Genomic DNA, 51034 nt, shown 5'->3' with positions numbered 1-51034 from the left:
TCAGGGTCCTTTATGCGCATAAACTCAGGGCAGCATGGCGACGATTTCGTCGGCACATGCGCGAACTTCTGCTGCGGCAAGTCGTGCGCCACGGTCGTTCATCTGCAGGACGGTCTGCCCCAGCGCCATCGCCTGCTTGTAGGCTTCGCGCGTCGGGATTTGGGTCTTCAGCAGCGGGAAGCCGAGTTCTTCAATCGCACGCTTCAGCTCTCGCGTCAGCATGCGTTTCTCTTCGGTCTTGTTCAGCAGGAATACCGCGCGCAGGTCTTCATTCATGACCTGCGCTTGCTGGATCAGTTTCACCAGGCCAACGCTCGACCAGTAATCGGCCGGCGACGATGACGTCGGAATCACGGCAACCGTGGCTGCCAGCAGCACGACGCCCGAGACCTTTTCGGTGATCGACGGAGGGCAATCGACGACGATGATGTCGTAGTCGTTGATGAACTTCTTGATCTCACGGTGGATCTGCCCACCGGCTTCAGCGAGGTTGACGACCGGAAACGGGATACCGTTGTCGCTCTCCCCTGCCGCGCTCGACCAGTGGATGAGTGTGTTTTGGCCGTCGGCATCGACGACGAGGACGCGCTTACCTTTCTCATGAAATGCCGCGCCGAGGTGCATGGCGATTGTACTTTTGCCCACACCACCCTTCTGCTGAGTGACCGCAATGATTTCGGCTGCCAATTTTCACTCCTGTTTTGGTCGTCAAAATTTTACCCGATGAATTTCTTATTTCAATCTTTAAGTGTGCGTCGGCTCAAGATTTAGCCATTCGGGGGAGGTTTATGCGCATAAAGATGGCTGGCTTGGTGCTTGTCGGCAGTTGGCTCGCTGTATCGATGGCGGAAAATGGATCGGTTTATGCGCATAAACTGCCCTCCCCCGCCGCGTCGCTACAATAGGCGCTCATCCTGTTTCCCTGGCGAGCCCACCTGAATGATCACGATCTACCACAACCCACGTTGTTCGAAGTCCCGCGAAACGCTGGCGCTGCTCGATACCTTGAACAAGGCTGGCGAAGCCGTGCAGGTCGTTGAGTATCTGAAGACGCCGCCGACCGTCGCCGAGTTGAAGGTGCTGCACGATCAACTCGGGCGCCCGCTGCTCGACATGGTTCGCGACAACGAGGCTCCGTTCAAGGAATTGGGGCTCGGCGCGGAAGGCATCAGCGATGCCGAAATTTACGAGGCGATCGCCGCCAACCCGGTCCTGCTGCAGCGGCCGATCGTCGTACGCGGCGGCAAGGCCGCGATTGGCCGTCCCCCGGAATCCGTCGCTGCCTTGTTCGAATAATTCTTATAGTTTTTAAAAAACTGCTGCGTTGGTCCGAAATCGCCCGTCGCAGCTTTCTCATCCGTTTTCTTCCCCCATTTTCGACCTGATTTTCCACCGCATTTCATCGTCAAACTTGTGCGCTATGCTGTCCCGGCGCAAGGGGCCGTGGCTGTAATTGCCGGGTCAATATCGATTCCCCGGCATGCGCCGCCGAAAAGTTATCCACAGTTTCTGTGGAAAACCTTGTGGAAAGCCGGCCCCGATCGCCCGCGGGTCAGGACTTGCGCTGGTTTGCCTGTAAATGGGCCGCCACGGCGCATTCGCGAACGAATCCGGCCGGATTCTCAAATGAACGGAAGGAGAACGTGATGACTTATCGAATTGCCGTGGTTGTCGGGAGCCTGCGACGCGAATCGTTCAACCGGGCGCTCGCGAAGGCCGTGATCTCGCTGGCCCCCGACGACTTCTCGTTCGAGTTCGCCGACATCGGTGCGCTTGCCCTTTACAGCCAGGATTACGATTCGGCGTTTCCTGCCGAGGCCACCGCGTTCAAGCAGCAGATCGAAGCGGCGCAGGGTTTGCTGTTCGTCACGCCCGAATACAATCGCTCGATTCCGGGCGTGCTGAAGAACGCGCTCGATTGGGGTTCGCGGCCGTGGGGGCACAATTCGTGGAGCGGCAAGCCGGGCGCGATACTCGGCACGTCGCCGGGCGCGGCCGGCACGGCGCTGGCGCAGCAGCATCTGCGCAATGTGCTGGCCTACCTCGATATCGCGACGCTTGGCCAGCCCGAGATGTTCATCAAGCACGACACGAGCCGCATCGATGCGGATGGGAAGATCGTCAACGACGACACGCGAAAATTCCTGCAGGCGTTCGTCGATCGCTACGTGGCGTGGGTGCGCCGTCACGCGAGCGTCTGACCCGACACGGGTCGTGTACGGCGGGCGCTGACGGCAAACCAGCTTCAGCGCCCGCGTACAGCCGAACGCAACTCACGCCCGCGCCGCCGCCTTCCGCGCATCGCGCGCCTGCCGGATCTCGCGCAGCAATTCATCGAGCAAACCGATATCGAACGGCTTGGACAGCACACGCGCGCTGACGCGCCGAGTGCGGTCCAATTCTTCCGCATAGCCGGTCACGAGGATCACGGGCAGTGCGCCCGGGCGGCTCTCGATCGCCTCGGCGAGATCGATGCCGTTGAGCTTGCCCGGCATGTGAATGTCGGAGATCACGAGTTCGAACGGGCGCGCGTCGTCGTCGGGATCGGCGGGTGTGTCGATCAGCACGAGCGCATCGTCGGCGTTCGCCGCGTAGGTGATGCGGTGGCCGAGCAGGCTCAACAGCGCTTCGGTGCCGGCCGCCACATCGCCGTTGTCCTCCACGAGCAGAATTCGCAGGCCTTCGTTCGGCGCTTCGGCGTCGGGCGCAGCGGCTTCGAGCACCAACGGCGCGGCCGCCACTACGCCGTCGCTTTTGCTTTCGCCGGCACGTGGCAGATACAGCCGCACGGTCGTGCCCTCCCCCACCTCGCTGTCGATCGTCGCGATGCCGCCCGAACGCTCGCAGAACGCGAACACCTGCGGCAACCCGAGCCCCGTGCCCATGCCCTTCGGCTTGGTCGTGAACAACGGCTCGAATGCATGCGCGAGCACCTCGGGCGCCATGCCGTTGCCGGTGTCCGATAGCGAGATCCGCACGAAATCGCCAGTCAGCGGAAAGCGATCCTCGCGGCGAAACGTGATGTTCTGCGCGTCGATCGTGAAGCGCCCGCCGGACGGCATCGCGTCGCGCGCGTTGACCGACAGGTTGATCACCGCGAGTTCGAGCTCGGCGATGTCGACGCGAATCGGCCAGATCCCGGGCGGCATCTCGATGATCAGTGCCGATTTCGAACCGAGCGAGGTTTTCAGCAGTTCGCGGCACGACGAGCCGAGCCATTGCGGCACGTCGATCGTCTCGCTGCGCAACGGCTGCTTGCGCGCGACGCCGAGCAACTGCCGCGTCAGCGACTGGCCGTTCTTCAATGCGCGCTCGATGGCGGTCAATTCCGTATCGATCAGGGCCGTGCCGCGCAACCGGACGATCTGGATGTTGCTCGAGATGATCATCAACAGATTGTTGAAATCGTGCGCGACGCTGCCCACCAGGTTGCCGAGCGCTTCCATCTTGCGCGACTGGCGGTAGGCGGATTCGATCGAGCGCCGCATCGATGCTTCGGCCTGCCAACGATCCCACGCTTCTTCCTCGACGCGCAGCCGCTTCAGCGACAGCCAGATCACGCACCACAACGCCAGCGACGGCGCGAACATCGAGATGAACAGCACGCTCAGGTGCTCGTACCACGCGCCCCAGATCGCCGAGGTGCGATACGCGCAAGTCACGTAGACGGGATAGGAGCCCACCTGTCGATACGCGACGATTTCGTTCGAGCCGTTCTCGTGCTCGACGTGGATGATGCCCGAGCGCGGATTGCGGGCGTCGGCGTTGACGAACGGCGCGTCGTGCTCGTCGAGCTTTTCGTCGCCGGTGTCGGGCGGTGGCGGATACGAGGCGAGCACCGAGCCGTCGCTGCGCGTGAGCGCCATCGACATCGGCGATTTGTCGCCGCCGAGCAGGTCGCGGTAGAACGCGTTGAAGTACGAGGATTTCAGCGCGATCGACACCATGCCGGCAAAGCTGCCGTCGCTGTGAAGGCGCGGCACGCCGGTGTTGAAGACGAGGCTCGGCGTGGTCGAGCGCAGCGGCCCGTGCATCGGCCGCGAGATGTGCTCGATGACCTTGCCGTCGCGAACGCCGATGAAATCGTCGCGGTTCGCGATCGACGCGTGCGGCGCCGGGTAATAGAGGCTGTTGGCGAGCAGCATGCCGCTCGCGCCGAAAATCGACACGGCCGCCACCTGCGGGTAGCCGCCGCCGATCGTGTTGAGCGTGTCGTGGATGTCGGCTTCGGCGTTGCGGATGGCCGGGTCGTCGAGGTCCTGCACGAGATCGACGATGCGCGCGTCGAGCGTTTCGGTCAGGTCGAACACCTTCAGCGCGTGTTCCTCGGCGACGCGCACCGTGCGCATCGTCACGTCGCGCGCGGTGGCCTCGCGCGCGCGCAGATCGTTGTACGCCATCACGGCGACGTAGACGCACGGCAGCACGATCGCCGCGGCGAGCAGGATGATCAGCGTGATGCGGCGTACCGCGAAATCCTGCTCGGGCGCGCCGCTCGAAAACGACGCCTCCTCGTCCTGCCAATCGGCGGCGGATGATGAGCGTGTGGCGTCGTGCCGGTCGGGCGTCATGATGATGGGAACCGCAGCGTGGGATGGCCTGTATCGAATGATCGCCATCATAAACGACTCGCGGGCGGCCCCCGGCGATTCCGGGCCTTCCCGTGCGATGCGCGCGGCGCGCGGCGTGCGCGTGTCAGGCGTCAGGTGGCCGCTTCGCGCGCAATGGCCGCCAGCCGGTCGGCCAGCGCCTGCGGCTGCGACAGGAACGGCGAGTGGCTGCTGTCGAACCGGTGAACGTGGGTCGGGAGAGCGGGCGTGAACGCGTCGGCTTCGGCGATGAAGCGCTGCTGGAGCGCCGGCAGGATCACGCGGTCTTGCGAGCAGGCGATGTAGTGCCGCGCGATCGCGCCCCAGCGCGCCGGCGTGGTGACGATCGGGGTGGCGAACGGCGCGGCCGGCACGTCGCACGACAGCAGGCGCACCGCCGCGCGGCACGTGGCGTCGTCGACATCGGCGAACAGCGCTTCCTTGAGGCGGGCCTGGTAAGCCGGGTCGCGGCTGGCCGGATCGATGCGCAGCGCGCCGACCGCGCGCGGGCTGGCGCACATCAACGAGGCCAGCATCTCGCCACGGTTTTCGGGCGCGCGCACGTAATCGAGGCCGTCCACGCCCGAGGCCGGCATGAAGGCGCTCAGGTAAACGATGGCCGCGATGCGCTCGGGGGCCCGCTCGGCCGCCGCCGTGATCGCCAGCCCGCCCATGCTGTGACCCACCAGCACGACGCGGTCGTGGCCGAGCGCGCAGGCGCGGTCGATGGTGTCGAGAACGTGGTCGGCGTAGGCGTCGAGCGTGACGGCCGCGACTGGCGAGGGCTCCTGCGCGAACGCGTCGAGGTCCGTCCCGCCGAATGAATCCGGATAGCCGGCACTCACTCCATGAGCGGGCAGGTCGCGCGCGAGGCTCGCATGCCCGTGTGCCGCGAGCGCCGCGGCGACCCGTTCATAGGCCCATGCGCCATGCCAGGCGCCGTGCACCAGCACGAACGGCAGACGGGCTTCGTCACGAGGTGCGCTGTGCGGATCGGAACCGTTCAATGGGATGTCTCCTCTCGTTGGATGGGGCGGCCGGTGCGGCGTATCGAGAAGCGATTGTCGGCGCGATTGCCGGTTCCCGCCAGCGAATCCAGCCTGCTGCGAGACGGCGCGCGATACCCCTCCTTGTCTCGAAAATCGGCGAATTTCGGGCATCGACATAACAAATAGCTTTCATTTTCGCGAAACTGTTTCCGCCACACCACAGAATAAGAATTTGCCTATTCCATTCCTACCGCATCTCGCGCTAATTTTCGGAGTCCCCCTTCATGAAGCCGCGTCATGAATACCGACTACTTCTTTTATCGCCGCCCCGAAACGCCCGGTCCGTATTCGCTCGACGATCTCGGTGACATTGCGCCGTCGATCGCGGCGGTCGATGCGATTCGCGATGGAATCGGGCTGGTGATCAACGGCCTGGCCTGGCGCGAGTCGGATGCCGTGCCCGGCGCCTGGTTCGGCGAAGGCGGTGCGACCTTCCAGTTCACCGCCGATCTCGACGGCCAGGTCACGAGCTTCATCGGTTCGCGCCTCGATCGCCGGCAGGTGCTGCAACTGGCGCGCGCGATGGGCTTGATCGCCCTCGATCTGCAACGCGACATGGTGTTCGCGTAAGCGGCCGAGCCCGCGCCCGACAAGCGGCAGCGGGTGTCAAACATTGCTATACTTCCCGCCATTTCCGGCCATCCGCCGGTCAATCAAGCCTGTCTGCGCGCATCGTTCGCGCATCTAGCACGCAACTCCATCCCCATCGGGCGTGGCTACTTCCATCGCCCGCGAGGGCGTTTTAGCGGAGCCTGTCTTGGCCGTCAGCAATCTAGCCGTGGACGAAACCCAAACCGACGCCGCTGCCGTTTCATCGGGCAGCTCCTTCTATCGCGCGATGCGGATCCTGCCGGCGGCGCAGCGCGAGGCGATGTTCCAGGTCTATGCGTTCTGCCGCGCCGTCGACGACATCGCCGATGAAGGCGGCCCGCGCGACGTCCGCGCGGCCGACCTCGACCGCTGGCGTGCCGATATCGACGCCTGCTTCGCCGGCACGCCGCGCGCCTCGCTCGTGCCGTTGACGCGCGAAATCGGCAAGTTCGGCCTGAAGCGCGAGGATTTTCACGACATGATCGACGGCATGGCGATGGATGCCGCCGAAGATATCTGCGCGCCCGACGAAGCCACGCTCGATCTGTATTGCGATCGCGTCGCGAGTTCGGCCGGCCGCCTGTCGGTGAGGATTTTCGGGATGCAGGAAGCGCCGGGCATCGAGCTGGCGCACCATCTCGGTCGCGCGCTGCAGTTGACCAACATCCTGCGCGACATCGACGAAGACGCCGATATCGACCGCTGCTACCTGCCGCGCGAGCTGCTCGAACGCGAAGGCATTCCCGTCACCGATCCGAAGACGATCGCCGCGCATCCGGCGCTGCCGCGCGTGTGCGCGACGCTGGCCGAGCGCGCCGCCGCGCATTTCGCGCATGCCGACCGGGTCATGGACGGCACGCCTCGCGTGCAGGTTCGCGCGCCGCGCATCATGTCGGGCGCCTATCGCTGCATCCTCGAGGCCGCGCTCGCGCGGGGCTTTGCCGCGCCACGCGCACCGGTGCGCAAGCCGCGTCTGCGGATGCTGTTGATCCTGCTGCGCTACGCGCTTTTCTGATCCGATGGCATGCCGCCACCGGGCGATCGGCGGCTCGTCCGCCGCATCGCAGGGTCGTCGGTTCGACGCTTCGGCGGCATGTCTCAATGTGAGTACCCGCTTCGCCGGAATATTGCGCTGCTCCCACTTTGTCGGGTGCACATCCGGGGTTTCGGCTGAACCTGAAACGCCCGGCCCTGCGCTTGCGCGGGCCGGATTCGCTGTTCGCGGGCGACGGCACCGCCGCCCTGCCCGCGTCGATCGACGGCGCGTGCCGCCGAGCCGTACCGCACGCACCGCATGATAAAGAGGGACCGATGAACGATCTCACCGACTCGACCACACCGGACGACGCGCAACCGAACCGCGCCGCGCCGCCCGCCACCGGGGATCTGCGCGCGAATCCGGCAGTTGAAACGGCTGCGGGGGCAACCGCCGCGCCGGTTGCGCCTGCTGCGCCTGGCGATGTGGCAGCGGCCGCCGTTGCGCGGGCCGTGCCGGCCACGCCGTCTGTTGAAGCCGTGCCGGTGACGCCCGCTGCGCCCGCCGATGTGGCTGCGGCAACCGCCGCGGCCGCCCCGGCCGCCGAGGCGCCACCCGCCGTCACCGCCCCCGCCCCCGCCGAACTCGACACAGCGATCACCCGCGCCATCGACACGCTGCTGGCCGACCAGCGGCCCGACGGCCACTGGGTCTACGAGCTCGAAGCGGACGCGACGATCCCGGCCGAATACGTGCTGCTCGTGCATTACCTCGGCGAGACGCCGAATCCCGTGCTCGAACGCAAGATCGGCCGTTATCTGCGCCGCATCCAGTTGCCCGACGGCGGCTGGCCGCTGTTCGCCGAAGGCCGCCCCGACGTCAGCGCCAGCGTGAAGGCCTACTTCGCGCTGAAGCTGATCGGCGACGATGTCGACGCCGAGCACATGGTCCGCGCGCGCAACGCGATCCACGCGATGGGCGGCGCGGAGATGTCGAACGTCTTCACGCGCATCCAGCTCGCGCTGTTCGGCGTGGTGCCGTGGTACGCGGTGCCGATGATGCCGGTCGAGATCATGCTGCTGCCGCAGTGGTTCCCGTTCCATCTGTCGAAGGTGTCGTACTGGGCGCGCACGGTCACCGTGCCGCTGCTCGTGCTGAGCGCGAAGCGCCCGCTGGCGAAGAACCCGCTCGGCGTGCGCGTCGACGAGCTGTTCGTCAATCCGCCCGTCAACGCCGGCCTGCTGCCGCGCCAGGGCCACCAAAGCCCCGGCTGGTTCACGTTCTTCCGTGGCGTGGACGGCCTGCTGCGCCTGGTCGACGGCCTGTTCCCGCGCTACTCGCGCGAACGCGCGATCCGTCAGGCCGTGCAGTTCGTCGACGAGCGCCTGAACGGCGAGGATGGCCTCGGCGCGATCTATCCGGCGATGGCGAACTCGGTGATGATGTACGCCGCGCTCGGCTACCCCGAGGATCATCCGAACCGCGCCACGGCGCGCCGCTCGCTCGAGAAGCTGCTGGTGATCGGCGACGACGAGGACGGCGAAGCGTATTGCCAGCCCTGCCTGTCGCCCGTTTGGGACACCTCGCTCGCGGCGCACGCCTTGCTCGAAACCGGCGAGCCGCGCGCCGAGCAGGCGGTGCTGCGCGGCCTCGCATGGCTGCGCCCGCTGCAGATCCTCGACGTGCGCGGCGACTGGATCTCGCGCCGCCCGAACGTGCGTCCGGGCGGCTGGGCGTTTCAGTACGCGAACCCGCATTACCCCGACGTGGACGACACCGCCGTGGTGGCGCTGGCGATGGACCGCGCGGCCAGCCTCACGCAATCCGACGTGGACCGCGACGCCATCGCCCGCGCCCGCGAATGGGTGGTCGGCATGCAGAGCAGCGACGGCGGCTGGGGCGCGTTCGAGCCCGAGAACACCCATCACTACCTGAACAACATCCCGTTCTCTGATCACGGCGCGTTGCTCGATCCGCCGACCGTCGACGTGTCGGGCCGTTGCCTGTCGATGCTGGCCCAGCTCGGCGAAACCACGGCGAACAGCCAGCCCGCGCAGCGCGCGCTCGACTACCTGCTCGCCGAGCAGGAGCCGGACGGCAGCTGGTACGGCCGCTGGGGCATGAACTACATCTACGGCACCTGGAGCGCGCTCGGCGCGCTGAATGCGGCCGGCCTCGCGCACGACGACCCGCGCGTGCAGCGCGGCGCGCAATGGCTGCTGTCGATCCAGAACGCCGACGGCGGCTGGGGCGAGGACGGCGACAGCTACAAGCTCGACTATCGCGGCTACGAGGCCGCCACCAGCACCGCGTCGCAAACGGCCTGGGCGCTGCTCGGCCTGATGGCGGCCGGTGAAGTGGCGCATCCGGCCGTCGCGCGCGGCATCGCCTGGCTGATCGCCGAGCAGAAGGCGCACGGCCTGTGGGACGAAGCGCGCTTCACGGCCACCGGCTTCCCGCGCGTGTTCTATCTGCGCTATCACGGCTATCGCAAGTTCTTCCCGCTGTGGGCGGTGGCGCGCTTCCGGGCCTTGACGCGCGCGGGCACGACGCGCGTCACGGTGGGCATGTAAGCGGATGGCGACGCTCACGACCCAGGCACCGGTCATCGCCGTCACCGGCATGGCCTTCGAGGCAAAAATTGCGCGCGGCGATGGCGTGGAAACCGTCTTCGCGGCGCGCGCGGACAGGCTCGAACGCGCGCTGTCCGAAGCCGTGGCGCGCGGCTGCGCCGGCATCATCAGCTTCGGCACGGCGGGCGGCCTCGCGCCCGATCTCCAACCGGGCGCGCTGGTGATTGCCGACGCGATCGACGGCCCGTTCGGCGAGGTGGTGACCGACGCCGCCTGGAACCGGCGGCTCGCCGCCGCGTTGCGCGGCACGCCGGTCGCGCTCACGCTGCGACGCGGGCGGATGGCGGCGGTGGGCGCGCCCGTGATCGACGCGCAGCAGAAAGCCCTGCTGCACGCCCGCCACGGCGCGCTGGCGGTCGACATGGAATCGCATATCGCCGGCGCGTTCGCGGCGGCGCGCGGCGTGCCGTTCGCGGTGTGCCGCGCGATCGTCGATCCGGCGTGGCGCACGCTGCCGCCCGCGGCCACCGCGGGCCTGCGCGACGACGGCACCACCGCGATCGTGCCGATCCTGCGCGAACTCGCGAAGCAGCCGTCGCAACTCGGCGCGCTGCTGAAGCTGGCCGGCGACGCGCGCGCGGCCAAGACGGCGCTGATCCAGGCGCGTCACGCCTTCGAACGCGAAGGCGCCTGGCGCGGGCTGTAAACCGCGCCCGGCCTGCCATGCCCTTCCTCGATACCTTCGTATCCCGTGCCGGCCGCTACGCGATCGGCACGGAATCCCCGTCGGGCCGCCGCTATCTGTCGATCCCGGTATCGAACCGTCTGGTCGACTACGAAGAACACTACGGCATTACCGACACGCAGGCGCAACGCTTCCTCGCCGAGCCGGAATTGGCACGGCAATTCGCCGATGCCTGCCGCGCCCGCCTGCATGACGACCGCCTGCTGACGCCGCCCGGCAGCGATCGCGGCGTCGCCACCTGAGCGGCTTCCAGGCCGCTCGCTTCCCTTCTCCGATGCGTGCCGCAACAGCGGCGATGTCATGTCGTCCTGAGTGACAACATTTGTTGTTGAGATATACAATTTGTGAATCGTATGTTGTCGAATGCCGATGCGACCCCGCCCGGCAGCGGCACAACCGATTTCCCTTTTTGTATCCGCAAGGTCATCAATGAAAGTACTTCACCCCGTCGTCGTTGCCGGCACGCCGCACGAGATCGGCCGGCAACTCGGCGAACTGGCGCGCCCCGAGATAGATACATATCGCGCCCGCAGCGCCGCCTGGCAGGCCGTTGCGGCACGGCTTGGCGATCCGCTGCTGCCGGTGCTGCGGCGCGCGGCCGAGGCGGCGTTTCCGGCGGCGGTCGCCGAGATAGACGGCATCGTGGCCAGCCCCGGCCTGTCTATCTTCCGCGCCGATCCGGCCGACCCCGACGACGAGAACACGCTGGCCACGGCAGCGTTCGACATCTGCGCGAGCGGCGTCGATGTCACGGTGCGCCGTGGCGGCGCGACCGGTTTCGCGCTGCGCGTGGCGCGCGACGCGGGCTGAGGCGATGGCCTCCCCCTTTTCTTCCCTATTGCATATCGAGCGGCATTCCAGCCTCAGGAGCCCAGCATGACCACCGTATTTCACCGCGCCCCGCGCGCCTCGCTGCCCGTCGCGGTGGCGGGCGACGGCATCGAGATCATCGATGCGAACGGCAAGCGCTATATCGACGCGTGCGGCGGCGCGGCCGTCTCGTGCCTCGGCCACAGCAACGCGCGCGTGATCGAGGCGATCAAGCGCCAGGCCGATCGCCTGCCCTACGCGCACACGTCGTTCTTCACGACCGAGGTGGCCGAGGAACTGGCCGACCGGCTCGTTGCGGCCGCGCCAGCCGGGCTCGGCCACGTGTATTTCGTGTCGGGCGGCTCGGAGGCGATCGAGGCCGCGCTGAAGCTCGCGCGCCAGTATTTCGTCGAAATCGGCCAGCCCGCGCGCCGCCATATCGTCGCGCGCCGGCAGAGCTATCACGGCAACACGCTGGGCGCGCTCGCGATCGGCGGCAACCTGTGGCGGCGTGAGCCGTTCCTGCCGCTGCTGATCGACGCGCATCACGTCAGCCCCTGCTACGCGTATCGCGAGCAGCGCGCGGAGGAAAGCACCGATGCGTTCGCACAGCGCCTGGCCGACGAACTCGAGGCCACGTTCCTCGAACTCGGGCCGGAGAACGTGGCCGCATTCGTGGCGGAAACGGTGGTGGGCGCCACGGCCGGCGCGGTGCCCCCGGTGCGCGAGTATTTCCGCAAGATCCGCGCCGTCTGCGACAAGTACGGCGTGCTGCTGATCCTCGACGAAATCATGTCGGGCATGGGCCGCACCGGCTGCCTGTTCGCCTGCGAGGAAGACGGCATCTCGCCCGACATCCTGACCATCGCCAAGGGGCTGGGCGCCGGCTATCAGCCGATCGGCGCGACGCTCGTGTGCGATCGCATCTACGACGCGATCGTCGGCGGCACCGGCTTCTTTCAACACGGCCATACGTATCTCGGCCATGCCATCGCCTGCGCGGCCGCGCTCGAAGTGCAGCGCGTGATCGCCGAGGAGCGCCTGCTCGACAACGTGCTGGCGCGCGGCGAACAGTTGCGCGCGCAACTACGCGAACGCTTCGCCGATCACGCGGCCGTGGGCGACGTACGCGGGCGCGGCCTGTTCGTCGGCGTCGAATTCGTGGCTGACCGCGACAGCAAGGCGCCGTTCGATCCCGCGTTGAAGCTGCATGCGTCGCTCAGGCGCGAGGCGATGGCGCGCGGGTTGATGGTGTATCCGATGGGCGGCACGATCGACGGGCGGCAAGGCGATCACGTGCTGCTCGCGCCGCCGTTCATCAGCACCGCCGCGCAGATCGAGACGATCGTCGCGCGGCTGGCCGATGCGCTGGATGCGGCGCTCGCGTCGAGCGGCGCGTTACGATAAGCGCGCTCGCTCCCCTACCGATTTTCGACCCCGGAACCGACATGACCGACCGCCTTCCCCCGTTCGACACCGCTCAGGCCACCGACGCCCAACGCGCGGTGCTCGACGAAATCCTCGCCGGCCCGCGCGGCAACCTGAACGGCCCGTTCCTCGGCTGGATCCACAGCCCCGAACTCGCGCAGCACGCACAGCGGCTCGGTGCGTTCTGCCGCTACGAAACCGGCTTGCCGCTGCGCCTGTCCGAACTGGCGATTCTCGTCACGGCTGCGCGCTGGCGCTCGCAGGCCGAGTGGTATATCCATCTGCCGATCGCGCTGCAGGCCGGCGTGCCGGAGGCGGTGGCCGAAGCGATCCAGCGCGGCGACGCGCCCGTGTTCGACGATGCCGACGACGCGCTGATCCATCGTTTCTCGACCGAGCTTTACGAGACGCAGCGCGTGTCCGACGCGACCTATGACGCAGCGGCGGCGCGCTTCGGTGCGGTGGTGGTCATCAATCTGGTGGGTTTGCTCGGCTACTACGCGCTGGTGGCGATGACGCTGAACGTGTTCGGGATGCGCGCGAACGGGCAGCAGACGCTGCCGTTCGCGGAGTCGGAGGCTGGAGCGCAAGACAAGCGGTAAACGGATCGCGGCCCGGCGGCGCCTTCGCAAGCGAGGCGCCGCCGGGCCGTGCCGGAGCGTGTGCGAGGCGCCCCGCTCAGGGCGCGGCGGGGGCGCTGGCGGGCGCGGCTTGCGAAGCCGGAGCCGCCGGCGGCACGGGGATCGACGGTGCCAGCGGCGAGGACGGCGCGGCCGTGGCCGCGGCGCCCGAAGCCGCCGCATCCGCGCCCGGATCGGCGTAGTTCGGCAGGCCGGTCGGCTCGCCGTTCGCGCCACCCGCGCCGTTGCTCGCGTCCGGATCGTCGTAATTCGGCAGCCCGCCCGGCAGCGTGCCGGCCGCACCCGACGTGCGCAGCAGCGAGCCGTGATACGTCTGCGACTGGCGCTGCTGCGTGTAGGCGTCGCGCACGAACGAATACTTGTCGAGCGCAGCCTGCTGCAGCAGGTCCGACGCACCGAGCAGGTCGGAACGCCCGCTGATGAATTGCCCGATGTACATCGGGTTTCGCACGGCCGGCTCGATGTAGTTCAGCAGGTTGAAGCGCACGTCCACCGTGCGGCCCACGCCGTCGCGGAACGAGCTCGGCCCGAACAGCGGCAGCACCAGGTACGGGCCGGCCGGCACGCCCCAGCGCGCGAGCGTCAGGCCGAAATCCTGATGGTGCTTCGGCAGCCCGGCCACCGTCGCCACGTCGAACAGCCCGCCCACGCCGAACACCGTATTGATCACCACCCGCATCACGTCCTCGGTGGCATCGGTCACGCGCAATTGCAGCAGGTTGTTGGCGACGTTGCCGATGTCGCTGATGTTCGAGAAGAAGCTGCTGATCGCGGTGCGCAGCGGCGTGGGCGTGACCTTCTGGTAGCCCCGCGCGATCGGCGCGGCGAAATGCGTGTCGACCGTGTCGTTGACGGAGAAGATCACGCGATTCATCGGTTCGAGCGGGTCGCCCGGGGTACGGTTGGGGCCGGTCGCGCAACCGCTCAGGAGGGCGACGGTGGCCAGGCTTGCGGCCAGGATTCGCGGTTTATTCATTGATGTCGGGAGATTGGGGCGCGCGTGGCACGCGCGGTTTGCCCATCAGCACGGGTTGGAACACCACGGCGCCGATCAGCGTGCAGGATAGTGCGAGCGCGAGCAGCTTGCCCATGCTCGCCGTGCCCGGGTGATGCGATAACCACAGGCTGCCGAACGCGGTGGCCGTGGTCGCGGCGCTGAACAGCACCGCATGCGTGAGGCTCGAATGCAGCAGGCCGGTCTGGCCCGCGCGCCATGCCATCACGAAGTACACCTTGAACGCCACGCCCACGCCGAGCATCAGCGGCAGCGCGATGATGTTGGCGAAGTTCAGCGGCATGCCGAACACCACGCACAGCTCGAGCGTGACCACGCCCGACACCAGCAGCGGGATCAGCGTGCGCAGCACGTCGCCGAAGCGGCGCAGCGTGATCCACAGCAGGATCGTGATCGACACGAGCGACAGCGCGGCGGCTTGCAGGAACGCCTTGATGATGGTGTCGGCCGAATGCAGGATCGAGATCGGGCCGCCGATGGTGGCCGGCTCGGCGCGTTTCACGGCCTGCGCGAAATGGCGCAGCATGGTGTCGTCGCCGGGGTCGACGCCCGGCGGCACCTTCGGGGAAATCTGCACCAGCGCGCTTCCGTCGGGCGCCACCCAATCGCGCACCATCTGCGGCGGCAGGTTCGCACGCGTGATCTCGTACGGCTGCAGCAGCGAGGCGAGCTGGCCGAGCGCGAGGGTCAGCGTGTTCGAGAACGCCACTTCGGCGCGGTCGCGCGCGGCGGCATCGGCGGCGGCCAGCTTGGCGAGCGATTGCGACAGATGCTTGGCCTCGGCCGCGCCCGCGCCGGGGTGATCTTCCGACGCGTATTCGAGCAGCGCCGACGCGCGCTTGAGCGCGGCCACGCGTTGCGCGTCGGCGGCGGGCGGCGCGGCCGGTTGCGTCAGCGCGGGCAGCAGCGTGTCGGCGGCCGTCTTGATGGTGGCGAGCTTCTCGGGCTGGTCGGGCGGCAGGAACGACGTGAGCGTGGTGGTGCGGCCCACTTCCGGCAGCTTCGCGAGGCGCGCGGCGGCCGCGTCGGCGTCGGCCAGCGTGGGCGCGAGCATGTGCACGTCGTTGACACCCGCTTCCGGCGAATCCTTCAGCGCGATCAGCGTGGCCATCGATTCGGTGTGCGGATCTTTCAAATGCAGCGGGTTGAAGTCGAAATGCAGGCGCGTGAGCAGCGGCAGCGCGCAGATCACCACCGCCAGCGTGCCGATCAGGATCGGCTTGCGATGCCGGTCGAGGTAATCGTCCACTGGCGCGAGGCGCGGGAAGCCCGGCGCCTTGGCCTCGCCCGGCGGGTGCATGAGCTTGAGCAGCGCGGGCAGCAGCGTCATGGTGGTCAGGAATGCCACGAACATGCCCACCCCGGCGATCAGGCCCAGCTCCGACACGCCGCGATAGGCGGTGGGCAGGAACGAGAAGAAGCTGGCCGCCACGGCCGCCGTGGCCAGCGAGAGCGGCATGCCCATCGCATGCGCCGCGCCGAGCAGCGCGTGATCGAGGTTCGGATCGCGGTGGCGCTCCTCGCGGTATTTCACGCCGTACTGGATCGCGAAATCCACGCCCAGCCCGACGAACAGCACCATGAACGCCACCGAGATCATGTTCAGCGAGCCGACCATCGCGAGGCCGAGCGCGGCCGTCACGACCAGCCCCACCACCAGCGTGATCAGCACCGCGCCGATCATCCGCTTCGAGCGCAGCGCGAGCCACAGAATGATCAGGACGACGATCAGCGTGCCGATGCCGTTGACGGCGGCGCCGTCTTGCACCGACGCGAATTCCTCGTCGGCCAGCGGCTGCTCGCCGGTCAGGCGCACCACGGCGCCGAAGCGCTTGTCGAGGCCGAGCGAGGCGGCGGTGGCGCGGATGGTTTGGGAGGTCTGCTCGCCGGCCTTCAGCGCGCCGTAGTTGACCATCGGCTCGACCGTCACGAACGCGAACGCCGGCTGTTTCGCCGAATCGCTATCGACCAGCGCGCGCCACGAGAACGCGGCGGGCTTGCCGGCCAGCACATCGTCGACGGTGGCGGCGGCGCGGGCGAGCAGCGTCTTCATGCCCGGCAGCGTGACCTGGCCGGTCAGCAGCGGCTGGCCGAGCGTGGTGGACAGCGTGGTGGCGAGGCCGCGCACGCTCGGGTCCTGCGCCAGCGTGTTGACCAGCGGGCGGGCGTCGGCGAGCTTCGCGGTGGTGCGCCTGACGTCGTCGGGCGTGAGGAACAGCAGCGCGTCGCGCTCGAACAGCGGGCCGCCTGCCGGCAGCGACACCTGGCCGATCTTGCCGGCCTGGGTGTCCTTCTCCAGCGCGGCGGCCAGCGCGTTGGCGGCGGCCGAGGCGAATTCGGGCGCGGGCGCTTCCACCACCGCGAGGATGGTCTGGCTGCGCTGCGGGAACGCGTCGTCCACGGCCTTGCCGAGCGCGGCCCATTGCGGCGCGTTGTCGATCAGCTTGCTGATGTCGGTGTTGATCTTGAAATGCTGGACGGTATAGACGCCGCTGAACGCGGCGATCACGAGCGATAGCGCGACGACCAGCAACGGGCGCCGCACCGACCAGGCGACGAGTCGGACGAGTAGGGTTGTCAGCATGGGGCGGGCTGGCGGGACGTCCTTCGGACAAAGTGCTCAAGTATACCGGCGCCACGATTTCGGGGCTGTTTCCCCACGCAGCGGTGCTGGCCGGGGCGACCGGCGGAAAAAGCGTCCGACCCGACCGGCATCGGGTGGCCGGATGCGGCGCGCCGCCGGCCACATCATGTCAGTAGTCCGTGACAAATGTAAGCGAAACGTAACGGCGCGCTCCGCAGCGGGCTCGACGGCGCTGCGCCGGGCTCGGGCCGCTATACTGTTTCGATCCGGGGCCTATTGGCGCCGGCTTCTTTTTTTAGCGAGCACGAACACCGTATGAAACGTCATCTGATTGCATTCGTCGCTGCGGCGGCCGTCTCCGTGTCGGCTTTCGCGCAAAGCGCCCCCGTGGACGTGGTTCGTAATGCCGTCGAAGGCACGGTCAACGCCATGAAGACCGATCCGGGCGCGCGCGGCGGCGACATGGGCAAGATCACGCAGGTCGTCGAGACGCGTTTTCTGCCCGTCACCAACTTCGAGCGCACCACGCGGATCGCCGTCGGGGCCGACTGGGCCAAGGCCAGCCCGGCCCAGCAACAGGAGCTGTACAAGCAATTTCGGCTCCTGATGACGCGCACCTATGCGGCCTCGCTGGCCCAGCTCGGCGGCCAGGACGCGAAGTTCTCGTTCAAGGCGGGCGGCGCGAACGGCAGCGATGCGCTGGTGCAGTCCACCGTGAGCACGCCGGGCGACACGCAGAACGTCGGCTACCGGCTCGGCAAGGAAGGCAACGACTGGAAGATCTACGACATCGACATGTCCGGTGCGTGGCTGATCCAGGTCTATCAAGGCCAGTTCAAGGCGCAGCTCGCCTCGGGCGGCATCGACGGCCTGATCGCGTACCTGCAGAAGCACAACGCGCGCGTCAACTGACGTGACGGCGGCCGGGGCGCGTCAGCCGATGCGCCCCGGCCGGCCTGATCTGCAATCCTGATTGCCGCTCTGATCTGCAGGCCGCCCGCTCCGGTTTCGCCGCCGGTCCGGGCACATGCCTTGCTGCCCTGGCGCGCCCGCGCCGCCCCCTCCGCTCCCAGGTGCTTCCGATGCCGCCTACCGCCGCGCCCGCTTCCGCCCATCCTGCCGCCGCCGAACTGATCGAGCGTTTCGCGCTGCTGCCGCACCCCGAAGGCGGCTATTTCCGCGAAACCTACCGCGCGCCGCTGCGCGTGGCGCGCGAGGCCGACGGCGCGTCGCGCAGCGCCTCCACGGCGATCTACTACCTGTTGTGCGACGGCGCGTATTCCGCCTGGCATCGAATCCGCTCCGACGAGGTCTGGCATTTCTACGCGGGCGATCCGCTCGACGTCTACCTGCTCGACGATGCCGACGGCCTCGTGATCCACCGTCTCGGCAATCCGCTGCTGCATCCCGGTGCCGTGAGCCAGGCCGTGGTGCCGGCCGGGCGCTGGTTCGGCGCGGCCTGCGCCGACTCGGCCGGGTTCGCGCTGGTGGGCTGCACGGTTGCGCCGGGCTTCGAGTTCGCCGAATTCGAGCTGGCCGACCCGCAGGCGCTCGAGCGCCAGTTCCCGCAGCACGCCGAAGCCGTCGCGCGCCTCGCGCGCTGAGGCCCACCGCCCACCGCCCACCGCCCACCGCTTAACGGCGGCGCTGTTCCACCGCGAACTTGATCAATTCCGCCTGCCCCTCGATGCCGAGCTTGCGCTTGAGGTTGAGCCGGTGCGTCTCGACGGTGCGCACGGATAACCCGTTCTGCTGCGCGATCTGCTTGCTCGACAGCCCCTCGGCCAGCGCATCCAGAATGTCGCGCTCGCGCGGCGTGAGCCGCTCCACCGGCCCGGCCCCCGCGCTGGCGTGGATCATCCGCGCGGCCAGCCCCTCGCTGAAGAAGGTCTGCCCGGCCAGCACCGCGCCGATGCCGCGCACGATCTCGCTGGCCGGCGAATCCTTCAGCAGATAGCCGCTCGCGCCGGCCCGCACGGCCTGCGTCACGTATTCGACGTTGTCGTGCATCGACAGCATCACCACCCGGATCGCCGGAAAGCGTTCGTGGAACACGCCGGCCAGCGCGATGCCGTTCATGCCCTGCATGCCGACATCCATCAGCGCGAGATCGGGTTCGAGCGATGCGGCCAGCGCGAGCGCGTCGGCCGCATTGCCGGCCTCGCCGGCCACCACCAGGCCCGGCACGGCTTCGAGCCGCATCTTGAGGCCGTCGCGTACCAGCGGATGATCGTCGACCAGCAGTAGCCGGGCGGTGCGCGCCGAAGCGTCGGGAGAGAAAGCCGTCATCGTGATTCCGTGTCGGTGGGTCGGGCGGCGGCGGGCGCGGCGGCGCGCAGCGGCACGCGCGCGCTGATCACCGTGTGGCCCGGCTGCGACCGGATCGTGAGAATGCCGCCGAGCGCCGCGATGCGCTCGCGCATGTTGCGCAGCCCGACGCCGCGGTGCGGATCGGCCTGGGTGCGTTCGACGTCGAAGCCGCGGCCGTTGTCGGCCACGCTGAGGGCCACCGAATGCGCGCCGATGTCGAGCGACACCGCGCCGCGCGTGGCTTGCGCATGGCGCAGCAGGTTGGTCAGCGCTTCCTGGGCGATCCGGAACAGCGCGGTATTGACGGCGGCCGGCAGCGGCGGCGCGCCCGAATGGGCGACCTGCGTGTAGCCGATCTCGACCCCGCTCTCGCCCTGCCCCTGCAATTCGCGGATCAACTGATCGAGCGCCGCGGCCAGGCCGAGATCGTCGAGCATCGCGGGCCGCAGCGCATGCGAGATGCGGCGCACCTCGCGCAGCACGTCGCCGAGCCGCGCGGCGCTCTTGGCCAGCGCGCCTTCGGCCGACGCATCGCGCGCCGGGCCGCGTTCGAGCCGTTCCAGCACCGATTCGAGCATCAGCTTGACCGACACCATCATCTGGCTGATGCCGTCGTGCAGCTCGCGCGAGAGCCGCGCGCGTTCGTCTTCCTGCGATTCCACCACGCGCTGCGCGAGCGCTTTCAGGCGCGCATCGGCGTGGCGCGATTCGCTGACGTTGAGCACCAGCGCGCATAGCGCGATCACGGCCGCGCCGGCCAGCGCGATCGCGGCCAGCCCTTTCATGGTGCTGTCGATTTCGGCCGAGGCGCGCGCGTCGATGTTGGCCAGCGCGCGGTCGACGTCGTCGAGATAGATGCCGGTGCCGAGCATCCAGCCCCAGCGTTCGAGCGCCACCACGTAGCCGAGCTTGCCCTCGATGCGGCCGGTGGACGGCCGCTGCCACTGGTAGCGCACGTAGCCGCCGCCGTGCGAGGCCGCCTCCACCAGCTGCTGGATGGTGGGCGCGCCCAATGCGTCGCGCATCGCCCAGAAGTTGCGGCCCACGCGTTCGGGCTCGCGCGGATGCATCAGCGAATTGCCCTGCAGGTCGTAGACGAAGAAGTAGCCGTCGGGGCCGAAATCCATCTTGCGCAAGATTTCGAGCGCCTGGGCGCGCCGCGTGTCCTCGCCGGCCGCGCCGTCGCGCGAGGCGGCGTACAGCGGCGCGATCGCGCTGGTCGCCAGCTCCACGTAATGCTTGAGTTCGAGTTCCTTGCTGGCCAGATAGGCCGATTCGATCGTCTCGTGCTGCGCGCGCGCCAGCGACGTGGCCTGCTGGCGCACGCCGAAGCCGATCGCGGCGATCGCCGCCAGGAACGGCACGATCGCGAGCAGGAGGATCTTCGCCTTGAGTTTCATGTTCGGTCGACGGGGAAACGCGGCCCGCCGTGGGGCGGGCGCCGGCGCTATTGTCCGCGATTTCGCGGCGGCGCAGCGCGGCTGGCCGTGCGCGCTTGCCGGCCTCGCGCGCACGGCGATGTGAGAAGTCGATTTCCCAATCGCCCACGGGGTGAGTAAGATGGGGCCATTTTCTGGATGGAGTACCCGCAATGCTGACCGCCGTGCTGGAAGACGATGCCGACCAACGCGACCTGATCATGTTGTGGCTCGAACATGGCGGGCATCGCGCACAGGGTTTCGCCACGGGCGCCGCATTCACCGAGGCGCTGAAGAACGACCGCTACCAGTTGCTCGTGATCGACTGGATGCTGCCCGACACCACGGGCGACGCGATGATCCAGTGGGTGCGCGACAACCTCGGCTGGAACGTGCCGGTGATCGTGCTGACCGCGCGCGACGACGAGCAGACCGTGCTGACCGCGCTGCGCGCCGGCGCCGACGATTACCTCGTCAAGCCGGCCCGTTCGGCCGAGATGCTGGCGCGGATCGCGGCCGTGGCGCGCCGCTACGGGCTGGGCGGCAAGGCGCCGCTCACGCTCGGCGCCTACGAGATCGACATCCAGCGCGTGCGGATCTCCGTGAACGGCACGGCGGTCGATCTGACCCAGAAGGAATTCGATCTGGCCGTCTACATGTTCCAGAGCCCGGGCCAGTTGCTGTCGCGCGATCACCTCTTGAACCGCGTCTGGGGCGTGCATGCCGACGTGGACACGCGCACCGTCGACACGCACGTGAGCCGTCTGCGCAAGAAGCTGCAGCTCGACGGCTCGAACGGCTGGAAGGTGATCCCGATCTACGGCTACGGCTACCGCTGCGTGCGGCTCGACGCGCCGGAGTAAAGCCGGGCGGCCGGGTTCACAAGGCTGCGTTCACAAGGCGGTCAACGCCGCAGCGCGTCGTGCATCGCGACGCGCTGCGGCGTTTTCGTTTCATTTCCTGCGATTGTTTCGACCGCCGTGCCTATGCGCGTCATTGCCACGGGCCGGGCGGCGCGTTGCGGCCGCCGTCGGTGGCGCGCCAGGCGTCTTCCACCTGCGCGCGTCGGGCCAGCGCATGACGATGCCCCTGTCCGCTCGACGACAACCCGCCGCCGCAGCGATACCCCCATCCCGCCAGCGTGAGCCACGCCGATTCGACGCGGTTCGCGAGCCACGCGCTGGTCGTGCCGCGATGCTTGCCGAGATAGAGCAGGCGGCTGCGCAGCCGCCAGCGTTCGCGCTGGGCCGCCGCCTGCGGTTCGAACCAGGCATCGGCATGGGTGCGCGCCACGAACCGCGCGCGCACGTCCGGCCACACCATCACCTCGAAACCGGCCTCGCCCACGCGCCGGCAGAAATCGATGTCCTCGCAATACATGAAGAAGCGCGTATCGAAGCCGTCGAGATAGCGGAATACGTCGTGCCGCACGATCGCGAACGCGTCGGACACCCAATCGACGCGCCGCGCCGGCGGACGCGGCAGCAGGTCGGGATCGAGCGCCGGATGACGCGGCTGCTCGCCATGCGCGGCCGGCCCGCGCCACGCGAACGCGTCGCCGAGCGTGGTCGGGAACCGGTGCGAGGTCGGCACGTCGTAGCCCTGCCGATCGACCAGCCGCCCGCCCGCGATGCCCACCTGCGGATTGACGAGCATGCGCGCGGCGGCGCGCGCGATCATCGCCGGCTGCGCGTGAGCGCCGGGATGCAGGAACAGCAGCAGCGCGCCGAGCGCCTCCTGCGCGGCCAGGTTGCAGGCGGCCGCATAGCCGAGATTGACCGGCGAGCGGATCAGCCGCACCCAGTCGAAGCGCGTCTCGATGCGCTCGGCGGTGCCGTCGGTCGAGGCGTTGTCGATCACGATCACCTGCCAGTCGCGATAGCGCGCGGCCATCGCCAGCATCTCGAGTTGCGCGTCGATCCGATCGGCGGCGTTGTGCGCGACGATCAGGATCGACAACGCCCGTCGGGCCAGCACGTGCTTGTGCGGGGACGGGCGGGTGTCGGACGGCGCGGCCTGCCGGGTGCCATAGAGCCGGATCACGGCGGATTCCGGCGCTGGCGCGCGGCCGGCCTCGTCATTGCGCTTCGCCAGGCTGGTGGCGAGCCGCGCGTCGCGCACGTGCGGCGGCGTAACGGCTGCGATAGGCGAGTTGGCCATAGAGAATCGGCAGTTGTTGCAGATGCGCATGCAGCGCATAGAGCGTGGCAAGACGCCAATCGCCGGCATTCGAGCGGGCGTTCAGCGTGGTGTGCAGCAGCGCGGCGGCGAACAGCGCGGCGATGCTCCACGCGATCTGCGGCAGCACGGCGAGCAGCACGGAAAAGGTCAGCAGCGCCACGCCGAGCGCGGCGCTCCAGGCCAGGTTGCGTTGCGGCGCATGGCCGTGCGGAAACGCGGCGCGGCCTTCGGCGCGCGCATCGGCGGCCGCATACGATTCGCCGATCCGCACCGCGCGGCGCCAGTAGTCGCCGAAGCGCGTTAGCGCGTCGTCGTGGCGCGCCATCGGCAGGTCCAGTTCGGCGATCTGCCAGCGTTGCGCGTTGAGGCGCTGGCACAGGTCGGCCGCTTCGCCGTCGATGTAATAGGGGTCGAAGCCGCCGGCTTCATCGAGTGCTTCGCGGCGGTACAGCGCATCGCCGGCGCAATCGAGCGCGTCGCCGGCCGGCATCAGGCCGTCCAGGTCGACCACGGCCGCGTAGCCGGACTGATGCGGCAGCGCCTCGCGGCATTGGCCGCGCACGGCGGCGTAGCCGTGCCGTTCGAGCTGGGCGAGCGCCTTGCGCGGAAATTGACGGTCGAGCAGCGTATCGGCGGCGAGAAACAGCACCGTGTCGGCTTCGGTCGCGCGCCAGCCGGCGTTGCGCATCGCGCCGCGCGTGACCGGATGGTGGGCCGACAGCGATTCGGCCCGCACCACGCGAGCGCCCTTCAGGGCGGCCAGCGCGGCGTCCCGGCCGAGCGGCGCATCGGTCGCGTAGATCACCTCGACCGGCAGATCGTGCCAGTCGGCGCCGTGCACGCTGCGCAGGCAGCGCGACAGCGCGCCGCCGCGATCGCGCCCCGTCACCACCACGGCGATGCGCGGCGCGTTCAAAATTCTTCCTCCAGCGGCGCGCGGAACGCGCTGCCGACCCAGCACGGCGCGGGCTGACGGCGCAGCGGCGCGGCGTTCGCGCGCAGCCGGCGCCATTCGCGGGCCGATTGCGGCAGATGACGCATCCGTCCCGGCTGCAGGCGAACGTCGTCCTGCCTGCCGCCCGACTGGCGGCTGCAACGTTGTTGTGCGTCCAAAGAAATTGCGATCATCGCGTAGCCCCTGCTGCGTGGATGGGCGTATTTCAACGCGAATCGGCCGAGGAATCGTGACGAAACTGCAAACGTAGGTACCTATAAAGGGCCGGATGCCTGACGTTCGAGGGATTTGAGGAGAAAACGGCCACTGCCGGGGCGGCCTGGGCGGCCGCCCCGGCAGTGGTGTCAGATCGGCACCGTATGTTGCCGCTTGGTCAGCAGCACGCGATTGATGCCGTTGAGGTGCGCGTGGCTGACCTCGTCGCAGCTTTCGCGAATGATGAACAGCCCGAAGCCGCCTTCCGATTCGCCCGAGAAATCGGGCGCCAGCTCGGCCGGCGGCGTGAACGGCCGGCCGTCGTAGACGAATTCGAGCGTGGCGGCGCCGTGATTGGCCGTGCAGACCACCTCGATCTGCCCGTCGCCCGGCTGCGAATCGTGGCGCATCACGTTGCTGGCCAGTTCGACGGCGGCCAGCGCGAGCGCGGCGGCGGCGTCCTCGCCGATGCCGGCCGCCGCGTGCGTCACGACGAAGCCGCGCAGCAACTGCAACTGCGACAGCGTGCGCGGCAGGTCGAGCCGCGCGCGGCGCGCGAGCGCTTCGCCGTCCGGCAGTTGCAGCACCAGCATCGTCATGTCGTCGGGAATCCGCGCGCTGTGCGTGAAGGCCTCGACCGCCGCGCGCATGCCGCGCACGATCGTGCCGGGGCGGCGGTGGCTCGGCAGCAGCCCGCGCAGCGTGGACGACAAGCGATTCAGGCCGAATCGCTCGCCGGCACGATCGACCGCGTCGGTCAGGCCGTCCGAATAGAGCACCACGGTGTCGCCCGCGCCGAGCCGCACCGTATCCTCGAACACCTCGTCCTCCTCGATCACGCCGAGCGGCGGATGCTGATTGCGCAGGAATTCGGGCGGCGCCTTGCCGCGAAACACCATGGTTTCCTCGTGCCCGCAGCCCACCCAGGTGGCGGTGCCGCGCGCGCGGTCGATGCGCAGGTAGCAAAGCGTGACGAAGCTGTCGAGCGCCTGCAGCCGCGCGTGCATGGCGTGCTGCGCGTGCGCCACGATGCGCGCGGGCGACGGCCGCGGTGCGCCGGGCACGCCGTGCGCGATCAGCTCGGCGATCGAGCGCGAGAACTGCATCTTCAGCGCCGCGCCGAGCAGCGCGGCCGGCACGCCCTTGCCCATCGCGTCGCCGACCAGCAGGTCGAAGCAGCCTTCGTCGAATTCGAACCAATCGAAGAAATCGCCGTTGATGCCGCGCGAGGCCACGTTGAAGCTGGCGATCAGGCAGCCGTGCACGGCCGGCGGCAGGTCGCCGATCAGCAGGCCGCGCTGGATGCCCGCGCCGAGTTCCAATTCGGCGCGCTGCGCGGCCTGCAGCGCGTGTTCGCCGGCCACCTGCTGGCTGATGTCGGTCTGGATCAGGAACGCGTGCTTGGTGTTCTGCGACGTGTTCATGATCGGCACCAGGGTGGAGGCGGTCCAGAACAGCGAGCCGTCGCGGCGGCGGTGCACCAGCTGGCCGCTCCACGGCGCGCCTTCGCGGATCAGCTCGGGCAGGCGGTCCACGGCCTGTTCGGTGGCGTCGTCGGGGCGCAGCAGGCGGAACGACTGGCCGATCAGTTCGTCGCTCGGGTAGCCGCTGACCGACGCCAGCATCGAATTCGCGTAGAGGAACGTGCCGTCGGGCGCGACGATGCTGACGATCGCGTGCTCGTCGAGCGCGTTCTTCAGGCCGCGCAGGTCGGACGACGAATCGCGGTACTTGGCCAGCAACTGGGCGCGCTCCTGCGCGACGCGCTTGGCTTCCGACAGGTCGCGCACCGTGCAGAAGTAGAACAGCTCGCCGTCCACGTCCACCGGCGCGACCGAGATCTCGGCCGGAAACACGCGGCCGTTGGCGCGCCGCGCGTTCAGTTCGAGCCGGCTGCGCGGCGCGTTCGAGCGATCGTCCTCGCCGGCGGCGCGTTCGCGCATCAGTTCGTGGATCTCGTCGGGCAGCAGCGCCTCGCCGGGCTGGCCGATCAGGTTTTCGGCGCGGTAGCCGAAGATGCGTTCGGCCTCGCGGTTGAACTCGACCACGTGGCCGAGCGCGTCGAGCGTGACCATGCCGTCCATCGCGCTGGTCAGCACCGCCGTGTTGCGCGCCTCGCTGCTCGCGATCTCGCGCATCAACTGGCCGAGCGCGGCGATGGTCAGCGCGTTCTGGCGCAGGCTGCGCGCGGCCGCCGTGCACACCACGCCCCACAGCACCAGCACCGCGCCGGCGCCGAACGCCACCCAGCACGCGAGCGCGCGCCAGCCGGCCAGCGCCCGATCGGCCGGGGTGGCGACGATGGTGACGAGCGGCCAGCGCCGCGCGGTTCGATAGGCGCCGATGCTGCTCACGCCGTCGAGGTCGAGCGCCGAGAACGCGCCGGCTTCGGCATGCGGCAGCCGCGTGCGGAACAGCGGCGAGCCGACCAGGTTGTCGCCCTTGTCGAGCGGCGCCCCGGTGGATATCACCGGCGTGCCGTCGAGCATGACCAGCGCGGCCGAACGCGGCGCGTCGGCCAGCAGCATCTGGAACGTGCTCTTCAGGTAATCGGGGTTCAGCGAGACGACGATGCGCACCACGTCGCCGCTCGGCGTCACGCTGGTGCGTGCCAGCGGGATGAAGCGCAGCGGCAGCGCATTGGGTGGCGCGGGCCGCGCGCCGCGCACCAGCAGCGAATCGGCCAGGTCGCGGCCCGCCAGCGGCCGGCCGATCGTGAGATTGCCGTCGGGGTTCGGCACGCGCGGCCCCGGCAGCCGCGATTGATCGATGCGGATGCCCACGTTCGGCTCGTACGAGCTGGCGATCACCTCGCCCTCGCTGTCGACCAGCGAGACGCTGCGGATCGCCGGCGTGCCGGTGATGGTGCGCGCGAGCAGCGCGTCGGCCAGCCCGGCGCCCGCCCGGTCGGGCGATTGGAGCATGCTGTCGATCGAGCGCACGATCGAATTGGCGGTGCCGATCGCGCGCCCGCTTTCGTCGTCGAGCGCGCGCGCCAGCATCACGGCGGCGTTGCGTTCGTCGTTGATCGCGCCGCGATGCTCCCACCAGGCGAACGCGCCGGCCGCGCCGATCAGCAGCGCGCCGGCCAGCGTGCCGCCGATCAGCACCGAGCGGCTGTTGAGCCAGGCCGGAAGGTGCGCGGTGTGATGCCGGATGATCGCTTCGATTCGTTTCACTGGAGCAGCATGACCTCGGTCAGGTGATGGCGGCGCGCCGCGGCGGCGAGCCGGCCGTCGTGCTGGATGCGCGTGATGAAGGCGTCCACGGTGTGCAGCCAGGCATCGTCGCCGGGGCGCACCGCATACGCGTATGGCATGGGATCGAACGGCTGCGGCGGCGCGACAAGCTGGGCCCACTCGGCATTCTCCAGCAGCCGGTGCGCATACGGAAGCCCGCCGATCAGCACGTCGATGCGGCCCGATTGCAGCTCTTCCTCGCGGTTGCGTTGCGGGTCGAGCACCACGATGGTCGCGTGCCTGAGCGTCTCGCGCAGGCGCGGTTCGACCTGCGAGCCGCGCTGCACGCCCACCCGCACGCCGGGCCGGTCGATGTCGGCCCAGGTGCGCACCACCTCGCTGCCGCGCGATGCGACCCCGACGATGCCGCCTTCCAGGTACGGCTTGCTGAAGCGCAGCGTGGCATGGCGCGACGCCGTGGCGGCGATCGCCAGCATGGCGATGTCGCAGCGCTCGGCCAGCAGATCGTCGGCGAAGGTGTCGAAACGGGTGTCGATCATCACGAGCTGGGTGCCGAGATCGGTGGCGAACGCGGCTGCCAGATCGACGTCGAGCCCGCGTGGCTGGCCGGTGCGCGGGTCGCGGTAGTTGATGCCGGCGTCGCTTTGCGAGAGGCACACGCGCAGCGTGCGCGTGGCGTGGATGCGATCGAGCACGCTGCCGGCGACGGCATCGCTGCCGGCGCTCGCGAGCGCGGCGCACAGCAGCGCGGCCGAAGCATGGGCCGAGGCGCGGGCCGGCGGGCGGCGCGGTAGCCGTTTCGTCAGAGTGCGCAGGTCGGGCCAGCGGGCCATCGTGTGGTTCCTTGCGCGTTCCGCGCGCATCGGTGGGCTGCCCGGCCGGGGCTGTCTGGGCCGTCGGGCGTGCATTGCAGCATGGGTGGGGACGGAAAGTGTGGCGCGATCGTGACGCGCCGCGAGCGGCGTCGTGCCCGCATCAGGGTGCCGGGCGGCCCGGGTTCACGCGAACGCGGCGAGCGCGTCGTCGGCGCTCGCGTGCACGCTGAACACGCGATGCATCCGCATCAGCTCGAACAGCGCGTTGACCGGCCTGGTCATCGCGCACAGCTTGAAATCGCCGCCGCGCCGATGCGTCTCGCGCAGGCACGCGATCAGCGCGCCGAGGCCGGAACTGTCGACGAAGCTCAGGGACGACATGTCGAACACGATGCGGGCTTCCTGGGCGAGCAGCGGTGCGATCGCATCCTTGAACGCCTGAACGTTGCCGGCGTCGAGATGCGGGTCGGCCGAGCGTACGAGCAGCGGGCCGGACGGCGCGTGGGTGGTCTGCAATTCCATCTCGATGATCCTCTTGGGGCTGGCCGCGGCCCGGCGGGCGGCGGCACGGGGACGCTATTGGGCGGTGGGCGGCGTGTTGGGTGCGGTGCGCGATGCGCCGGCGTACGCCTCGTCGATACCGGCCACGAGCGCCGCGAACGGCGCGCTCTGACTGTCCGGCTGCGCGCCGTCGGCGGTGATGCGCCCTTCCAGCGCGCGCGCCGCCAGGCCGATTGCCTCGAAGCCGTAGGACAGCGCCGCGCCGGCCAGGCGGTGCAGCGCGATCGCGAGCACCGCGCGCGGCCGGTCGGCATCGGGTGTGCCCGCCAGGGCGTTCCATTCGTGCCAGGCGGCCGTCAGTTCGTCGCGGCGTGCGCCGAGCCCGGAGGTGAAGCGCGCGCGCAGCAACGCGAGCTGGCGCTCGAATTCAGGAGGCGTGTCCGGCGCGTTTATCACGGGCGTAATCCCAGTAGATCTTCAGATGTTCGGGCAGCGTCATCGGATCGAACGGCTTGACGATCACGCCGGTGGCGCCGTGTTCGAGCAGCGCCTCGATTTCGTCGGGCAGCGCGCGCGCCGACATCAGCACGATCGGCGTGTCGCGCAGCGCCGGCTTTTCGCGCAGCGCGCGCATGGTGTCGGGGCCGCTCAGTGTCGGCATCATCACGTCGAGCAGGATCAGGTCGGGCTGGAATGCGTCGGCCTCGGCCAGTGCGTCGGCGCCGTCCGGGCACAGCCGGACTTCATAGCCGCCAACCGCGCCGAGGCTGAACTCGAGGATCGCCCGGATATCCGGGTCGTCCTCCGCGCAGAGCACCTTGTGGAGCGTCGCGCTCATCGATGGGAACCTCCGTCGGGGTGGGCGATGCGCCGCGCGGCACGCAGCAGCGCATCGTCGTCGGTGCCGCGTTTGGGCAACCGGTCGGCCGCGAGCGTCGAAGCGGCGGCCGGAACGTCGTCAGTGTAGAGCAGGATCGGCGCGGGGCCGGCGATTTCTCGCAGGCGGCGCACGAGGTGCAACGCTTCGGCGCTGTCCGGCGCGGGATCGGCGACCAGCAGCGCCGGCGCGATCACGGCGGCGTCACCCAGCGCGTCGGGCGCGGCGGCCTCGATCGTGTCGAATCGGGGCGCGAGCGCGGCAGCCGCGCGGGCGCGGGCGACGGCATCGGCGTCGATCACGAACGCCACCGGGCGCGCCGGCGGCAGCGTGGCCGAGGCGTCGCCGAGCGGCAGGTCCACGTGGAATTCGGCGCCGTGGCCCGGCGTGGACACCAGCCCGACCCGGCCGTGCATGCGCTCGACCAGCACCTGCGTGATATGCAGCCCGAGCCCGGTGCCGGTGCCGACGCGGCGGTCGCGCTCGTCGGCTTGCGAGAATTTCTCGAAGATGCGCGCGCGGAACGCTTCGGGGATGCCGCCGCCGTGATCGCGTACCGCGATCCGGGCGCGCGCGCCGTCGGCATGGCCGCGAATTTCCACGGCGCCGCCAGCCGGCGAATTCTTGATCGCGTTCGACAGCAGGTTCGCCATCACTTGCAGGAAGCGGTCGGGATCGACCCACACCTCGCAGCCGAACGGCTTGCCGACGCGCGTGAGCACCACGCCCGCGCGGCGCGCGTAATCGAGGTTGGCGGCCAGCGCCTCGTCGAGCAGCGTATCGAGCGCGCAGGCGCGGCGTTGCAGCGCCATGCGGTCGGCTTCGAGCTTGGCGACGTCGAGCACGTCGTCGATCAGGCGGCCGAGCCGCTCGCCGTTGCGGCGCGCGATATCCACCAGCTTCTGCGCGGGCGCGGGCAAGGCGCCTGCCGCACCGCCCGCGAGCAGGTCGATGGCGCCTTTCACCGAGGTGAGCGGCGTGCGCAGCTCGTGGCTGACGGTGCTGAGGAAATCGTCCTTGAGGCGGTCGAGCCGGCGCTGTTCGGTCAGATCGCGGATCACCAGCGAGACGCGCGGGCGCGTGCTGTTGCGCCAGCGGCTGATGCGGATGTCGGCCGGGAACGCGTCGCCCGCGGGGCCGCGCACGTGGGCCTGGCACGAAGCCGGCGGTGTATCGGTGCGCAGCCGTTCGGCCAGCTCGGCGGGCAGCAGCGAATCGAGCGGCACGCCGTTGTCGGGCAACGCGGCCAGGCCGAGCAGCGCATAGCCGGCCTCGTTCGCGTCGCAGATGCGCACGCCGTCCTCGATGGTCAGCACCGCGTCGCCCACGTGATCGAACAGTTCGCGGTTGTGCGCGGCGAGGTGCGACACGCGCGATTGCAGCTCGAGCACGTGGCCGATGTTGCGGATCTTGGCAGCGAGCAGCGCGCCGTCCACCGGCTTCACGAGGTAATCGTCGGCGCCTTCTTCCACCGCGCGCACGAAATGTTCGGCGCCGCTCAGCGACGACATCACGACGATCGGCAGCCAGGCGCGCTCGTGCAGCGCGCGCAGGCGGCGCGTGGCCTCGAAGCCGTCCATGTCGGGCATCAGCAGGTCGAGCAGCACGAGATCGACCTCGGTGCCCTCGACGATGCGCAGCGCGGTCGCGCCGCTGTCGGCCTCGATCACGCGGTGGCCGGCCGCGCGCACTTGCGAGGCGGTTTCCGTGCGGCTCGCGGCGATATCGTCGACGACGAGCACGCGCAGCGGGTTGTCGGGAGCGGGAAGCGTGATCGAATCGGTCATCGTGGGGAGGTGCCGGCGCGCGGCACGCAGCGACGGAGTGAGAGCGGGACCGATTATGCCATCGGGCCGGGGCGGCGGGATGACGGCAAGAAAGGGCGGGACGGGCGGGCGGTTGTGTGTCCACGAGCGCGTTGCCCGATGCCTGTTTTCATCGATTCGGAAACCGAAATAATGTGGCGCGAAAAACATCGCCGCGATGTCAGCGGAACGAGCGGGCGAATTCGGCCCGCTCGCATCGCGTTCGGCGGCCCGGCGTGCCGGGCAGGCGCTTGACCGGCCGCCCCGGCGGCTTTGATACGATGCACGCTTTCGCCTTTCCGGGTGTTTCGCGTGAGCCGTCGTTTCCTGACTCGTCTGTTGTCCCGCCTCGCCGCCTGGCGGGACGCCGCCCGGCCCCGGGTGGCCGCCGCCGTCGAACACGCCCGGCCGTATGTTTCGCGTGCGCTCGGGCATGTCCGGCACCCTACGCGCCGCGGCGTGCTGATCGCGGTGGCCGCGCTGCCGGCGTTGCTGGCGCTGTACGTGGTGATCCTGATTCCGTTCACGCCGAGCATCGGCGATATCCGCAAGGCGCGCGTCGATGCGCCGGCCCAGGTGATGTCGTCCGACGGCAAGCTGCTGGCCGAGTTCAAGCCGTCGAACCGCGAATGGGTGGCGCTGTCCGACATCTCGCCGCACATGGTCGACGCGCTGATCGCGACCGAGGATCACCGTTTCTACGAGCATCACGGCCTCGACTGGAAGCGCACCGCGGGCGCGGCGCTGCACACCTTCTCGGGCGACCGTCAGGGCGGCTCGACCATCACGCAGCAGCTCGCGCGCAACCTGTATCCCGACGAGATCGGCCGCGCCCCCACGCTCACGCGCAAGCTCAAGGAAGCGATCACGGCGCTCAAGATCGAGGCCGTCTACAGCAAGCCGCAGATCCTCGAAACCTACCTGAACACGGTGCCGTTCCTCTACAACGCCTACGGCGTGGAGATGGCCGCGCGCACCTATTTCGACAAATCCGCCGATCAGCTCGACATCCTCGACAGCGCCACGCTGGTGGGCATGCTCAAGGGCAACAGCTACTACAACCCGGTGATCAACCCCGAGCGCGCGCTGCAACGGCGCAACACGGTGCTCGGGCAGATGGTCAAGTTCGGCAAGCTCACGCCGGCGCAGTTCGCGGTGTTGCAGAAGAAGCCGCTGCGCATCGATTTCGAGCGCCAGAAGGAGCCGCCCGGCCCCGCGCCGCACTTCGCGCAGCAACTGAAGAAATGGCTGATCGGCTGGGCCGACCGCAACGACTACAACGTCTATTCGGATGGGCTGATCGTCAGGACCACGATCGATTCGCGCCTGCAGGCGATGGCGACGCAGGCGCTGCGCCTGCAGGCCAACCAGTTGCAGGGCGTCGCCAACGGCATGTGGAATTCGGGCAGCGGCTGTGCCCCGGGCAGCCCGCTGTTCCAGACCTTCATCCGCGAGACGCCCGAGTACCATGCCGCGCGCGACGGCGGCGCGGACGACGCGGCCGCACTCAAGACGCTCGACAAGGATCGCGATTTTCTGCGCAATCTGTGCAAGGCGAAGGCCGACGTGCAGGCCGGCTTCATGGCGATCGACCCGCGCGACGGCGCGATCCGCGCGTGGGTGGGCAGCCGCGATTTCACCAACGAGCCGTTCGACCATGTGCAGCAGGCGCGCCGCCAGCCGGGTTCGACGTTCAAGGCGTTCGTGTACGGCGCGGCGTTTGCCGACGGCATGAAGCCGTCCGACACGTTCATCGACCAGCCCGTCGAAATTCCGCTCAAGGGCGGCGAGATCTGGCGCCCCGACGACGCCGAACCGCCCACCGGCAAGCCGATGACGCTGGCCGACGCGCTCGCCTATTCGCGCAACCGCATCACCGCGCAACTGATGCAGCAGGTCGGCCCGGTCAAGGTGGCGCGGCTCGCGCGCGAGATGGGCGTGCGCGACAGCACGCTGGAAGCGGTGCCGTCGCTGGCGCTCGGCACCAGCCCGGTCACGCTGAAGGAAATAGTGTCCGGCTACGCGACCATCGCGAACCTCGGCAGCTATGTCGAGCCGCGCATGGTCACGCAGGTCGAGGATCGCAACGGCAACGTGCTGGCCGAATTCGCGCCCGCACCGCCGGAGCGCACGTTGTCGGCGTCGGCCTCGCGCACGCTGGTCGATGCGCTGCGCGGCGTGATCAATCGCGGCACCGGCGCGGCGATCCGCTCGCGCTTCGGGATTCGCGGCGACGTGGCGGGCAAGACCGGCACCACGCAGGGCAATACCGACGGCTGGTTCATCCTGATGCAGCCGCAGCTCGTGGCGGGCGCGTGGGTGGGCTTCGACGACGGTCGCGTCACGCTCGGCGACAACTGGGGGCAAGGCGCGCGCAGCGCGTTGCCGATGGTCGGCGATTTCTATCAGCGCGCGTTGCGCGCCAGGCTGATCGATGCGCGTGCGAAGTTCGACACCGAATCGCCGCCGGGCTTCTTCGATACGCTGCGCGGCAAGCTGACCGACTGGATGACGTATCTGTTCCCGTCGAAGCCGGAGAAGACGGCCGCGCCGGCGAAGCCGCGTGCGACGCCGGCACCTGCGCCGGTGCCTGACGAGGCGCAGCAGCAGGCGGCGAGCGCGGCCAGTGCCGCTAGCGCTGCCAGCACGGCGGCGGCGGCCGATGGCGGTTCGGACCCGCTCGGCGCGTTCCTGAATCGCGGCGCGGCGGGTGCGCGGGCGGCGTCGGGGGTGGATACGTTCAGCGCGTCCGCGCCGCCGGTGTTGCAGCAGCCCGCGCCGGCAGCGGGCAATCGTGGACGCAATGGCGCGAACGGGGGTGACGGCGGTACCGGAAACGGTGCCTACAACCCCGGCAACGCCGGAGCGAACGGCGGAGGCGCAGGCAACGGCTTCCCGTCGGAGCCGCCTTCGGATTCGCCGACGCCCACGCCCGACGCGCCCTCCACGGGCGGCAACGGCACGAATCCTTGATCCTGACCGATCGCGGTGCGGCAGCGGCTCAAACCGCCGCCGCGCCGCGATCGCGCTTCACGGCTTGTCCTGCCCTTCCACCGCCTACGCGGGCGCTTCACCGCCCCGATCCCCGCGCCTCTCCCTTCGCTCATCCCTTCTGCCGCGCCCGATACGCCGCGACCTTCATGCGGTTGCCGCACATCGCCATGCTGCACCAGCGCCGCCGATGCGATTTGGTGCGGTCGTGGAACAGCAGCGTGCACTCGTCGCACTCGCATTTGCGCACCAGGCCGAAATCGGCCTCGGCCAGCAGCCGTGCCAGCGCCTCGGCCACCGGCAGCAGCACCGCCGCCGCGCCGAGGTCCGTGCGCCGCGACACCAGCGCCGGTTCGTCCGCCTGCGGCCACTGCAATTCCAGATGATGGCGGCCCGACGCCAGCACCGCGTTGAGCGGGGCCGGGTCCGCCCATTGGCCGGACTGACGCCGCTCGACCAGCGTGCGCGCGCTCGTGCGCAGCGCCAGCGCCGCGTCGAGCAGGCCGGCCGGCGCGGTGCCGCGATCGGTGGCGGGCAGCACGCCGGCCTGCACGAGCCAGTCGACCACGGCCGCGTCGCTCGTGAGCAGATCGCGCCGGCCGTCGTCCACGCCGTACTTCGTGTTGATGAAATCGAGCGCGAGATCGTCGCCGACGAACAGCGCCGTCGCGCCCTCGGCCGTGCTTGCGGTGCTCATCCTGAACCCCCGGAAAATCGATGGACGGATTGTAACTCATAAAAAACCTGTTGACAGGTTACGTTCCGCATCCGTAACCTGAAAAAACGTTGTTGCCAGTTACATGACGCTATACGGCAACCGTGCGGGTTTCCGGATCACATTCCAATCTGAGGTTTTGCCATGAAGATCAATACGTTGCTGATGGGTGCACTGATGACGGCCGGCGTGGTCGGCGGGCTTGCGGGCGGTGCAGAGGCGCACGCGGCGTCGCCCGATGTGCGCGCGGCCGCCGCTGCGCCCGTAATCAGTCACCATTACGTGCAGGTGGACGACGTGAAGGTGTTCTACCGCGAGGCCGGCAACCCGTCGGCGCCCACCGTGCTGCTGCTGCACGGCTTCCCGACCTCGTCGTTCATGTATCGCGATCTGATGCCGCGTCTGGCCGACCGCTATCACGTGATCGCGCCCGACCTGCCGGGCTTCGGCTTCACCGAAAGCCCCGATCGCAGCCACTACGCCTACACGTTCGATCATCTGGCGCAGACGATCGACCATTTCACCGAAACCCTGCATCTCGACACGTACGCGCTGGAAGTGTTCGACTACGGCGCGCCGGTGGGCTGGCGGCTCGCGGCGGCGCATCCGGAGCGCGTGACGGCGATCGTGTCGCAGAACGGCAATGCCTATGTGGAAGGCCTGAGCGACGGCTGGAACCCGATCCAGAAGTACTGGAAGGACCCGTTGCAGGCCAATCGCGACGCGCTGCGCGCGTTCCTGAAGCCCGATGCGATCAAGTGGCAATACACGCACGGCGAGAAGGACCCGGAACAGGTCGCCCCCGAGGCGTACACGCTCGACGCGGCGTTCGTCGCGCGCCCCGGCAACGACGAGATCCAGCTCGACCTGTTCCGCGACTACGCGAGCAACGTGGCGCTGTATCCGACGTTCCAGGAGTATTTCCGCAAGTACCAGCCGCCGATCCTGGCTGTGTGGGGCAAGAACGATCCGTTCTTCCTGCCGCCGGGCGCGGAAGCGTTCAAGCGCGACGTGCCGAAGGCGCAGGTGCAGTTCTTCGACGCGGGCCACTTCGCGCTGGAAACCAACGTGGCCGAGATCGCGCCGGTGATCCACCGCTTCCTCGACCAGAACGTGCCGCGCCGTTGAGCGAGGCGGGCCGCGTCGAACGAAACGGCGCGGCCTGCCGCCGCCGCCGCCGCGGGGCCCGTTACTTGCTGCGGCTCTTGGCCTTCGGCGCCTGGCGCGACCAGTACGTGAATTCGTCCTCGTGCACCGTGTAGTCGAGTTCCGCGAGCCGCTCCTGGAGGTGCGTCTGCGCGTCGGCGACGCCCTGGTTGTAGACGGTCGGGGCGATTTCTTCCAGGAAGAAGCCGAGCAGCGCGCCCGCGGCGACATTGCCGATCGGCTCGTCCATGTTGCTTTCGAAATAGCGCTGCAGCGACGCGATGGCGTCGGCGCGGGCTTCCTTCGTCAATTCGATGCTCATGGCGGGCGGCGGGGGCGAGAGGGAGAGGAGCAGGCATCTTAGCGCAGCGGCTTTGCCACGGTCACGGGGCACGATCGCCCGCTGGCGCCGGAATTCACCGGATCGGACAAAGTGATAGGATGCCCGCAGACCTTTCCGAAACAAAAACCAGTCGCGCGGCTCCTGCCGCGCGTTTGCGTTGGTGTTTCACGGTCGTCTCGTGCCCGGTGTCACGCCGGGCTGCCCGTATCGCCCGAATGGAGAATTGCCATGTCCAAGTGGATCAAGCCTGCCTACACCGACCTGCGCCTCGGTTTCGAAATCACGATGTACATCTCGAATCGTTGATTCGACGCCGCTCCCAAGGCCATGCCTAGCCTCGGTTCGCCGAGGCTATTTTTCTTGTGGCCGGCCCCGGCGTTCGTGCCGGCGTCGGCCCCTCACCGATCACACGCATGCATATCCAGATCCTCGGCTCCGCCGCCGGCGGCGGCTTTCCGCAATGGAACTGCAATTGCGCGAACTGCGCCGGGTTTCGCGACGGCAGCGTCGACGCCCGCGCCCGCACGCAATCGTCGATCGCGATCTCCGACGACGGCGTGTCGTGGGTGCTCTGCAACGCCTCGCCCGACATCCGCGCCCAGTTGCAGCAGTTCGCGCCGATGCAGCCGGGCCGCGCGCTGCGCGACACCGGCATCGCCGCGATCGTGCTGATGGACAGCCAGATCGATCACACCACCGGGTTGTTGAGCCTGCGCGAGGGTTGCCCGCTCGACGTGTGGTGCACGGACATGGTTCATGAGGACCTCAGCACCGGCTTTCCGCTGTTCACCATGCTGCGCCACTGGAACGGCGGCCTGCGCTGGAACCCGGTCGAGCCGGAGCGCGCGTTCACCGTGCCGGCCTGCCCGAACCTGCGCTTCCTGCCGTTTGTGCTGGAAAGCGCCGCGCCGCCGTATTCGCCGCATCGTCACGATCCGCATCCGGGCGACAACATCGGCCTGATGGTGGAAGACCTGCGCACCGGCGGCACGCTGTTCTACGCGCCGGGCCTCGGCGTGGTGGACGACGCGCTGGCCGCCCGCATGGCGCGGGCCGATTGCCTGCTCGTGGACGGCACGCTCTGGCACGACGACGAGATGCAGCGCCGCGGCGTGGGCACGCGCACCGGCCGCCAGATGGGCCATCTCGCACAGAGCGGCCCCGGCGGCATGATCGAGGTGCTCGAACGCTTCCCGGCGCCGCGCAAGATCCTCACGCACATCAACAACACCAACCCGATCCTCGACGAAGCGTCGCCGGAGCGCGCGGAACTCGCGCGGCGGCACATCGAGGTGGCGTTCGACGGCATGCGGATCGACCTCTGAACGCAGTCCGCGCCGTTTCGCGGGCCTCGGCCCGCCCCGCAACATCCGAACCACTGGAAGGAATGGAAGGAACCATGAGCCAGACCGCCCTGAGCGCCGAACAGTTCGAGCAGGCCTTGCGCGCCAAAGGCGCGCTCTACCATATTCATCACCCGTATCACGTCGCCATGTACGAAGGGCGGGCGACGCGCGAGCAGATCCAGGGATGGGTCGCGAACCGCTTCTACTATCAGGTCAACATCCCGATGAAGGATGCGGCGATCCTCGCCAATTGCCCCGATCGCGAGGTGCGCCGGCTGTGGATCCAGCGCCTGCTCGACCACGACGGCGCACCGGGCGAGGACGGTGGCATCGAGGCGTGGCTGCGTCTCGGCCAGGCCGTGGGCCTCGACCCCGATCAACTGCGCTCGCAGGAGCTGGTGCTGCCGGGCGTGCGCTTTGCTGTCGACGCCTACGTCAACTTCGCGCGCCGCGCGAGCTGGCAGGAAGCGGCCAGCAGTTCGTTGACCGAATTGTTCGCGCCGCAGATCCACCAGTCGCGGCTCGACACCTGGCCGCGCCATTACCCATGGATCGACCCGGCCGGCTACGACTACTTCCGCTCGCGGCTCGGCCAGGCGCGCCGCGACGTGGAGCATGGGCTGCAGATCACGTTGCAGCACTACACGAGCCACGACGCGCAGCAGCGTATGCTCGAAATCCTCCAGTTCAAGCTCGACATTCTGTGGACCATGCTCGACGCGATGTCGATGGCCTACGAGCTGAACCGGCCGCCGTATCACACCGTCACCGCCGAGCGTGCCTGGCACAAGGGAATCGCACTATGAGTTTCGATCGATCACGCACCCCGGTCTGGCGGCGCGGCTACCGCTTCCAGTTCGAGCCGGCGCAGGACGCGCACGTGCTGCTGTACCCCGAAGGGATGATCAAGCTGAACGAGAGCGCGGCCGCGATCGGCGGGCTGATCGACGGCCAGCGCAGCGTGGCCGCCATCGTCGCCGAACTCGACGCGCAGTTTCCGGGCGTGCCCGAACTCGGTGAGGATGTCGAACAGTTCATGCTGGTGGCGCTCGACAAGCACTGGATCGAACTGCGCGAATGACGGACGCCCTCGCCACCGCCGCTTCCGTTTCTGCGCCCGCTTCCGCCGCCGCACCGGCCGTGCCGGTCGGTCTGCCGCTGTGGCTGCTCGCGGAAGTCACCTACCGCTGCCCGCTGCAATGCCCGTACTGTTCGAATCCGCTCGATTTCGCGCGACAGGGCGAGGAACTGACGACCGCCGACTGGGTGCGCGTGATGGGCGAGGCGCGCGCGATGGGCGCCGCGCAGATCGGCTTCTCGGGCGGCGAGCCGCTGGTGCGGCCCGACCTGCCCGAACTGATCGCCGAGGCCCGCCGGCTCGGCTATTACACCAACCTGATCACCTCGGGCATCGGCCTCGACGAGGCCAAGCTCGACGCGTTCGAGCGCGCCGGCCTCGATCACATCCAGATCAGCTTCCAGTCGAGCGACGAGCAGGTCAACAACATGCTGGCCGGCTCCGACAAGGCGTTCGCGCACAAGCTCGAGATGGCGCGCGCCGTGAAGGCGCATGGTTATCCGATGGTGCTGAACTTCGTCACGCACCGCTACAACATCGATCACATCGACCGCATCATCGAGCTGTGCATCGCGCTCGATGCCGATTTCGTGGAGCTGGCGACCTGCCAGTTCTACGGCTGGGCCTACCTGAACCGCGAGGCGCTGCTGCCCACGCGCGCGCAACTGGAGCGCGCCGAGCGCATCACCAACGACTATCGCGAGAAGCTCGCCGCGCAAAATCACCCGTGCAAGCTGATCTTCGTGACGCCCGATTATTACGAGGAGCGGCCGAAGGCCTGCATGAACGGCTGGGGCAGCATCTTCCTGACCGTCACGCCCGACGGCACCGCCTTGCCGTGCCACGGCGCGCGGCAATTGCCGATCGCGTTCCCGAACGTGCGCGATCACGACCTGCGGCATATCTGGCACGACTCGTTCGGCTTCAACCGCTTTCGCGGCGATGCGTGGATGCCCGAGCCGTGTCGCTCGTGCGACGAGAAGCAGAAGGATTTCGGCGGCTGCCGCTGCCAGGCCTACATGCTGACCGGCGACGCGGCCAATGCCGACCCGGTTTGCGGCAAGTCGCCCCATCACCCGGTGATCCTGCGCGCGCGCGATGAAGCCGTGCAGCCCCGGCCCACCACCACGCATCCGCTGATCTTCCGAAATGCCAAGCAATCCAAACGACTCAACCCGTGAGCGCGCCGCCCCGCTGACGGCCGCCGAAGCCGTGGCCGCCGGCCGCGATTTCGTCGAACTGACGGCCGGCGCGTCCGGCGTCTACTGGACCGAATACGATCCGGCCGACGCGATGTGCCGGATCTGGCGCGCGCGCGCCGGCGCGATCGAGTGCGTGAGCCCCGACGGCTTCAGCGCGCGCGGGCGTGTCTACGAATACGGCGGCGGCGCGTTCTGCGTGGCGGGCGAGCACCTGGCGTTCGTCAACGAGCGCGACCAGCGCATCTATCGCTTCGCGCCGGACAGCCTGGCCGAGCCGCAGCCGTTGACGCCCGAAGGGTTGCGCTACGGCGACCTGCGCCACGCGCATGGCCGGATTCTCGCCGTCGAGCAGGATGGCGAGACGCACCGGCTGGTGTCGATCGGCCTGCTCGACGGTGCGCGCGAGGTGCTGGCCGAGGGCGCGGATTTCTACGCCGCGCCGGTTCGCAGCGCCGACGGCGCGCGGCTTGCCTGGATCGAATGGCAGCATCCGCATCAACCGTGGACAGCCACGCGGCTGATGCTGCGCGACGGCGGCGAAGCCGCGCGCACGATTGCCGGCGCGGCCGACGACGAGGCCGTGCAGCAGCCCGCGTTCGACGCCGAGGGGCGGCTCGTGTGCCTGACCGATCGCGCGAATTTCTGGCAGCCGTGGCGGCTCGATGGCGATGGCGATGGCGACGGCGCCGGTCAGGACAACACTGCCGCGCTCGTACCGCTGCCGGCCGAGGCCGGCGACCACGCCGCCGCGCCGTGGCAGCTCGGCGCGTGCAGTTGGCTGCCGCTCGACGGCGGCGGCAGCTTCTCGACCTGGTTCGAATCGGGCTGGGGCCGGCTCGCCGTGCGCGACGCCGACGGCACGCTGACGCCGCTCGCGTCCGACTACAGCCAGTTTCATCACTTGGCGGCCGACGCGACGCATCTGTACTGCATCGCCGCGTCGCCCACCTGCCCGGCCGCGATCCTCGCGATCGATCGGCGCGACCATCGCGTCGAGGTGTTGCGCGCGGTCAGGCCGTCGATGCCGATCGAGCGGATCACGCTGCCGCGCGCGCTGCGCTTTCCGAGCGGCAACGGCGAGGCTTACGGTTATCTGTACCTGCCCGAGGCGGCCGATGATGCTGACGCAGCCGCAGCCAACGCGACCGCAAGCGCCGCCCCGCCCGTCGTGGTGTTCGCTCACGGCGGCCCGACCGCCGCGAACTACGCCGTGTACAGCCCGCGCCTCGAATACTGGGTGCAGCGCGGCTTCGCGATCGTGTTGCTGAACTATCGCGGCAGCACCGGCTACGGCCGCGCGTTCCGGCAGGCGCTGCATTTGACCTGGGGCGTGGCCGACGTCGATGACGCCTGCGCCGCCATCGCGCATCTGGCCGAACAAGGCCTGGTGGATGCCGAGCGCGCGTTCGTGCGCGGCGGCAGCGCGGGCGGCTACACGGCGCTGTGCGCGCTGGCGTTCCGCGACGTGTTTCGCGGCGGCGCGAGCCTGTACGGCGTCAGCGATCCGCTGCAACTCGACGCGCACACGCACAAGTTCGAGGCGCGCTACCTGCGCTGGCTGATCGGCGATCCGGTGGCCGACCGCGAGCGTTATCTGGCGCGCACGCCGCTCGTGCATGCCGATTCGATCCGCGTGCCGGTGGTGTTCTTCCAGGGGGAACTTGACGCGGTGGTCACGCCCGACCAGACGCGCTCGATGGCCGCCGCGCTCGACGCGAACGGTGTGCCGAACGAGGTGCATTACTACGCCGACGAGCGGCACGGCTTCCGCCAGGCCGCGAACCAGGCGCACGCGCTCGACGCCGAGCACGCGTTCTACCGGCGCATTCTCGACGGCGCGCTGTAACGCGCTGCCGCTGTCGTCGCCGTAATGAAAATGGCCGCCCGAGAGGGCGGCCATTCGTTTGCGCGGGCGCCGCGGGCGATTCGAAACGAACCGCCCGCGCCGTTGCGCCGATGCTTAGAAGCGGTGACGCAGGCCGAGATTGACCAGCGTTTGCGAGTTCGTGCCGGCGTAGCCGTACGAGCCGATCGACGCTTGCGCGGCCACCGTTTGACCCGTGACCGAGTCGCGCGTCGTGCCGCTGGCGTGCTGGTAGGCGGCCGTCATGTAGATGTCGGTGCGCTTCGACAGCGTGTAGTCCGCGCCCAGCGATGCCTGGTGATACGTGGCCGACGTGTCGCCGGTGGCCTTCGTGTAGCTGTAGCCCACGCCCAGCAGCAGCGACGGGTTCAGTTGGTAGTTCAGGAAGCCCTGGCCGGTGTTGTAGCGCTCGGCCTTGGCGAACGTCGAGGCGCCGTCGCGGCTGTATTGCGCATTGCTGTAGCTCGCGCCGGCCGTGAATGCGCCGAACGTGTACTGGCCGGCCACGCGTGCGATGCCGAGCGAGTGCGCCGTCTGGTAGCCGCCGTTGATCGGGCCGTCGAACGTGCCGTCCGAGGTGCTCGACCAGCCTGCGCGCTGGCCTGCGTTGCCGGCCGTGTTCGCTGCGTAGTAGTAGCCGGCAGCCAATGCCACCGGGCCGCCGTTGTACGACACGGCTGCCGAGTACGATTGCTTCGAGCTCGTCGAGCCGGCGATGCCGCCGAACGAGTACATCGTTTCGAACTGCACGCCCGAGATCAGCGGCGAGGTGTACTTGACGGCGTTGTCGACGCGGAAGCTGTTGTCGTAGTTGTCGACGTCGCCTGCCGTGGCAAACGCGCTGCCGAAGTAGTTGTCGGCCGTGATCGGCTGGATCAGGTCGATCAGCGGATCGTACTGGCGGCCCAGCGTGACCGTACCGAAGTGGTCGCTGGACAGGCCCACGAACGCCTGACGGCCGAACATGCGGCCGCCTTGGCCCAGGCCGCCCGTGCTCGGGTTGAAGCCGTTTTCCAACTGGAAGATCGCCTTCAGGCCGCTGCCGAGGTCTTCGCTGCCCTTGATGCCCCAGCGCGTGCCCGCCAGGTTGCCGTTACTGCTGTTGCCCAGCAGCCAGGAATTCTTCGAACCTTGGGCGTGGTTCACGTACGTCAGCGACGTGTCGATCAAGCCGTACAGCGTCACGCTCGATTGGGCGTGGGCGCTGGTCATCGCTGCGACGGATGCAAGCGAAACGAGCGTCAGGGCGATGCGTTTCATGTGTGTCAGCTCCTATTGGCAGTTGGGTTGCGTGTGGTGGTTTTGGAGTGACGTGAGACTAACCAGTCAGATTTAATTCGGAAAAATGAAATTCAGTGTTGTATCGAAAACAATACGCACGGATTACACAGAAAGATTTGTTAGATTTTCCGTATTATTCTTTTAAATGAAAAAATAAAGCCGAATCATCTGGCTTGTTCCGCGCACTTTCGTCTGAATTGGAAACAATTCTGCCCAAGGATTGAGCAGCAAGGCCGCGGTGCTTGATTCCTTGTGATTCTGCAATGATTAATTAACTAAATCGGATCAATAGCGTGATGTGATCGGTGTTAGTGTTCGCGCACTCGTTTCCACTTTCTGTGGGTAGACAGACGAGTCACGCTTGAGCGGCTTCGGCCGCTCTTTTTTATGCGCGACACTCCAATAATCGCAATAATGAATTTCGATTTTTAATCGGAATTCGAATTGCCGATTCATCTTGCGCCATCGCGTGCATCGCCATTTCATGGTTCGCTTTCTTCCCGCTCGCCGCCAAGTGTCCGCTCGAAACGACGTGACAGTTCCGGCCGTGCGCCGTGGCAGGCGTCTCTGTCGCGCGCCGTGGCGCGGCGCATAATCGGCCGACCCCGACGCGTGCCGATACGCCCGCGTCGCCCTCCGTGCTTCGCCACCGCCCCCAAGGATCGTCACGATGTCCGTCGAAGTGGTTTCCAATCTCGGCGTCGCGTTCGCCGTCTATCTGGTCGGCACGCTGTCGCCCGGCCCCGCCAATCTGTCGATCGCGAACACGGCGCTCCATCACGGCCGCAAGCCGGCGTTCGCGATGGCGGCCGGCGTGATCAGCGGCTCGCTGTGCTGGGGCGTGACGGCGGCGGCCGGGATGTCCGCGCTGTTGATGTCGTACCGGCAATGGCTGATCGCCCTCAAGGTGCTGGGCGCGCTGTATCTGTTCTGGCTGGCGTACAAGGCGGTGCGCGGCGCGCTGTCGCCGCGGGACCCGCTGGCCGTGGCCGCGCCGGCGCACGGCCGCCGGCTCACGCGCTTCTATCTGCAAGGCCTCTGCATCCACCTGACCAACCCGAAGGCGATCCTGACCTGGCTGACCGTGACCTCGCTCGGGCTGTCGCCGCACGCACCGGCGTGGACGAGCTTCGTGCTGGTGGGCTTCTGCGCGCTGCTTGGCACCGGCATCTTCATGGGCTATGCGCTGGCCTTTTCGGCGCGCGCGGCCGGGCCGTTCTTCGCGCGCACGCGCAAGGCCTTCGGCCTGTTCTGCGGTGGCTTCTATGCCGTGCTGGCGGTGGGCTTCATCCGTTCGCTGCGTTCCTGAGGCTTGCCTGAAGCGGCCCGCCGCCGCTGATAAGCATTTCGCATTTCGATGGTTGGTCGCGGCGGCGCGCTTCCTTAATCTTGGCGGCCTGCCGCGCCACCGGGGCGCGGCGCCATTCGGGGCCACCATCGATGCGTCGTGAATCCTCCCAGCCGTTGTTGCCCGCACTGTCGCCCGCCCGCCGCCGCGCGTTGCGCCGACTTGCCGATCTCGCCGGGCTGTCCGGCGCGGCGCTCGCCGGTTTCGCCGTCGCGCCGCCGCTCGCGCACGCCGCGCAGGGCGATGTCGATGTCTCGAAGGTCACGCTCGTGCTCGGCGACCAGGCCGGCGGCCTGCGCGCGCTGGCCGAGGCCGCGCGCGTGCTCGACGGCACGCGCTACCAGTTCCGCTGGGCCAATTTCCAGGGCGCCGCGCCGTTGTTCGAGGCGCAGCGCGCCGGCGCGATCGACCTGGCGCCCGCGGGCGACCTGCCGGTGCTGACGGCGGCGCTCGGTGATCCCGACCTGCGGATCGTCGCGACGCGCGCCGGTTCGGCCGCCGCGCTCGGCATCGTGGTGCAGCCCGATTCGCCGGTGCGCAGCGTGGCCGACCTGAAGGGCAAGACGGTGATCGTGTCGTCGGCGCGCGGCAGCATTTCGCAGTACCAACTGTATGGCGCGCTGGAAGAGCGTGGGCTGTCGCGGCACGACGTGGAGGTGCGCTTCGTGTTGCCGGTGGATGCGTTCGCGGCGTTCGAATCGAAGCGCATCGACATCTGGGCCACGTTCGATCCGTACTACGGCCACGTGGTGCGGCGCGGCGCGCGCATCGTGCGCGACGGCAGCGGCATCAACTCGGGCCTCGGCTTCCTGACCTCGCCCGCGCCCACGCTGGCCGATCGCGCCAAGCGCGCCGCGCTGGCCGACGTGCTGACGCGGCTCGAACAGGCCGGCCGCTGGGCGCTTGCGCATCCGGCCGATTACGCGAAGGTGTATGCGTCGCTGACGCGCCTGCCGCCCGATGCGGCTGCCGACATCACGGGCCGTTCGTCGATCGCGCAGCGCGCCGTGACCAACGACGACATCGCCGTGCTGCAACGCGTGGCCGATCGCGCGCAGCGCGATGCGATCCTGCCGTCGCGCGTGGACGTGGCCGCCATCTCGGTGCGCGACGTGGCTCATGGCTGAACCCCACGGCTGAACCCCGCCGCGCCGGCGTCCGCCGGTGCTCCCCTGGCTTACCCGTACGCATTGCTACGTAGCGGGCTTACGTAGTTGTCCGCTTGTGAGCGGAACCCCGAACGCGAACAATACGCGGCAGCGCCGGGCCCGTCGAAACGGGCCTCGCGCGTCCGCCAGTTCGCGCTGTCTTGCGGCGCGACGATGTCGAAAAATAGCCAGGAGACACCATGAATCGGGCTTCCGGAACCCTGCTCTGGATTGCAGTCGCGCTGCTCGGCGCGTTCTCGTTCGGAACCATCGCACTCGCCCATGGCGAGCGCATCAGCGCGCTGTGGATCGTGATCGCGGCGATCTGCGTCTACCTGATCGCCTATCGCTTCTACAGCCGCTTCATCGCCACTCGCGTGGTGCAGCTCGACGGCCTGCGCATGACGCCGGCCGTCAAGTTCAACGACGGCCTCGATTACGTCCCGACCAACAAGTACGTGCTGTTCGGCCATCACTTCGCCGCCATCGCGGGCGCCGGGCCGCTGGTCGGGCCGGTGCTGGCCGCGCAGATGGGCTACATGCCCGGCATGCTGTGGCTGCTGGCCGGCGTGGTGTTCGCGGGCGCGGTGCAGGATTTCATCGTGCTGTTCATCTCGACGCGCCGCAACGGCCGCTCGCTCGGCGATCTCGTGAAGATGGAACTGGGCACCGTGCCCGGGGTGATCGCGCTGTTCGGTGCGTTCCTGATCATGGTGATCATTCTCGCGGTGCTCGCGCTGATCGTCGTGAAGGCGCTGACCAATTCGCCGTGGGGCACCTTCACGGTGGCCGCGACGATCCCGATCGCGATCTTCATGGGCGTGTACACGCGCTATATCCGCCCGGGCCGCATCGGCGAGGTGTCGATCATCGGCTTCGTGCTGCTGATGGCCTCGATCGTGTTCGGCCAGCACGTGCACGATTCGCCGGTGCTCGCCGCGCTGTTCACGTTCTCGGGCACGCAACTGACGTGGATCCTGATCGGCTACGGCTTCATCGCCTCGGTGCTGCCGGTGTGGCTGCTGCTCGCGCCGCGCGATTACCTGTCGACGTTCCTGAAGATGGGCACGATCCTCGGCCTCGCGATCGGCATCCTGTTCGTCGCGCCCGAGCTGAAGATGCCCGCGCTGACGAAGTTCGTCGACGGCAGCGGCCCGGTGTGGTCGGGCCATCTGTTCCCGTTCCTGTTCATCACGATCGCGTGCGGCGCGGTGTCGGGCTTCCACGCGCTGATCGCCTCGGGCACCACGCCGAAGCTGGTCGACAACGAAGCGAACCTGCGCTTCATCGGCTACGGCGCGATGCTGATGGAATCGTTCGTGGCGATCATGGCGCTGGTGGCCGCCAGCGTGATCGAGCCGGGCATCTATTTCGCGATGAACGCGCCGGCCGCCGTGCTCGGCACGACGCCCGAAGCCGTCGCGCAAACCGTCAGCCAATGGGGCTTCGTGCTGACGCCCGAAATGCTCACGCAAACCGCGCAGGCGGTGGGCGAAACCACCATCGTCGCGCGGGCCGGCGGCGCGCCCACGCTGGCAGTGGGCATGGCGCAGATCCTCCATCAAGTGATCGGCGGCCAGGCGATGATGGCGTTCTGGTATCACTTCGCGATCCTGTTCGAGGCGCTGTTCATCCTGACGGCCGTGGATGCCGGCACGCGTGCGGGCCGCTTCATGCTGCAGGACCTGCTCGGCACGTTCCACCCGGCGCTCAAGCGCACCGAATCGCTGCCGGCCAACCTCGTCGCCACCGCGCTGTGCGTGGCCGCGTGGGGCTACTTCCTGTACCAGGGCGTGGTCGATCCGCTCGGCGGCATCAACACGCTGTGGCCGCTGTTCGGCATCTCGAACCAGATGCTCGCGGCGATCGCATTGATCCTCGGCACCGTCGTGCTGTTCAAGATGAAGCGCGAGCGTTTCGCGTGGGTCACGATCGTGCCGACCGTGTGGCTGCTGATGTGCACGCTGACGGCCGGCTGGCAGAAGCTGTTCGACGCCAGCCCGAAGGTCAGCTTCCTCGCGCACGCGGCGAAGCTGCAGGCCGCGGTGGATGCGGGCACCGTGCTCGCGCCGGCCAAGTCGATCGCGCAGATGCAGCGGATCATCGTCAACGACTACATCGACGCGGTGCTGGCGGGGCTGTTCATGTTCGTAGTGGTCAGCATCGCGATATATGGCGTGATCGCCGTGCTGCGCGCGCGCCGCGCGGCCAGGCCCACCTCGAACGAAACGCCGTTCGAGCCGCTGCCCGCCGGGCAGGCGCTCGGCAGCGGCCGCTGAACGGCACGGGGGCGCACCATGTTCACCGATCTCGGCGACGACCTGCGCAGCGCGGGCCGCTATCTGGGCCAGGCGCTGCGGCTGATGGTCGGCGTGCCCGACTATGAAACCTACGTCGCGCACATGCGCGCGACGCATCCCGATCGCGAGCCGATGACGTACGAGGCGTTTTTCCGCGAGCGGCAGAACGCGCGCTACGGCAGCGGGGCGGGGAAGTGCTGCTGATGCGATGAGCGATGTGGAAGCACAAACGAAGCGCGGGCCAGGTCGGCCCGCGCTTTTTTCATGGGCGCTGCGCGGTGCTATCGGTAGTCGATCGTAAACATCACGGCCGAATTGGCCTGGCCGGGCGTGATCGCATCGCCCGTCTGGTAGTAGCGAGCGAACAGGTCGAACTGATAGGTCGCGTCGTCGACGATGGTGGGCGTGATACCGGTGGGCATGACCGTGTCGTATTGCACCGGTGTGCCGGCGCCCGCGCCCGTGGTGGACAGTTGCAGGCCGACGCCGGTCGCCGATGGTTGATCCGGCGTGCCCGGCGACAGCGCTACCACGCCGGCCGCCTGATCGAGGATGGCGGTGGTCGGCGTCAGCACCACGCCGAGCTGGTTCGGCGTGGTGCTCTCGATCCACGTGGTCGGGTCGGCTGACGGCGACTTGAAATCGCTGACCGCGACGATCTGCGAGCGATAGAACCTCGGGCAGTCCTCGAGCCGCACGCTGAACGCACGCCAGCGGCTGCCGCTGCCCTTGCCGCGAAACGTGTTGGTGAGCTCGTTGCCCATGTCGACGTTGACGTCCGGCGTGCGGCAGGTGCGCGCGAGGATGTGGATGCTGCCGGAGAACTTCACGCGAGTCACGCTCAGGCCGCTGTCGTCGGGCAGCATGCTGAACGGGTCGCGCCACCAGTTCGAGCCGACCGTCGGCAACGCCGAGCTCTGAATCCATCCCGGTGACACCGGTCCCGTCTTGATCAACACCAGTTGGAACTTCCCGGTCGGCGACGTGTGGGTGCACGTCGGGCCGCAGTTGTATTCGGCGCGATACGGCAGCACGGTCCTGTCGTCGGGCAACTGAACCGCTACGCCGATTCCGGGCACCCCCGTTTCCCACGTTTTCCCGCCGTATATGCCTTGATTCCAGCTCGATTTCCTCTGCGTCGATGTGATCCAGTTCGGGTTGTACGAGGTGCGCGTCAAGCTCATGGAACATTCGATTTTCGCGGCCGGTCCGGTGACGTAGTAGCGGTAGAGCACGGTGCCGTTCGGCACGTCGCGGCCGACCGTCAGCGTCATCGAGGTGGTGGGGATGGCTGACGTGAAATTCGTGGCGATCGTGCCGCCGACCAGCGCGCAGCCATTGACGTAGTGTTGGGCGTGCGCCGCATGGGCGGCGAACAGGCAGACGAGCGTGGCCAACGCGCGGAGGAGGCCCGCGAAGCGAGAAGGGTGGATCGATTTCATGAGCGTGAATACTTCAGTGAGCCGGGATAAAAAGGGCGGCGGCATCGTGCAATGGTTCGCAGGTCGCGCGTGCCGCGCCCATGCGCTTGCTGTCATCGGCATCGGGCGCGCGTACCGTCATCACGCACGATGCGTGGCGGCCGTTGCCCCAGCTCAAGGTCAGCGTGTCCGCCGCGCCGGCGCTGCGTTGCGGCAGGCGCGCATAAAGCTGGCCGTGCTGGCCGACGATGCCGACCGTGTGGCCGTCGGCGTCGGCGTCGGTGGCCGACGCGCCGAACGGCACCGGCGAGCCGTCGGGCAGCGTTGCCTCGAACAGGGCGGGCTGGCCGGTGACGGTCGGGTAGCGCAGCTCCACGATCGCGCCGGCGCGTGGCACGACGCGCTGGCTCGTCAGCGACAGTTCCACATCGTCGGGAATGTTGCGCGGATCGAGCGTGACGTCGTTCACACGGTAGGGCGACAGGCCCGTGACGATGCCGTAGCCGCGCCGGTCGAGCCGCGACGCGGACGAGCCGTTGATGGTCGCTCCGGCGGCGCCCGGCGCCGAGATGATCGCGATCGTGTCGCCGGTGTCCGCGCTCAAGGCCACGCCGCCCGAATGAATCACGGCGGTGCCGCTCAGGCCCAGCCACACGTTCTGGTAGCCGCTGCCCTGGCCGTAGCCGGCGCTGACCGAGGCCAGCGAACCGCGGTATTGCGCGTTGAGCGAGCCGGCCGATTGGCCGCCCGCGTCGCGGTTGCCGGAGACGTTGTAGGCCAGTTGGCCCCGCTTGCCCGCGACGCCGCTCAGCATCGCCTGCGCGCCGATGCCGCCGTCCACGCCGCGATCGAGGTTCAGCGATAGTTGCGGCGCGCGCGGCTGCCGGCCGAGCGGCATCGACAGGCTGAGCATGAACTGATTGTCGGCCGTGCCGCCGACGGCGCGCACGCGGTTCGCGGTGACCGAATACGACAGGTTGCGATAGCGGTTGCTGTAGCCCGCCTGGAATTGCAGGTCGGTGGCGCTGCGGTTCCAGTAGTTCTGCGACGACGCGCTGACGAACACGCTGCCCCAGCGCGGCCCGAGCGCCTGATTGAGCAGCACCGAGGTGCGCATTTTCGGGCGCGTGTAGACGCTGTCGCCGCGTTCGCCGGTCGAATCGATCGCTTGATGCGCATCGACGAGGCTCAGATAGCCGCGTGACGAGAATCGATAGGTTGCGAGCGACATGCTGCTTCCGGTCGATTCGATCGTCTTGCTGAAGCTCACGCGCGTGCTGGTGCCGATCTGCGTGTTGCCGCCGATGCGCGTGCGCGCGGCCGTCACGTCGAGCGACAGCGCGCCTGCCGGTGTGCCGAGCGCGACGCCGCCGAGCACCGACAGATAGCGGGCGGTGGCCTGCACGCCGCCGTAGGCGGTCAGCGCGTTGGTGACGCCACGCTGCACCGTGGCCTGGAAGAACGCCGGCTTGGCGTCGAGCAGCCTGCTGTCGAGCCGGCCGGCGGTGACCGAATAACGCGTGTTGCCGGGGCGGATCAGCATCGGCACCGATTCGTACGCCACCGAGAAGCGGCGCACGCGGCCGTCCGCTT

Annotated in this window: 45 protein-coding genes and 1 pseudogene (1 of these 46 only partly in view); 25 read left to right on the top strand and 21 right to left on the bottom strand. The window is 68.5% G+C overall.

Translation table 11 applies throughout. The features are described 5' to 3' along the window. Positions 1 to 24: 24 nt before the first annotated feature. Positions 25 to 687, bottom strand: coding sequence for a ParA family partition ATPase (parA, locus tag AB4850_RS14920; protein WP_414440579.1), 663 nt, complete (start codon positions 685 to 687; stop codon positions 25 to 27). Positions 688 to 939: 252 nt separating this feature from the next. On the opposite strand from parA, the gene arsC reads away from it, so the two are divergent. Together arsC and AB4850_RS14910 are read left to right on the top strand one after the other, a co-directional pair. After that, a complete protein-coding gene (gene arsC / locus AB4850_RS14915; RefSeq protein WP_414440578.1) occupies positions 940 to 1296 on the top strand; it encodes an arsenate reductase (glutaredoxin) in 357 nt (118 codons plus the stop codon). Between the two features lie 350 nt (positions 1297 to 1646). Next, positions 1647 to 2201 (top strand): NADPH-dependent FMN reductase, encoded by a 555-nt coding sequence (locus AB4850_RS14910; RefSeq protein ID WP_414440577.1) that lies wholly within the window; start codon positions 1647 to 1649, stop codon positions 2199 to 2201. A 72-nt stretch (positions 2202 to 2273) separates the two neighbouring features. On the opposite strand, the gene AB4850_RS14905 is transcribed toward AB4850_RS14910, so the two are convergent. Further along, complete coding sequence (locus tag AB4850_RS14905) at positions 2274 to 4571, bottom strand: ATP-binding protein (RefSeq protein WP_414440576.1); 2298 nt, start codon at positions 4569 to 4571, stop codon at positions 2274 to 2276. Positions 4572 to 4702: 131 nt separating this feature from the next. Then, positions 4703 to 5596, bottom strand: coding sequence for an alpha/beta fold hydrolase (locus AB4850_RS14900; RefSeq protein WP_414440575.1), 894 nt, complete (start codon positions 5594 to 5596; stop codon positions 4703 to 4705). 279 nt (positions 5597 to 5875) lie between these two features. On the opposite strand from AB4850_RS14900, the gene AB4850_RS14895 reads away from it, so the two are divergent. The 8 genes and pseudogenes from AB4850_RS14895 (at position 5876) to AB4850_RS14860 (ending at position 13363) form a co-directional block, all read left to right on the top strand. After that, entirely contained in the window at positions 5876 to 6208 is a 333-nt protein-coding gene (locus AB4850_RS14895; RefSeq protein WP_414440574.1) for a hypothetical protein, read from the top strand. 187 nt (positions 6209 to 6395) lie between these two features. Then, on the top strand, positions 6396 to 7244 hold the full coding sequence (gene hpnD / locus AB4850_RS14890) for a presqualene diphosphate synthase HpnD (protein WP_414440573.1): 849 nt from the start codon (positions 6396 to 6398) through the stop codon (positions 7242 to 7244). Positions 7245 to 7540: 296 nt separating this feature from the next. Then, positions 7541 to 9778, top strand: coding sequence for a squalene--hopene cyclase (gene shc / locus AB4850_RS14885; RefSeq protein WP_414440572.1), 2238 nt, complete (start codon positions 7541 to 7543; stop codon positions 9776 to 9778). A gap of 4 nt (positions 9779 to 9782) precedes the next feature. After that, positions 9783 to 10484, top strand: a complete 702-nt coding sequence (locus AB4850_RS14880) for a phosphorylase (RefSeq protein WP_414440571.1) — start codon at positions 9783 to 9785, stop codon at positions 10482 to 10484. Positions 10485 to 10501: 17 nt separating this feature from the next. Continuing rightward, positions 10502 to 10765, top strand: coding sequence for a hypothetical protein (locus tag AB4850_RS14875; RefSeq protein WP_414440570.1), 264 nt, complete (start codon positions 10502 to 10504; stop codon positions 10763 to 10765). 187 nt (positions 10766 to 10952) lie between these two features. After that, a pseudogene (locus AB4850_RS14870) lies at positions 10953 to 11180 on the top strand (peptidase C45); the annotation flags it as partial. Between the two features lie 219 nt (positions 11181 to 11399). Next, positions 11400 to 12740, top strand: a complete 1341-nt coding sequence (locus AB4850_RS14865) for an aspartate aminotransferase family protein (protein WP_414440569.1) — start codon at positions 11400 to 11402, stop codon at positions 12738 to 12740. A 41-nt stretch (positions 12741 to 12781) separates the two neighbouring features. Next, positions 12782 to 13363 carry a carboxymuconolactone decarboxylase family protein gene (locus AB4850_RS14860; RefSeq protein WP_414440568.1) on the top strand — a complete coding sequence of 194 codons (582 nt, stop codon included), beginning with the start codon at positions 12782 to 12784 and terminating at the stop codon, positions 13361 to 13363. 76 nt (positions 13364 to 13439) lie between these two features. Here AB4850_RS14860 and AB4850_RS14855 read toward each other — a convergent pair whose 3' ends face one another. Together AB4850_RS14855 and AB4850_RS14850 are read right to left on the bottom strand one after the other, a co-directional pair. Continuing rightward, the gene (locus tag AB4850_RS14855; protein ID WP_414440567.1) at positions 13440 to 14378 is read right to left on the bottom strand and encodes a VacJ family lipoprotein; all 939 of its coding nucleotides are present in this window, start codon (positions 14376 to 14378) and stop codon (positions 13440 to 13442) included. After that, complete coding sequence (locus AB4850_RS14850; protein WP_414440566.1) at positions 14371 to 17001, bottom strand: MMPL family transporter; 2631 nt, start codon at positions 16999 to 17001, stop codon at positions 14371 to 14373. The genes AB4850_RS14855 and AB4850_RS14850 overlap by 8 nt, the downstream gene beginning before the upstream one ends. Before the next feature lie 315 nt (positions 17002 to 17316). Here AB4850_RS14850 and AB4850_RS14845 point away from each other — a divergent pair, with 315 nt between their 5' ends. After that, entirely contained in the window at positions 17317 to 17913 is a 597-nt protein-coding gene (locus AB4850_RS14845; protein ID WP_414440565.1) for a phospholipid-binding protein MlaC, read from the top strand. A 170-nt stretch (positions 17914 to 18083) separates the two neighbouring features. Then, positions 18084 to 18605, top strand: coding sequence for a cupin domain-containing protein (locus tag AB4850_RS14840; RefSeq protein ID WP_414440564.1), 522 nt, complete (start codon positions 18084 to 18086; stop codon positions 18603 to 18605). Between the two features lie 31 nt (positions 18606 to 18636). On the opposite strand, the gene AB4850_RS14835 is transcribed toward AB4850_RS14840, so the two are convergent. Further along, on the bottom strand, positions 18637 to 19290 hold the full coding sequence (locus tag AB4850_RS14835; RefSeq protein ID WP_414440563.1) for a response regulator: 654 nt from the start codon (positions 19288 to 19290) through the stop codon (positions 18637 to 18639). After that, entirely contained in the window at positions 19287 to 20711 is a 1425-nt protein-coding gene (locus tag AB4850_RS14830; RefSeq protein WP_414440562.1) for a cache domain-containing protein, read from the bottom strand. The genes AB4850_RS14835 and AB4850_RS14830 overlap by 4 nt, the downstream gene beginning before the upstream one ends. Before the next feature lie 191 nt (positions 20712 to 20902). Between AB4850_RS14830 and AB4850_RS14825 the strand changes: the two genes are divergently transcribed. Then, positions 20903 to 21592, top strand: coding sequence for a response regulator transcription factor (locus tag AB4850_RS14825; protein WP_414440561.1), 690 nt, complete (start codon positions 20903 to 20905; stop codon positions 21590 to 21592). Positions 21593 to 21722: 130 nt separating this feature from the next. On the opposite strand, the gene AB4850_RS14820 is transcribed toward AB4850_RS14825, so the two are convergent. From AB4850_RS14820 to AB4850_RS14780, 9 genes are all read right to left on the bottom strand, one after another. Continuing rightward, on the bottom strand, positions 21723 to 22889 hold the full coding sequence (locus AB4850_RS14820; RefSeq protein WP_414440560.1) for a glycosyltransferase family 2 protein: 1167 nt from the start codon (positions 22887 to 22889) through the stop codon (positions 21723 to 21725). Next, positions 22807 to 23826, bottom strand: coding sequence for a glycosyltransferase (locus tag AB4850_RS14815; RefSeq protein ID WP_414440559.1), 1020 nt, complete (start codon positions 23824 to 23826; stop codon positions 22807 to 22809). The genes AB4850_RS14820 and AB4850_RS14815 overlap by 83 nt, the downstream gene beginning before the upstream one ends. Continuing rightward, complete coding sequence (locus AB4850_RS14810; RefSeq protein WP_414440558.1) at positions 23823 to 24074, bottom strand: hypothetical protein; 252 nt, start codon at positions 24072 to 24074, stop codon at positions 23823 to 23825. The genes AB4850_RS14815 and AB4850_RS14810 overlap by 4 nt, the downstream gene beginning before the upstream one ends. A 135-nt stretch (positions 24075 to 24209) precedes the next feature. Continuing rightward, positions 24210 to 27239, bottom strand: coding sequence for a SpoIIE family protein phosphatase (locus AB4850_RS14805; RefSeq protein WP_414440557.1), 3030 nt, complete (start codon positions 27237 to 27239; stop codon positions 24210 to 24212). Then, positions 27236 to 28093 carry an ABC transporter substrate-binding protein gene (locus AB4850_RS14800; RefSeq protein ID WP_414440556.1) on the bottom strand — a complete coding sequence of 286 codons (858 nt, stop codon included), beginning with the start codon at positions 28091 to 28093 and terminating at the stop codon, positions 27236 to 27238. The genes AB4850_RS14805 and AB4850_RS14800 overlap by 4 nt, the downstream gene beginning before the upstream one ends. A 165-nt stretch (positions 28094 to 28258) precedes the next feature. After that, on the bottom strand, positions 28259 to 28597 hold the full coding sequence (locus AB4850_RS14795; RefSeq protein WP_414440555.1) for an STAS domain-containing protein: 339 nt from the start codon (positions 28595 to 28597) through the stop codon (positions 28259 to 28261). Positions 28598 to 28651: 54 nt separating this feature from the next. Then, positions 28652 to 29032, bottom strand: a complete 381-nt coding sequence (locus AB4850_RS14790) for a chemotaxis protein (protein ID WP_414440554.1) — start codon at positions 29030 to 29032, stop codon at positions 28652 to 28654. After that, positions 29004 to 29414: a response regulator gene (locus tag AB4850_RS14785; protein WP_206131787.1), complete on the bottom strand. Its 411-nt coding sequence runs from the start codon at positions 29412 to 29414 to the stop codon at positions 29004 to 29006. The genes AB4850_RS14790 and AB4850_RS14785 overlap by 29 nt, the downstream gene beginning before the upstream one ends. Beyond that, positions 29411 to 31240, bottom strand: a complete 1830-nt coding sequence (locus AB4850_RS14780) for an ATP-binding protein (RefSeq protein WP_414440553.1) — start codon at positions 31238 to 31240, stop codon at positions 29411 to 29413. The genes AB4850_RS14785 and AB4850_RS14780 overlap by 4 nt, the downstream gene beginning before the upstream one ends. Positions 31241 to 31570: 330 nt before the next feature. On the opposite strand from AB4850_RS14780, the gene AB4850_RS14775 reads away from it, so the two are divergent. Next, complete coding sequence (locus AB4850_RS14775) at positions 31571 to 34231, top strand: penicillin-binding protein 1A (RefSeq protein WP_414440552.1); 2661 nt, start codon at positions 31571 to 31573, stop codon at positions 34229 to 34231. A gap of 130 nt (positions 34232 to 34361) precedes the next feature. Here the strand turns inward: AB4850_RS14775 and AB4850_RS14770 are convergent, their stop codons facing one another. Continuing rightward, positions 34362 to 34946 (bottom strand): CGNR zinc finger domain-containing protein, encoded by a 585-nt coding sequence (locus AB4850_RS14770; protein WP_414440551.1) that lies wholly within the window; start codon positions 34944 to 34946, stop codon positions 34362 to 34364. A gap of 162 nt (positions 34947 to 35108) precedes the next feature. On the opposite strand from AB4850_RS14770, the gene AB4850_RS14765 reads away from it, so the two are divergent. Continuing rightward, positions 35109 to 36092, top strand: a complete 984-nt coding sequence (locus tag AB4850_RS14765; RefSeq protein WP_414440550.1) for an alpha/beta fold hydrolase — start codon at positions 35109 to 35111, stop codon at positions 36090 to 36092. 61 nt (positions 36093 to 36153) lie between these two features. On the opposite strand, the gene AB4850_RS14760 is transcribed toward AB4850_RS14765, so the two are convergent. Then, positions 36154 to 36432, bottom strand: coding sequence for a DUF2164 domain-containing protein (locus AB4850_RS14760; protein WP_414440549.1), 279 nt, complete (start codon positions 36430 to 36432; stop codon positions 36154 to 36156). A gap of 249 nt (positions 36433 to 36681) precedes the next feature. Between AB4850_RS14760 and pqqA the strand changes: the two genes are divergently transcribed. The 6 genes from pqqA (at position 36682) to AB4850_RS14730 (ending at position 41925) form a co-directional block, all read left to right on the top strand. Beyond that, positions 36682 to 36759: a pyrroloquinoline quinone precursor peptide PqqA gene (gene pqqA / locus AB4850_RS14755; RefSeq protein WP_013691668.1), complete on the top strand. Its 78-nt coding sequence runs from the start codon at positions 36682 to 36684 to the stop codon at positions 36757 to 36759. Positions 36760 to 36866: 107 nt separating this feature from the next. Next, positions 36867 to 37778: a pyrroloquinoline quinone biosynthesis protein PqqB gene (gene pqqB, locus AB4850_RS14750; protein ID WP_414440548.1), complete on the top strand. Its 912-nt coding sequence runs from the start codon at positions 36867 to 36869 to the stop codon at positions 37776 to 37778. A 74-nt stretch (positions 37779 to 37852) separates the two neighbouring features. Continuing rightward, complete coding sequence (pqqC, locus tag AB4850_RS14745) at positions 37853 to 38605, top strand: pyrroloquinoline-quinone synthase PqqC (protein ID WP_414440547.1); 753 nt, start codon at positions 37853 to 37855, stop codon at positions 38603 to 38605. Beyond that, the gene (gene pqqD / locus AB4850_RS14740; protein WP_414440546.1) at positions 38602 to 38880 is read left to right on the top strand and encodes a pyrroloquinoline quinone biosynthesis peptide chaperone PqqD; all 279 of its coding nucleotides are present in this window, start codon (positions 38602 to 38604) and stop codon (positions 38878 to 38880) included. The genes pqqC and pqqD overlap by 4 nt, the downstream gene beginning before the upstream one ends. Then, positions 38877 to 40058: a pyrroloquinoline quinone biosynthesis protein PqqE gene (gene pqqE, locus AB4850_RS14735; RefSeq protein WP_414440545.1), complete on the top strand. Its 1182-nt coding sequence runs from the start codon at positions 38877 to 38879 to the stop codon at positions 40056 to 40058. The genes pqqD and pqqE overlap by 4 nt, the downstream gene beginning before the upstream one ends. After that, entirely contained in the window at positions 40027 to 41925 is a 1899-nt protein-coding gene (locus AB4850_RS14730; RefSeq protein ID WP_414440544.1) for an alpha/beta hydrolase family protein, read from the top strand. Before pqqE ends, AB4850_RS14730 begins: the two co-directional genes overlap by 32 nt. Positions 41926 to 42039: 114 nt before the next feature. Here the strand turns inward: AB4850_RS14730 and AB4850_RS14725 are convergent, their stop codons facing one another. Then, positions 42040 to 43203, bottom strand: a complete 1164-nt coding sequence (locus AB4850_RS14725) for a porin (protein ID WP_414440543.1) — start codon at positions 43201 to 43203, stop codon at positions 42040 to 42042. Between the two features lie 691 nt (positions 43204 to 43894). On the opposite strand from AB4850_RS14725, the gene AB4850_RS14720 reads away from it, so the two are divergent. The 4 genes from AB4850_RS14720 to AB4850_RS14705 all read left to right on the top strand — a co-directional run bounded on the left by AB4850_RS14720 (position 43895) and on the right by AB4850_RS14705 (position 48224). Then, the gene (locus tag AB4850_RS14720) at positions 43895 to 44533 is read left to right on the top strand and encodes a LysE family translocator (protein WP_414440542.1); all 639 of its coding nucleotides are present in this window, start codon (positions 43895 to 43897) and stop codon (positions 44531 to 44533) included. A 131-nt stretch (positions 44534 to 44664) separates the two neighbouring features. After that, the gene (locus AB4850_RS14715; RefSeq protein WP_414440541.1) at positions 44665 to 45699 is read left to right on the top strand and encodes an ABC transporter substrate-binding protein; all 1035 of its coding nucleotides are present in this window, start codon (positions 44665 to 44667) and stop codon (positions 45697 to 45699) included. A gap of 221 nt (positions 45700 to 45920) precedes the next feature. After that, positions 45921 to 47999: a carbon starvation CstA family protein gene (locus AB4850_RS14710; protein WP_414440540.1), complete on the top strand. Its 2079-nt coding sequence runs from the start codon at positions 45921 to 45923 to the stop codon at positions 47997 to 47999. A gap of 18 nt (positions 48000 to 48017) precedes the next feature. Continuing rightward, positions 48018 to 48224, top strand: coding sequence for a YbdD/YjiX family protein (locus AB4850_RS14705; protein WP_414440539.1), 207 nt, complete (start codon positions 48018 to 48020; stop codon positions 48222 to 48224). A 77-nt stretch (positions 48225 to 48301) separates the two neighbouring features. Here AB4850_RS14705 and AB4850_RS14700 read toward each other — a convergent pair whose 3' ends face one another. Then, entirely contained in the window at positions 48302 to 49462 is a 1161-nt protein-coding gene (locus AB4850_RS14700) for a fimbrial protein (protein ID WP_414440538.1), read from the bottom strand. Between the two features lie 13 nt (positions 49463 to 49475). Beyond that, a protein-coding gene (locus tag AB4850_RS14695) for a fimbria/pilus outer membrane usher protein (protein ID WP_414440537.1) crosses the window boundary here: on the bottom strand, positions 49476 to 51034 show its 3' portion. It continues 1036 nt past the right edge of the window; 1559 of the gene's 2595 nt are visible here — the last part of the coding sequence; its start codon lies beyond the right edge, outside the window; the stop codon is at positions 49476 to 49478.

The organism is Burkholderia sp. 22PA0106 (genome assembly GCF_047497155.1).
Taxonomy (GTDB): domain Bacteria; phylum Pseudomonadota; class Gammaproteobacteria; order Burkholderiales; family Burkholderiaceae; genus Burkholderia.
This window is presented reverse-complemented; position numbering and strand designations above follow the sequence as displayed.

Bases quoted from the DNA above. Each gene is read 5' to 3' on its own strand.
- pqqE (WP_414440545.1), top strand. From the start codon at position 38,877: ATGACGGACGCCCTCGCCACCGCCGCTTCCGTTTCTGCGCCCGCTTCC.
- AB4850_RS14710 (WP_414440540.1), top strand. From the start codon at position 45,921: ATGAATCGGGCTTCCGGAACCCTGCTCTGGATTGCAGTCGCGCTGCTC.
- AB4850_RS14875 (WP_414440570.1), top strand. From the start codon at position 10,502: ATGCCCTTCCTCGATACCTTCGTATCCCGTGCCGGCCGCTACGCGATC.
- AB4850_RS14820 (WP_414440560.1), bottom strand. From the start codon at position 22,889: ATGGCCAACTCGCCTATCGCAGCCGTTACGCCGCCGCACGTGCGCGAC.
- AB4850_RS14865 (WP_414440569.1), top strand. From the start codon at position 11,400: ATGACCACCGTATTTCACCGCGCCCCGCGCGCCTCGCTGCCCGTCGCG.
- AB4850_RS14895 (WP_414440574.1), top strand. From the start codon at position 5,876: ATGAATACCGACTACTTCTTTTATCGCCGCCCCGAAACGCCCGGTCCG.
- AB4850_RS14855 (WP_414440567.1), bottom strand. From the start codon at position 14,378: ATGAATAAACCGCGAATCCTGGCCGCAAGCCTGGCCACCGTCGCCCTC.
- AB4850_RS14780 (WP_414440553.1), bottom strand. From the start codon at position 31,240: ATGACCGATTCGATCACGCTTCCCGCTCCCGACAACCCGCTGCGCGTG.
- AB4850_RS14910 (WP_414440577.1), top strand. From the start codon at position 1,647: ATGACTTATCGAATTGCCGTGGTTGTCGGGAGCCTGCGACGCGAATCG.
- AB4850_RS14705 (WP_414440539.1), top strand. From the start codon at position 48,018: ATGTTCACCGATCTCGGCGACGACCTGCGCAGCGCGGGCCGCTATCTG.
- AB4850_RS14760 (WP_414440549.1), bottom strand. From the start codon at position 36,432: ATGAGCATCGAATTGACGAAGGAAGCCCGCGCCGACGCCATCGCGTCG.
- shc (WP_414440572.1), top strand. From the start codon at position 7,541: ATGAACGATCTCACCGACTCGACCACACCGGACGACGCGCAACCGAAC.
- pqqC (WP_414440547.1), top strand. From the start codon at position 37,853: ATGAGCCAGACCGCCCTGAGCGCCGAACAGTTCGAGCAGGCCTTGCGC.
- AB4850_RS14845 (WP_414440565.1), top strand. From the start codon at position 17,317: ATGAAACGTCATCTGATTGCATTCGTCGCTGCGGCGGCCGTCTCCGTG.
- AB4850_RS14785 (WP_206131787.1), bottom strand. From the start codon at position 29,414: ATGAGCGCGACGCTCCACAAGGTGCTCTGCGCGGAGGACGACCCGGAT.
- AB4850_RS14830 (WP_414440562.1), bottom strand. From the start codon at position 20,711: ATGAAACTCAAGGCGAAGATCCTCCTGCTCGCGATCGTGCCGTTCCTG.
- AB4850_RS14725 (WP_414440543.1), bottom strand. From the start codon at position 43,203: ATGAAACGCATCGCCCTGACGCTCGTTTCGCTTGCATCCGTCGCAGCG.
- AB4850_RS14715 (WP_414440541.1), top strand. From the start codon at position 44,665: ATGCGTCGTGAATCCTCCCAGCCGTTGTTGCCCGCACTGTCGCCCGCC.
- AB4850_RS14840 (WP_414440564.1), top strand. From the start codon at position 18,084: ATGCCGCCTACCGCCGCGCCCGCTTCCGCCCATCCTGCCGCCGCCGAA.
- AB4850_RS14850 (WP_414440566.1), bottom strand. From the start codon at position 17,001: ATGCTGACAACCCTACTCGTCCGACTCGTCGCCTGGTCGGTGCGGCGC.
- pqqB (WP_414440548.1), top strand. From the start codon at position 36,867: ATGCATATCCAGATCCTCGGCTCCGCCGCCGGCGGCGGCTTTCCGCAA.
- AB4850_RS14905 (WP_414440576.1), bottom strand. From the start codon at position 4,571: ATGACGCCCGACCGGCACGACGCCACACGCTCATCATCCGCCGCCGAT.
- AB4850_RS14730 (WP_414440544.1), top strand. From the start codon at position 40,027: ATGCCAAGCAATCCAAACGACTCAACCCGTGAGCGCGCCGCCCCGCTG.
- AB4850_RS14825 (WP_414440561.1), top strand. From the start codon at position 20,903: ATGCTGACCGCCGTGCTGGAAGACGATGCCGACCAACGCGACCTGATC.
- AB4850_RS14720 (WP_414440542.1), top strand. From the start codon at position 43,895: ATGTCCGTCGAAGTGGTTTCCAATCTCGGCGTCGCGTTCGCCGTCTAT.
- AB4850_RS14765 (WP_414440550.1), top strand. From the start codon at position 35,109: ATGAAGATCAATACGTTGCTGATGGGTGCACTGATGACGGCCGGCGTG.
- AB4850_RS14835 (WP_414440563.1), bottom strand. From the start codon at position 19,290: ATGACGGCTTTCTCTCCCGACGCTTCGGCGCGCACCGCCCGGCTACTG.
- pqqA (WP_013691668.1), top strand. From the start codon at position 36,682: ATGTCCAAGTGGATCAAGCCTGCCTACACCGACCTGCGCCTCGGTTTC.
- AB4850_RS14860 (WP_414440568.1), top strand. From the start codon at position 12,782: ATGACCGACCGCCTTCCCCCGTTCGACACCGCTCAGGCCACCGACGCC.
- AB4850_RS14800 (WP_414440556.1), bottom strand. From the start codon at position 28,093: ATGGCCCGCTGGCCCGACCTGCGCACTCTGACGAAACGGCTACCGCGC.
- AB4850_RS14770 (WP_414440551.1), bottom strand. From the start codon at position 34,946: ATGAGCACCGCAAGCACGGCCGAGGGCGCGACGGCGCTGTTCGTCGGC.
- AB4850_RS14880 (WP_414440571.1), top strand. From the start codon at position 9,783: ATGGCGACGCTCACGACCCAGGCACCGGTCATCGCCGTCACCGGCATG.
- AB4850_RS14700 (WP_414440538.1), bottom strand. From the start codon at position 49,462: ATGAAATCGATCCACCCTTCTCGCTTCGCGGGCCTCCTCCGCGCGTTG.
- pqqD (WP_414440546.1), top strand. From the start codon at position 38,602: ATGAGTTTCGATCGATCACGCACCCCGGTCTGGCGGCGCGGCTACCGC.
- arsC (WP_414440578.1), top strand. From the start codon at position 940: ATGATCACGATCTACCACAACCCACGTTGTTCGAAGTCCCGCGAAACG.
- AB4850_RS14795 (WP_414440555.1), bottom strand. From the start codon at position 28,597: ATGGAATTGCAGACCACCCACGCGCCGTCCGGCCCGCTGCTCGTACGC.